Source organism: Robinsoniella sp. RHS (genome assembly GCF_001029355.1).
GTDB lineage: Bacteria > Bacillota > Clostridia > Lachnospirales > Lachnospiraceae > Robinsoniella > Robinsoniella peoriensis.
The window spans coordinates 1-57,671 of the sequence record NZ_JNGB01000015.1; the positions used below are offsets into that span (position 1 = coordinate 1).

A 57,671-nucleotide genomic window follows, 5' to 3' on the forward strand; every position below is an offset into this window, starting at 1 on the left:
TCTCTATTCCATTGCCAAATGTGTTATATATAGAATCTACTTAAAATGTTCTGCCCAGGCTTTCAGTTCATCTATACCTGCATCTGCATGAAAACGTTTGCCATCCATAAGGTCAGCACCTTTACAGGAATCTTCCAGTTCCACATTTGTCCTTCCCATTCCACTGCTGCCGGATGTTGCAAAGGGTATAATTTTTTTCCCTTCCAGATTATAAGCTTCTAAAAATGTATTGATAATAGTCGGAGCCACATACCACCAGATGGGGAAACCCAGATAAATCATATCATACTGATCCATATTCTCTACTTTATCGGCTATAGCCGGACGGAATGATTTATCATTCATTTCCACGCTGCTGCGGCTTTTTTTATTTGTCCAATCCAAATCCTCAGCTGTGTATTTTTGTGCGGGCTGAATTTCATGCAAATCCGCGCCAATCGCTGATGCTAGTCTTTCTGCTAATCTTGCGGTTATGCCGCTCACTGAAAAATATACTACTAATGCTTTACTCATTTTAGGTTCCTCCTTTATCATATATAGCGAACTGTCTCTGATAATTCTTTACGCTGGGTATGCATAGTAAGAGGTTTCGTTCCCTCTGCGGCATAACCGATATCAAGGATCATCAGTACTTCCTCATTTTCCGGCAGTCCAAGCTCTTTTTCTGTCACTTCCGGATCAAAGAAATTAATCCAGCAGCTGTCTACACCTGCCGCCTTTGCAGCCAGCATCGCCCCGTATAAGTTAGTTTCCCATATAATCTTCTTAAATGATCTAAAAATGGCTGGATTATATGTTTTGCCCCCTATCGAATAAAATTTGTAGGTGCAAAGGACTCTTTTTCCGGAATCCCATAGGCTTCCTTTCCCAACTGAATGCTCTTGATCAAAAACGCCATATTCCTGGCCAATGTCCGCATAATCTGTAGCCCTTCAGTATCCTTCTCTGCTTCCCCTTTGTCCCTGCCATGAATCCCATTCCAGTACTGGCTGGAAGCAACCGGCATACCTGAAATGGTAAAATATTTGTTCAGTTCATCAAATGTTGAGGACAGACCGCCTCTTCTCGCCGCCACGACACTTGCACCGACCTTCATTGTCTTGTCAAAGTGCGTACTGTAAAACAGACGGTCTAGTAATGCGATCAGGGTAGCATTTGCAGAAGCATAATAAACCGGGCTTCCTACCACCAAACCATCACATGCCTCAAACTCAGGTGCGATTTCATTAACCATATCATCAAATACACACCTGCCCTTTTCCTTACACTTATAACAGGCAATACAGCCCCGAATATCTCTGTTTCCCACTTGTACAATTTCTGTTGCAATACCTGCGCCTATGAAAATCTTCTCCATTTCCCGCAGGGCTGTATATGTATTTCCATTACTGTGTGGACTGCCGTTAATCATCAATACTTTCAAGTTATCATCCTCCTCTTCTCTATGTGTGTCTATCCGTCCAGAGCGTACTGAAAATTACTTCAAACAGGCTCTGACACTCCACCGTACCAGCAACAATAGTGACATCACTGGCATTATCATTACTGGCAGTTCGGAGTGCTATCACAGACTTGACAATCTGACTTTTCATTGCTATCATTTATATTGTACTCTTCGGTAGCAGCTACCGGTCAATAGTTTTTTTATAATTTTTTGGAGGTTCTTATGTACACAATGAAACAAGCCTGCGAAATGACAGGCATGAATTATGAAGCATTGAAATTCTATTGTAATGAAGGGCTGGTTCCCAACGTAAAGCGTGACCATGCCAACCGCCGTATCTTTGATGAGTATGATATTGCATGGATCAATAGCCTGACCTGCTTAAAAAAATGCGGTATGGGCCTGAAAGAAATGAAGGAATTTCTCACACTGTGCCTCCAGGGCCAGTCATCTGTCCCTGAGAGGAAAATAATCCTGGAGAATAAGAGAAAAGACCTGCTCCTGGCTATGGATGAACTTCAAAGCTCCATTGACTACATAGACCAGAAACAAGCCTTTTATGATGATGTTATTGCCGGAAGAACGAAATATTACAGCAATCTGTTCCCCGGAGAGGATTAACTTTTACCTCTCCTTCCGATTATGCGCTTTACATATCATCTGGGTCATTGTTCCCATAGGGCTGAATGCGCACCAGGTCCGGGGTCTATACAAAAGCATTACTGTAATGCCAAGAATCGTGGATGTCAGCATAATACTATAGAATCCAAATGCAAACCGGGCGATCCAGGGAGCTGTAATGTTAGCGGAATAGGTTCAGCAGATGCCCCCTGCCGCAATCACTGCCCCATCACCTATCGTGACACCGGAAAGTATTGTTGCATTGGAACCAACCCAGACGTTTTGCCCAATATGGATTGGGGCAGGAATCATATCCCCCCTGTATCTGGGATCTAAATGGTGGTTCAGCGTTGCAAGGACCAATGTAAAGGTTCTTTCCACAGTTGGTATAGAAAGGCGGAAACAAATTGAATGTTACATCTACCGGCCTTCCTGTCAGCTATTCCATTCAGCACTCTGATTTCCTGCGGTGTATGATAACTTCCATTTAATTCTGCTGTCAGACGCAAAGCCTCCTGTGAAAACCAATGCATACACTCATGTATCTTAGATCCACAGGTTATTATTTTTCCGCTTTCCATATATTCTAAAAACTCTTTTATATCAATCATTTCTGTTCTCCTGACTTTATTAATTTATTTATCCGCTACTTTTTCATTTACAGTATATTTTGGATGCAATATAATAGCCAATACTTATATCATATTAATCAGCATAGTTGAAACCTATATATTTTCGTGTTAAAGTATTGATAAAAGTATAAATAAATTCAATTGCAAAGGAGATTTTCAGATGGAATTACGAGTGCTTAATTATTTTCTGGCAATTGCGCGAGAACAAAGTATTGTGCGGGCTGCAGAATCACTGCATCTGTCTCAGCCGACACTTTCCACACAGATTAAAAATATGGAAGAAGAACTGGGAAAGCAGCTGCTGATCCGCGGAACAAAGGGTTCTCGGAAGGTTACACTGACAGAGGAAGGGATGATACTTCGCAAACGAGCAGAAGAGATATTGGATCTTGTAAAAAAAACAGAGAAGGAAATCACGCTTTCGGACGATATCCTTATGGGAGATATCTACATTGGAACAGGCGAAACTGATGCTATACGCCTAATCGCAAAGGCTGCAAAAAACTTACAGAAATCACATCCTGGCATTCATTATCATATATCCAGCGGGAATGCAGAATTCGTTACCGAGCGGCTGGATAAAGGATTAATTGATTTCGGTCTTATCTTTTCCACCGTGGATTATACGAAATTTAATTCTTTAAAGATGCCTGCGAAAGACATCTGGGGTGTCCTGATGAGAAAAGATTCCGAGTTGGCGATAAAAGAAGTTATTACACCCGAGGATTTGTGGGAAAAACCCCTGATCTTTTCTCAGCAGGAGGACAAAGGTGGACGTATCTTACAATGGATGAATAAAAAAGCCACTGACTTAAACATTGTCGCTACTTACAATCTGATATTTAATGCTTCCATAATGGTTGATGAAGGCCTTGGATATGCGATTACTTTTAATGGAATTATTAATACAACAGGAGTTAGTAATCTTTGTTTCCGACCTCTTTCACCCTGTCTTGATAATGAAATGAATATTATCTGGAAAAAATATCAGTTGTTTTCCAAGCCTGCTGAAAAATTTTTGTCGGTCTTGCAGGATGCTTTTCGTTTGCCCGGCTCATAAGCGGCAATATCAGGTGTCTTTTCCCATCTATAAATACACCTCTATCCCATCGACCCCTTCTTCCCGTATCTCTTCCACAATGCTTCCCTGCAGCTTCTCACCGCATATCTCAATGACTTCCCTGTTCTTCCTTGTGATGATATATTTCTTTACACTATAATTACCCGGGATATAATCCTGTTGGTTCTCTAAATGATACACCACCGGGATACTTCCCAAAAACGTTGCCTGCACTTCCCTCTGTTCGTCAATCAGATATGCCGGAAGCATTGGCTGCAGTGCCAGGGTCAGTGTCCCATCTAAGACTCTAAATGGCTTTTCCCCAAACATCATGATCTGCCACATCTGCACGAACTCTGCCGTGGATCCGCTTAGCCTGGCGACAAATCCACGCCCGTGCAGTTTCGGGTCGGGATTGGCGGAACTGGCGATAAAGGAGGAATTTTCCAGGATGCTTCTGCCATACCTCTCTTCTTTTTGAAACGGAATGGCTGCTCTTTGAAAGTCCCCGGTAAATGCATCATACAATCCGGACTTTAGCAGTTCCAGCAGATATTTATACTCCATATGGAGCCAGATTGATTCATTTTCTAGCCATCCTGGGGTAAAGGCTCTTGCACGCCCGATTTCATAGGACTCCTGTTCTAAAGAGGCATTTACCTTATACATGCCCAATGCCCTGTCGTAAAGCCCACTGTCTTTTACCTGCTGATACAGGCGGTATTTCTTTTCCCGGTTCATATCCAGCTTCAGAAAACGGACCGGGCCTTCCAGAAAATAGGGCAGCATTTTGGCTTTGACTTCCGTCGGTAGAATTCCGAAAGCGTCTTCTTCATAAGCCAGCACCTCGTAAGAAAAATAAGCCGGGCTAATGCCATGTCCAATCTCCAGGGCTTTTTCGATTCCCATTATAACCGCAGTTTGAAATACTTTTAAGATACGTACTGCTTCTTCACGGATGATTATTGCTTTATTTCCAGATAAACAGCCGCAGGTGCTCTCCCAATACGCCTCCTTCGCATCGTTTACCAGATTCCAGCGGGTCAGCATATCCTCGGTAGTCTGAGCATCCACCATCTTAACAACCAGGTTCATCAGTTCCTGTGGCACGGAAAGTTTTCTATCATACTTTTCCAGTGCAGACAGCAGGAAGCTTAAATTTCTAGCCAATTCATAGGTTTCACACATGGAGGAGCCAAGCAGTCCCGGTAGTCCGTTTAAGGCATCATACCATCCAGGCTTTCCTCCCTCCATTTCGATACCCATGCCATTTAGATCAAGGGCTGCCGTCTTCACCACACAGATTAAAAAGAGCTTTTCAGCCAGGGTACTGGTAACTTTTCTGCCATTTTCCTCCTCCAGATACTCCTTCTTATCCCCTTGGGGATTTTTCTTCAGGTAATGATACTGGCGAATGCCCTGCATGGTATGTACATAGCGCTTTTTCCTTGGCAAAAGAGTAACCGCCGCCTGTTTGTACAGATACGTATTATCTTGAAACAGCAGGCTTTCTTCCTTTTCCGGATATATGGTCAGATAAGATTCAACCAGGTCTAAATTGTAAGTCCAGTGATCTGACCAATAACCTTCCATATAACTGGTTTTACAGTCACTTTCCGCCTGGGCCATCTTCTGGTGGAACATTTCCTCTATCTTCATTTCCTGTCCAGGGTATGCATCTGCCAGCTCCTGATAGAGCTGTCCCGGAGTAAAGGAGGTTTCTTCTCCCGGCATATGGTAAGTGGTTTTCTCAATGCCAAGGGGATTATAGCCGTCTATTTGAATGCAGTTGTAGAACATCTTTATATTGGCTTCCCGGACAAAGGGTGAAAACTGTACATCACTTCTTCGATTCTGATTGACATCCCTGAAGTTCCCATTTCCCTGCGTATAGAACTCAGGCAGTATCCGGAAGAAATTATAGTCCCTTTCCACGTCCCCATGTTTTCTGGAATAGAGGTAAAACAGCTTGTTTCCACCCAGAATCATGGGACAGCCGCCCCGCAGTACATTGTCCAGATAAGTCTGGCGGCAATAGAGGTCAAAGCTTTGGGAAGCAGTTTTGGTGGCAATCCGATCTGTTAGCTGCATGGTAATTTCATAGGATTTTGCTTCTTTATTCTTAAAATAGTCCGGTTGTAAGGCCTTTTCATACAGCCGCTTTAGCAATGTTTGATTTTTCGACTGCCCAAACACTTCCACAAAGGAGCAGGTTTCTCCCGGCAGAATTTCCGGCTCCAGTGCGAAGAAACAGCATGGCAGGATATTTTGCGCAATCTGCTTTCCTTCCAGCAGTTCAGACAAAGATTTTTCCTGAAAACAGAGTGGATTTTCCAGGGAATTGTCATATCCGAAAATATGCTCCTGATTGATCACAGCGGGCAGCACTTCCCCGGAAGACGCGAAAGCAAAACCAAAATTACCGCCCTCCACCTCTTTTACTTCTGCAATGTCGTCGGTACTCACACGCATTTTACAGTAGGGAATTCCGGTCTCATGATTTAATACCTCCATCCATGCCTTGGATGTCTGTCCCTCCACCTTCATACTCTGCCAGTCTATTCCGTAGGGCAGCATTTCTGCCATCCCATCCAGTACCTCAATGGATGCCCTTTGGCTGCCTTTGTTGCAGATGGAAACCTGTCGTACCAGCCCGCCCAGTTCTTCCGATGGCAAGGTGTAATATTTCACGGTAATTTCCAGGTTCAGGTCGGTATTCTCCTCCCGTATGGTCAAATCATTCATACCAATCCGCATTTCTTTATCGTAAGCGTCCCGGGTAAATGCCTCCGTGTAAACGCCGTTTACTTTCATAAAAGTGCGAAAGCCCATTCGTTTAGTCCGCTGATAAGCCTGATGTGCAGGGTAAAATTCCATTAGGGCATGATCTTTGTCTTCTAAACCAAAGCTGGTGATGCCCTGGCCGCGATTCACATAAAAGCACCAGACCGGAATCCCATGTATACCGTTAAGTCCCGGCAGAAAGCTTGCAAAAGTCGGTTTCTTATGGTAATCCTGTATGATGTATCGGTTATTATTATCAAACATAGTCTTCTCCTTCATCCGGGTCAAATCTCCCTCAAACTGTTACACACATCTGCCTCAAAGCAATTTCAAAACACGCTGTAACGGTTGTTTATCGCTGTATTCCCATTCTCCTATACTGTTCTTTCGGGCAATCATTTTTCTCCATGAGCCTAATCATCAGCGCAAGCATCTCTGCTTCCTTTTCTTCATCGTTTATGGGACTGTTCTGAAAAGGATCCAGCTTCAAATCATAAAGTCTTGTCCCAAAGTGCCGTGGAGGACCGTCACCCAGCCCTCTGACAGCTTCAAACCGCATGAGGGGCATTTCCCTGGTAAAGGAAAAAGGTGGTGAAATCTCCATGGTGCACATTTCTTCCCTGGAGAAGAAACTTCGCATATGGGTGGGCATCTGGGTATATTCATACAGTGGTTTATTATCTGGCACAGAGTCCCTCATGTATACGAAACGTCCGTCTGTCACATTGATCTGTCCCCCATGCATCCCAAACAATGCGCCCTCCCGAACCGGTGTATCTTTTAAAATGGTATCTGCCAGGGGCTTGCCCTCCATCTCTCCTGGAATCTCTGTCTGAAAATACTGAAGCAGGGTTGCGGGGATATCAATGGTCTGTACCAGTGCCTCTCTTCGGACATTGCAGATCTGGCTTCCCGGATCCCATAGAAAAAGGGGGATATGGGCAATTTCTTCATAAAATGGATGTACTGATTTTGCCCAGCAGTCATGTTCCCCCAAAAGGTAGCCATGGTCGGTATTGACAATAAGCATGGTATCTTTCCACATATCATGTTCATCCATAAAGTCCAGTATCTTGCCAAGCCAGGCATCACACATAGTAAGCAAAGCTGCGTATTCATAGCGGCAGTGCATCACTTGTTCCGGTTCTTCCGTAACCTCACCGTAAGAAGGCCAGTCAAACTGCAGACCCTTATAATCATGGGGATAGTATTCCTTGTATTTTTCCATAGCGAAGAAAGGCTCGTGGGGATCAAAGGTCTCCAGATGCAGGAACCAGTTGTCCTCTGCCTGGTTTTTTTCCAGAAATTCCAGACCCAGCTTAAACACTCTGGACTGGGGATGCTCTTTCTCGGTATGGACATAGCTGCGGTTGATAACATCCTGGACCCACGCCTGCCCTAAGTGGTCCGGAATCAGCGGTTCTTTCACAACACCTTTCCACCGGTCACCTTCCTGCCCCCGCACCATTTCCCAGGTATGATAACGGTGATGGTAAGTACAGCCGCCGTCCTCCCAATAATGCTGATGGTCACTTATCAAATGTGTATAAATGCCGTTTTGCTGCAACCGTTCCGGCATGGAATCGTCATAAGGTTCAATTGGACCCCAGCTGCGATGAAGAAAGTTGTATCTGCCTGTATGTAATTCACGCCTCGCCGGCATGCACGGGAGGCTCCCGGCGTATGCATGATCAAAAACCACTGTCTTCTCAGCCAGACGCTGAAAATTAGGCGTGTGTGTCCAGTCGCAGCCGTAGGGTGATAACAGATTCCGGTTCAGGGAATCAAACATAACCATAATTGCCCGCATAGTAATCCTCCTGTTATTTCATTGGCAGTGCAAATAAAAACTCACGGATTTCCTTTAAAGTATCCGGTGTACAGCCCGGTGGAATAATGCCTCCGGTACCCACCACCAGCCCGCGATAGCTCTCCATATCAGCCAGATATCCCGCAAGCTCTTTTTTAATCTCCGCCGCAGGTTTTAACCAGGTCAGACAGTTACTGCCTCCGATCAGTGCTTTATCCGGCAAATAACTGCGGACCTTAAAAAAATCAGTATTTCCGATGGGCGGTGTGCTAAGGGCTTCGATCCCGGTAAATGGTATGTCCCCAAGCAGCGGCAAAACCGCCTGCAGATGTCCGCACATATGGAACACAAGCCTTTTATCATACCCTCTGCACAAGTCTGCATATTCCATTAAATGTCCATGGCAATACGCATCAAACTGGCTGGGGCTAATGATTGAAGTCGATGTATTTTCGGTAAAATAAAGAACATCCGCCGGACTGTACTCACACATGATACCTGTACTTTCCACGTTTACCCGCTGCATTTGTGCAAACAGCTCCCGAAGCTCCTCCTCATAATCAAACAGAAGATACTGTCCATTTTCAATACCGGCATACCACTCCACAAAGTCCATCAGTGGTGATTCACTGATGTTGGATACACATAGGCCCCGGTCACCAAGGATTTCATATTGTTCCTGACCGGCTCTGACTGCCTCCATGTCCGGCTCTGCGGTAGTATCCTGAAAATATCTGGTCAGAATTTTAATGTCCTTTTCGTTTTCCACAATCTGCTTATGAGGATGATAGGAATCTGTGGAGGCATCATAAAGAAGAATTCCCTCTAAGGTGCCAATGGGTGTTGTAAAACTGCGGATCATCCTTCCATTCTCTACAACTTCCTGACAGGAGCAGTCATGATTACGTAATTTCACACAGGGCGGCAGATAAATCTGTATATCCGTCCCCACATAGTCATGGACTTCCCGGACTGACATGCTTTTAAAAGGTTCCTGCTGCGCTCTCATATAGCTGCCGTCAAATATCTTCGGCCAGAATACCAGGCGGTCTGTTTCCTCTAAATTCAAGGTTCTAAGCCATCGTTCCTTACTATTTAATTCCATCGTTCAGCTCTCCTTAATCTGCATAATTCCATTCCCGTTTTCCCTCTTCTTTTGACGGGCATCCTGGAAATACTGCCATATGTTTGCCAGCAGTATGGAACCAAACATGATTCCTCCACCCAGCAAAAGCCCTGTACTCAGCTTGTCATATCCAATCACAACTGACAGAATGGATCCAAACAGGGACTCTGTTGAAACGATAATGCCCACCATTGCGGGCGGTACATATTTTTGTCCAATCATCTGCACCGTCAGCCCTACACCGGTAGCCAGTACCCCCAGATAAAGCATTGCGGTTATTCCTTCTGCACTGCCAAATCCCGTTAGTCCGTTTCCCTCTATCAGCAAAAACACAAAAGACAGGACGGCGATGACCGAAAACTGCATAAATGCCAGGACACTGACATGGATATGGGGAGCGGTTTCTCCCACAGCAACAATATGTGCCGCAAATAGTACCGCTCCGATCAGGGTCAGAACATCCCCGGGTGCAAATAAGAACTGGTTACCCGGATTGACTGATAGAACGCCGATTCCCACAAAACTAAGAAGTGCACACAGGATCAGCACCGCCTTGGGACGTTTCTTCGTAACAATCCAGCAGACAAATGGGACAAATACTACATTCGCACTGGAAATAAATGCGTTATTTCCCGGTGTGGTGCTTTGCAGGCCAAGGATTTGTGCAAGATTCGCCCCAAAAAACATGGTTCCAAGTAAAACCCCTGTTTTCCATTGCCCCTTCCGATAGTTGGACTTTATTTTCCTGGCTCCAAAGATTCCCCATAACACCGCTGCTATGAAAAATCGTCCAAACATCAGGGCAGCTGCACTGATATCTGCATTGAGCGCCATTTTCTGAAAGACAAAAGAGGTGCCCCAGATGAAAGCCATAATCAGAAGCATAACACTGCCCAGCATCTGCTTATTCCCCGCTTTTTGATCTCTGTTCATGATTCCTCCCGTTTATGCTTTTGTGGCTTTCGCATCCTGTGCGCCTGCCGGTATCTGGTTTGGTGAATTGAGCATTTGGTTCAGCCTGTCAATCAGCTTATCCAAATCTCTCTGTGGTGTTTCGTACAGTCCTCGGATGGCATGAAACGGAAGCTCCATCAATTCCTCCCGCAGGTATACAGAGGTTTCATCTTCACCGCTCATAAACTGCTCCACCTTAGGTGAGGATGCCCGAAGACTTCTTTTTGTCTCTTCTGCCAATTGGGGATACTGAAAGACCGTACTCATCAGGGTATTCATCGTAATTTTCTGTGGCAGTTTTACACTGGATACAAGCTCAATTTCAGTCTCCAGCCTCATATCCCTTGAGGAAGCACCGATTTGAATTTTGTAAATCCCACTGCTGCAGTACCAGTCCTGAATATCGGTACAATACCAGGCAAAGCTGCGCTTATCCAGAACAAAGCAGACAGTCTTCGTCTCACCGGGAGAGAGGTCAATTTTTTCAAATCCTTTCAGTTCCCGCTCCGGACGCCCGAAGGTTCCTGTGGCATCGGACACATAGAGCTGAACGATTTCTTTGCCCTGACGTTTTCCCGTATTGGTGATATTCACGCTGACGGTTACGGTTTCACTGTCCTTAACCACACTTTTATCCAGATGCAGGCTGCTGTACGCAAAGGTCGTGTAAGAAAGGCCATGTCCAAAGGGATACAGTACTTCCATCTTCTTCTTGTCGTAATAGCGGTAGCCCACGTAAATGCCTTCCCGGTATTCTACTGTATTTCCGTCCCCAGGGAAATTTAAATAGGAGGGATTATCCTCTAATTTCATGGGCATAGTCTCAGCCAATTTACCACAGGGATTTCCTTTTCCGTATAACAGATTTACTGCTGCTGCTCCCACCCCCTGGCCGGCAGTATGCATCTCAAGGACTGCGCTAACGCTGTTAATCCACGGCATTTCAACAGGTGAGCCATTGTGAAGCACTACAACCACATTTTTCTGGACTTCGCAGACAGCCATAATCAGTTCATTCTGGCAATCGGGCAGTCTCATATGATGGCGGTCCCAGCATTCACTTTCATAGGAATCCGGCAGTCCTGCAAAGATTACCACAGTTTCTGCCTCTCTTGCAGCGTGAACCGCTTCTTTTAACCACTCGGGATTCTTTTCATCGCTCTCGGCGTAAAATCCGGGTGCATAAGTGATCTGTGCAAATTCCGCTGCCTCATCCAGGGCATTACTGATCTTAAATGGTTTCACACAGGCACTACCACCGCCCAGAAAACGGGGTTTTTTCGCAAACTCCCCGATAAAGGCTGTCTTTGACTCCCCGGAAAGAGGAAGGATATGATTATCATTTTTTAAAAGTACTGCTGATTCCTGAGCCATTTTCACTGCCAGATCATGATGGGCCTCCCGGTCATATGTATCGATGCCGTTTCTGCCTTTGGCATAGCGGTAAATCATCGTCAGAATCCGTTCCACTGCCTGATCCAGCACCTGCTCCTTAAGCTCATTGCTGCTTACTGCTGCTGCAATCTGTGCATCCGTGTCCTTATTGCCCCCCGGCATTTCCAGATCCAGTCCGGCTTTTAGGGCTGCTGTCCGGTCGCTTACCGCACCCCAGTCGCTCATCACCAGTCCCTCAAATCCCCATTCGCTGCGAAGCACTTCCGTTAAGAGCCAGGGATGTTCACTTGTATAAACACCATTCAGACGGTTGTAGCTGCACATAACTGCCCAGGGCTTTGCCTCCTTAATGGCACGCTCAAAGGCTGCAAGGTATATTTCCCTCAGGGTTCTGGTATCCACCTGTGAGTCCGTCCACATCCGCCAGTCTTCCTGATTGTTACAGGCAAAATGCTTCACACAGGCGCCAACATTCTGACTTTGAATTCCTTTGATCTGTGCTGCCGCCATTTCCCCCGCCAGAAATGGATCTTCCGACAGGTATTCAAAGTTCCGCCCGCAAAGGGGGCTTCTCTTGATATTAAAAGCCGGGCCCAGAACCACCGCGATATTAGATGCCTGGCACTCTTCTCCCAAAGCACTTCCCTGTTCCTTCATCAGTTCCCTGTCAAAGCTGGACGCGGCAGCACTTCCTGCCGGGTAGCACACCATCTCTTCACTGGCATTTACACCCAGATGGTTGTCTGCATCGTTCTGAAGCCGAAGTCCGCTGGGTCCATCGCACAGGCGAATCCTTGGAATGTTTAACCGTTCAATCACTTTCAGCTGCCAAATGTCCTCACCGGAACACATGCTTGCTTTTTCCTCTAATGTCATCTGTTCCAGAATGCTTTTGATATTTAGTTCCATCTATCGGTCACTCCTTTTCTTTGTTTTTCTCCATCACAGCCAAGGTTCTGGCTGCAATTTCCGAGATTTTTACCAGTCCCATTCCGTCTACACCCGATTTGATCTGATCATTAAGCGGTGCAGTCCATTTCCCAGGAAGCTTCTTTGCCCCGTTTATCATACCAATCACAGAACCTACGGTTGCTCCATTACAGTCAGTGTCAAATCCCGCAGCAACTGCAATTCCTATGGATTCTTCCAACGAACCGTTTCCATACAAAAGGGCAATGGTTACAATCACTGCATTGGATATGGTGTGGCACCAGTCAAAGCTGATATGCTTCTCATCCTGGGTGCTGTCCTCATCGTATTCCTCATGCACGGCATCAATCGCCTGTTCCCAATCGGTATATTTAATGCGGTTATCCAGTGTTTCCATAATCTTCGCGTAGAGTCTGGACCGTCTGGGTATCTGCGCCATACCGGCGCGGATAATTTCTTCTATATCATCGCTTACCGCTGCTGCAGACAGCATGGCTGCTACAAACATTTCACCATAAATTCCATTCTTAGTGTGAGAAATGGATGCATCCCTGAACGCCAGCTCTGCGCCATATGCCGGATCCCCCGGTGTCACATAGCCAAACAGGTCGGCGCGGATCTGGGCTCCAATCCATTCTCGGTAGGGATTATGATAAGATGCCGATTCCGGAGGTGCCATAACACTTACAAAGTTTCGGTAGGCGATCCGCTCTGCGGAGCAAACATGTCCATAGGGCAGGCAGTCCAACCAGATTTCCGCCACATCCTCCGGCGTAAAATCATATCCCTTTTCTTCCATCACCTTAAGGGCAATCAGCGTATAATTTGTATCATCATCCTCCGGCATGTAGTTTACATTATTGATCCAGTTTACGGTGGTGCTCCCATAGATCTTCCCTTCATCCACTATCTCATATTTCTCCCGAAGTTCCCTGGAGATATCAGAGGAAATATAGTAGGATATGGGATAATTGCCCGTATCTTTCAGCAGCCCCACAATGTAGCCCCGGTCATAGCCTTCAATGGGCTGTCCCAGCAGGCAGCCGCAGCATCTCCCAAGCCATGCACCATATATTTTGTCATAAGCTTCTTCTCTATTTGCATGATACGCCGGCAGAGTCGGTGCAGATTCGCACTCCTTACGTATTTCCGAAAGTCCGGATGGCTCCACAAATCCAAAATCTTCTTTTATGGGCAGACCCGCCAGTTCATCATGTAGTTTCAGCGCTTCTATTTCCGCCTCTTTAAAGGGAAGTCCCTGACCCTTAAGCCAAACTGCTTTTTCATAATATCCGGTGATATCTTTACCTTCTGTTTCACATTGCCGTATCTCTACGCCTAAGTTATCGGCATAGGATACCCACTGCATCTCTTTTAGCATCTAAACATCCTCCCTGTCACTTACTACCGCTTCCAGCATTGCTTCGATATTTTTAAGAGGCGTATCCGGCATGATTCCGTTTCCGGCAGCAAACATCATGCCTCCGTCAGGACGCCCAAAGGTTTCCCGCATCTGCCCTATCTCTGCCCTCACATCATCCGGTGATCCTTCCGGCATTAAATGCTGTACATCGATTCCGCACAGGAAGGTGATTTTCCCACCAAACTTTTCGGCAGTCTCTTTTCTGTCCATACAGCCTTTTTGCACCGGGTGAAAGACATCCAGTCCCGCTTCAATCAAATAGTCCATAAGAAGGCTGTTATCTCCGCAGGAGTGCAGCCAAAAGTGCATTCCTTTGCTGTGAATATGGGAAATCAGCTCTTTATAAAGAGGCAGATATAATTCTTCAAACACCTGAGGTGACATCATAGGACCGGTTTGATGACCCAGATCATCGGAAGTAAAAATGCCGTCAAACCCAAGCTCTGCGTAGCGGTCCACAATTACTTTATAGAAATCTACCAGCCTCTGGCCCAGGATCTTCAGATTGTCCATCTCTTCATAATAGTCTATCATCAGATTTTCCATGCCCCGGATCGTCCAGAAGCGTTCATGGAATACGCGCCAGAATCCGCCCAGCTTATAACGCCCGTCTACTTCACTTACATTTTGTTCCATATGATCAAAGATACCCGGCTCATGAGGATCGGGAAAGCTAGCCAGAAATTCTTCAAAATCATCCCAATCATCTAAAAGCTCCACGTCTTTTCCTATACTGTGAACAGCAGCCTCTGAATAATTTTCTTTAAATCCAAAACGGTATTCGGGATTGTCGGTGGTACTCTCTACACTTCCCGGCATGGTTACCCATGCATCAAAGATGTCATCCGGATATCTGGACGCCACTTCCTGCAGTTCCTGTCCATACTTTTCTTCGGTTCCATCTCCCCACCATTTGCATAGAAAAGTGGGAATTCCCCGGGCTGCTTCCCTGCGTTCAATCACTGCTGCTACTTCATCTCTTAATAAATGTCTTTTCATTTATATTCCTCCAAATTTTTCTGATATCTGTATGACCTTATTCTGACTAGAGCGTGTTTTAAAATTGCTTTCTGGCAGATGTGCGTCACAGTTTGTGGGAGATTTGTCCCGGATGAAGGGCGCGTAGCGGGCTACGTAACCTGAATTCGGGGCAAATATACCGCAAAGTGGGGCGTACAGATGGCGGGAATGAATTTTCAAACACGCTCTAGCCCTTTACTGCTCCTGCCGTTAATCCTTTGATAAAATATTTTGATCCGAAGATAAACATAATCACAAGCGGTATGGTTCCAAAACTCAGTGCCAGTATCTTCGCTGCATAATTTGTCTTGTGAAGCCCATTTAACATAGCAAGGCCAAGAGGTACGGTATACATATTCGGATCGTTAATGGCAATGAGCGGTACCAGGTAATTGTTCCAGGACCATAAGAACAGTAATAATAAAATGGTCACCAGAGGTGCCTTAACAAAAGGCATTGCAATGGAGAAAAAGATCCGCGGTTCGGATGCGCCGTCGATGCGGGCACTCTCCATTACTTCGTCCGGGATACCTCCATCCATACTTTGTTTCATCCAGTAAACGCCAAAAGCATTTGCGGAAAATTGAATAATCAGCGGCCATAATGTATCCAGTAAGCCAAAGGTACGCATTTCCATTATGTAGGCAATCAGGCTGATCTGCCCTGGTATCATCATGGAAAAAAGAATGATGTTCATAATTATTTTCCGGTATTTAAAATCATATTTAGAAAGTGCGAACCCTGCCATGGAGCTGGTCAATGCACCGATGCCCATGGCGGAAAAGGAAACCACCAAACTGTTTATGTAAAAGCGCAGAAACGTTCCGCTTGCAATCGTCTTAATATTATCAAGTAAATGCGTACCCGGGATCAGAGAAATGCCTCGAAAGAGTTCTTCTGTGGATTTCGTGCCCATCGTAATCATGATGTAAAATGGAAATACCGTAACAAATGACAGAAGAAACAGCACTACAGTAATGAGAATAACTTTTTTCTTATTCATATTCATCCTCCTTGCTAAATCTGTTTCTGATAAATACAATGATCATAATAAACACAAACGTTAAATATCCAATTGCCGCACCTTTGGAATAGTTCATCATACTGTTTTTTCCAAATGCGGTGTCATATAGATACCACACAGCTGTCAGGCACGAACGCTCGGGTCCTCCCACTGCATTACCTACGGTTGCCCAGCCATTGAGCAGCAGCATCGGTTCCTCCACAATCTGGGATCCGGAAATGATACTTGTAATAACGAGAAATTGTGTAATAGGCTTTAGCATGGGTATCGTAATATAGCGCAATATATGAAAGCCCCCTGCCCCATCCAGTTTTGCCGCTTCATAGAGCTCTTCGGGTATACCGGAGAGTCCGGATAGGTAAAAAATGGTGCAGTATCCAAAATAACTCCAAAACAGCATAAGTGCCGTTACAAATCGGGCAAGTCCAGGCGTTCCAAGCCAGTTAAGCCCTTCATTAATCAATCCTAACTGTAAAAGTAATTTATTTAAGATACCCGTCTGCCAGTCAAAAATCAGAGCAAACATCAGTCCAATGGCCACCGCGGTCGTTACGTGGGGCAAAAAATACGCAAGCTGAAAGTATTTTTTAAAGCGGACTCCTTTTGTAAATATTAAATTCGACAGCAGCAAGGCAACAATAATTGATGCCGGTATGTACATCACCATCAGCAATGCCGTATTAAACAAGGATTTCAAAAACCACTTATCCGTTGTCAGCAGCTCAATATAATTCTTTAGACCAACAAAGGTGCTGCCTCCCATGACCTTCCAGTCAAAAATACTGATTATAAACGAATGTACGATAGGAAATGCACTGAAGATCAAATAGATCACACAATAAGGCAGCAGGAACATCAGTGGCCAAAACCATTTCCGTTTGGTTATTTTTACTTTTGCTTTTACCATTTTAATCACCTGACTTTTCTATTTTTAGAGCAAAACCGGGCGTTGTATCACGGACCACGCCCGGTTTGTGAAATCAGTTACTTTACTGTTATTTCAGGAGCACCATTCTCCATTTCCTGCTTGTATAGTTCTGCTGCCTGTTCCGCCGTAATCGAAGTGTCCGCATTCATACTGCTGAGAACGAGTTCCACTGCCATTACATCGGGAATATCGTATTTGGTGATGGGATTGATGTGGATCGTCGGAATAACTCTGTTCATCCATACCTCACCGATATTCTGGCCTGCAAAAAATTCATCCTCACCCTCTGCAAAGTATGGGTCACTCGCTCCGTCCTTAGAAGTAGGTATTAACTGCAGTACTTTTTTTGTCTCCGTTCCTTCTTTTGTTAAGTTATAAAATTCAATCAATTTCCATGCCGCTAATTTATTTTCACTGCTCTTTGTAATGCTCATGGTAGTTCCGCCCCAGTTAAATCCGCCTGACGGAGGTACAATCAGTCCCCAGTTTCCTTTGCCCTGCTCGTCATTTGCTTTTACATAGTCAACCACGCCCCAGCATGCCGTTGGGTAGAAGATACTGTTGCCGGAACCGTAAGCTGAAAACCATGCCGGTGTCCACTGTACAATTTTATCCACAATTCCTGCATCCCGGAATTTAGCAACCTGTGCAAAGGTATCCGTCACTGCTGCCATATCAATCGTATCTCCGCTGATACGAGGTGCCTTTGACTGTCCGTTTATCATATAATAAACATCACCCAGAGATGGTATCATCGTTATCTTATTTCCGCTCTTTTCTGAAACTTCTTTTCCTTTTTCGATAAAGGAATCCCAGTCTTTCAGCATTGCTTCCAGCTCTTCCGGATCATCCGTACCCAGATATTCTTTCGCCAAATCCCTTTTGTACGCCATTCCTGCCGGACTCTGGCAGGTTTCAATGCCCAGCACCTGGTCGTTCTCGTCCGTCATCGCCGGAATAAGATAGTCAACTACCTGGGTACGGTCAAAGTTGTAAGGCTCTGCCTCCAGATTTTCCAGTATATCCATACTGAAAAGCTTCCCTCTAAAAGAAAGTTCCCCCATGAGAATATCCGGTAACTGTCCGCCGGATGCGATGGTGCTCTGCACTTTTGTAAGATAATCACCTGCATCAATCATGACCGGTTCCACCTCTACGTTTGGATACAATTTCTGAAAATCCTCAATGATTTCCATCTGATCTGCCCACCACCAAATGGTAAGCTTTCCCGAAAGCTCCTCTGCCCCCTCTGCTGTGGTATCTCCTGCAGCAGTGGCAGTACCTTTTTTTGCATCGTCTGCCTCTGGAGCTGTAGTTGCCGTAGTTTCATTCTTTTGCTGTGTTGGTCCGCATCCAACCAGCAAGGATACTGCTAGTGATACAGCTGTAAACATTTGTACGAACTTTCTCATTTTGTTACCTCCTATTAATTTGGGTTATCTGCTTTGTTTTGTAAAATAATTGTAGCATTATTAAAAAATAGATTGTAGTAGCTATTACCACTATTTTGTTTGTAATACCACTTTTTTATAATGGAAATAAAAATCCCCTCAACCATTGTAAAACGATTGGGGGGATACTGAATTATGATGCTTTGTAAATGGATGTTGTGTACGGAAGTTTGGGGGAGTGGGAAATGGCAGAGACATTTGTTGCCGATAGGTTTGCAGCTACTATAATGATGGAGGTTATGCTATAATGTCAATAGATGAGAGATTAACTATGAAAATAATTTAATAGGTTCAAAATAAAGGGAGGAATGATAATGAAGAAGGATATATCTATTTTTGAGAGACCGGGAAAACTTGCTGGATATGAAACTGAACAATACTTGACAGCCTGTGGAAATATGTCATGGTATGATTTTGTGACAGCCATGCCGTCGTTAGTATTCGTCGTTACAGGATGGAAATCCAACGGTAAGGAAAACGCCTGTCTACAATCCTGGACTAACTTTGCGGGCAGCGGAGCCGACAATTTCATCTGTATTATGGGAAAAGTCCATAAAGGCGGACATATGTATCAATCATTGAAAGAAACAAGGGTATGCGTGTTAAATTTCCCCTCAAATGACATTTACGATCAATGTATTAAAACGATTGGTAATAATCAGTTTGATACAGATGAAATCACCGCCTCCGGTTTAACGGCAGAGAAAGCCTTAAAGGTCAACGCTCCACGAATTAAAGAGTGTTTTTTGAATATCGAATGTGAATATTTATGGGAACATGAGCTTTTCGAGGGTAGTCAGGAAGTCGCAGTTGCATTGAAATCCGTCAATATTTGTATGGATAGCGAACGATACGACCAAAACAAACTCGGCAGATACGGGGTGAGCGGGTATTTGTTTCAAATTGACCAACCTACCAATCCAGAAACAGGAGAAACAACACCTTTTGGTCCCGGGATAATACAGCAAGGCAACCCAATTCCCTGGATTACAAAATAAGCATTCTCTTCAAACACGCTCTAAAAGCTAAGAGACTCAACTACTTTTGGCTTAGAGCGTATTTGAAAATTACTTTCTGACAACTGTGCGTCACAGTTTGTGGGAGATTTGTTCCGGATGAAGGGCGCGTAGCGGGCTACGCAACCTGAATTCGGGGCAAATATGCCGCAAAGTGGGGCGTGCAGATGGCGGGAATGAATTTTCAAACACGCTCTAGCCACAGATAACACTCATCATCAGCTCGGCAAACCCCTTGCTGTCTACTTCCACAGCCGCTTCTATATTCGGAATTTTTTCTTCTTCGCCAAAGTAATTCTTTTCTACAATCAGGCTGCCACGGGTAAACTCTCCCCGCAGTTCCACTTCTGCCCTGACAGCAGAATACTTTAGCAGCTTTGGATTTAACAGCTGTCCGATTACAAGAGGGTCATGGAGCATGATTCCTTTTCCGGTGGCATTTTTATAGGTTTCAATCAATGTAGACAGGTATCTGGCTTCTTCTTTGGGACTGTCCTTCAAGCGCTTTAAGTCTGCATCTTCTAAGATACATTTTGTGGTTACATCCAATCCAACCATCTTAATATTTGCCCCTGAACGCAGTACAATCCCAGCTGCTTCCGGATCACAATAGATATTCCATTCCTGGTAAGGAGACTCAAATGCCCCTCCCATAACGATGATGTCAGTCCCAATCATGACTTCCGGAGCTATTAATGCCACAGCCGCCAGATTCGTCAAAGGCCCCATTGCCAGGATGGTTGTATCCGGATACTTTCTCAGCGTCTGCACCAGAAAGTCAACTGCATGAATTTCATTTTTTACATAATTGCCATCAAGCTCTTCGCACAGGCAGGGAAGCTCATGATCGTTATCATCATGGTGGTCAACTATAAATGTACCGATTCCTTCATAGACAGGAATGAAATCCGCACCGCAGGACTTAAGTACCTTTGCGGCTAACACTGCCCTGTGGCTGGCATTCCGGCATATCGTGGTAACCCCTTCCACCTGAAGTTTCCCGGACTTAACTGCCAAAGCAATGGCAAGGGCATCATCCACATCATCTCCGATATCAGTATCAATTACTACTCTTTTCGTTAATTCCATTATAATCACCTTTTCCTTTTTATATTTGCATCATTTTATCATGTCTAGAAAAAGGATTGTAGTAGCTATTCCCACTATTCTGTTTGTAAAACCACTTTTTTAATGGAGCTGTACAGTTTTATGTACTACCCTTCTCGTTTCAAAGTCATAACAATTTCAACCACTGTACCGCCCCCGTCGCGCTGTGTAATCTGTATGGTATAATCCGTTCCATACAATAGTTCAAGACGTTTTATCACATTATACAGGCCAACGTGATTACGCCCGCTTTGTTCTGGAGGCTCATGGGTTAATATCCTGTCTGCCTGATCCTGAGTAATCCCTATCCCTTCATCTATCACGGAGATTTTCAGTCCACAGTGACAGGGAAGCTCCTCTTCCTCCAGAATCAGCCAGATTTTACCCGGCAGGCCAAGGGGGGCTATTCCATGAAATAATGCATTTTCCATTAATGGCTGAATGATGGATGCCGGAATTAACTCCTCCATCAGCTCATCAGGGCAACTGATAGACAGCAAAAATAAGTCTTTATAACGATAATTCTGAATGCACATATAGTTTTGGATAATGCGCAATTCCTGCTCAACGCTTGAGAAAATTTTATTTTGGGAAAGATGTATGCCATCCTGTAGCAGCTCAATAAACGAATTGGTGAGGGTAATAATATCTCCGTTTCGTTCTTTTCGAGCCAGATGGATAATGGTATTCAGCGTATTGTAAATAAAATGAGGGTTTATCTGGGCTATCAGAACCTCCTGCTCCAGCATATGTTTATCCTTTTCATGCTGCAAAGTCTCCTTCACCTGCCGGTCTATCTGATCCACCATATTGTTAAAGCCCCTGCCCAGATATTCAAATTCATCATGAGTAGCAATTTCTGCATGTGTCTGTAAATCACCTTCTCCAACTTTTTGCATCGCTGCGGACAGGGTCGCTACCGGCTTTGTGATATTCAGCATGACCCGTATCAATATTCCAATAATCAGAGCAACCATAATGCCAAGGACCAATACCAGCATCATTGCCCGGGGTCTGACAGAATCCGCCAGATACGAGTAATCCAGAATGGCTGTCAGGCTGCCCCCAATCTTCAGGTCATCACTTCGGCAAATCAAAGGTTCATTTTCTTTATATTCACTTTGGTCAATTAACTCCTGATCTCCTACACTTACGCTTTTGTCCCCATTTACATAGGTCATGGCATCAAAAGTTCCCTGATTGAGCCGAATAACCTGTTCTACTGTGCTCCAGTTTATATCAATAACGATCGTACCAAGTTCCTGTCCAGCCTGGTCAACAGAACGGCAGGGAAAAGCCACGCTGATTAAAGTGTTGGCTAAGTATCTGCCCTGAAAAGAATAGGGCTTACTAAAAATACCTTTGCCGCTGCCTCCCTCAATATAAGTCTGATACCATTTCTTTTGGTCCTGACTGGTGTAGGCATCATCAAAAGGTAAATAAGTCCAGATAATGTCATCTTCATCCTTTACAATGCCAATACTGTTAATATGTTCAGACAGGAAGACCAGCTCGTTGCAGCTCTGCCGAATCTTACTGTGTTCTGAAAACAATTCAAATACCGATGGATTCTTATCCTTAAGAAGATACTGTTGCACTTCTTTATTAACGGAAACATACTGCCCATATTTGTAAGCTTCCTCATATATATGATTCAGGTCCCGGACAACCAGGTCCAGCTTTGCTTCATTGTCCAGCTTCAGCTGTGTAACAATCATATCTGAAAAGTACCGGTAAATCATGGTTCCGCTGCCGGCGCTGATCAATAGGGTTATGATAATAATATAAAAAGAAATCTTCGTACTTATCTTCATGTTACTCACCTCTGCGGCTATATTCGTTTGGCATATATCCTGTTGATTTCTGGAAGATCTGGCTAAAGTACTGGGGCGAGGTATATCCGGTCATCTCCGCAATTTCATAGACTTTAAACTTACCTTCTCCTATCAGATATTTCGCAACTTCCATTCTATGCATTGTTAAATACTCCAGAAAGGTATATCCCGTTTCTTTTTTAAAGAGATTGCCAAAATATACTTCGCTTAGATCCACACTTTCCGCCACACTTTTTACTGTGATCTTTTTCATATAATTTTTATGAATATAATCAAGAGAATGAAGAATCTTTTTGTCCTTGATACTTCCAGGATTTGACCCAATCTGAATTCCAATTTTATTAAATTCACAGACAATCCAATTCCAGATTTCCCAGACACTGGAAATTCCTTCCATCTCCTCCTGGTGCAGCGCAATATATTGCATCAATGAGCTTAAATTATTATTGGCGCGAATCGCATCCAGCAAGTCTATCATCTTTCGAAACACATACCGAAAGCCTCCTAAATTAAAACGCGGTTTGCTAAAATAGGTATTCAGCTGGTCGAAGATCTGATTCATCCCCTGATAGTCTCCGCTTTGTATGGCTGCTTTGGCTTTTGCGATTTCAGCCTGGACATAGCCGTGATTGCTGTCCACATCCTCATAATATTTTTCCATACTGCGGCTGGCATAGGGCATGGCACTTTGAAAGAAGATGCTATATTTCATATACTTAAGCATATTTCGATAGGATTCTTTCATACTTTGCGGCGTAACCGCGCCATGATCATACAGGACCGCAATATCGAACTGAGATAATTCTCCAAAATATTTTTTCATTCTTCCATACAGCTCCATCAGCAAGGCTTGTCCCGGCACCTGTCCCCCGGGCAGTCCTGTGGAAAATAACAATCCCCAGCATTGCTGTCCAAAGCCGAATATCTGCTGCAGCTTCACCTCTCCGATTCCTGCAACGGCTTCCACTAACGCTGCTTTATCCAAACGAATTTCCGGCATCTGAAAGGATACCAGCTCGCTCAATAAATACGGCTCTTTTATCTTGATCAGTACCTGCAATGCTCCTTCTCTTTTCTGAATGGGCTTTAGTTCATCAAGGGGAGAAATATCTGCCATCAGATCATGATAATAATTATGCTGAATCGCCAGATTAATCTGACGGCTTTTTAAAATATCTCCAGAGAGGCGTTCCAAAAGTTCCAAAAGCTTTTCTTCAGTAATCTGATTCTTTAATAAATATTCGGTGACCCCATATCGCAAAGCTTGCTGTGCATACTCGAAGTCTTTATAGGCAGTTAACAGAACTACTTTTACATGGGGGTAGTCCTTTTGCAATTCCCGGCTGAGGTCGATTCCGTCCATAATCGGCATCCTGATATCCGTAATCACTATATCCGGATTTAGGGTTTTCATCATCCGAAGTGCTTCGGATCCATTTTTAAGACAACCTGCCAGGTGATATCCATGTGCTTCCCAATCGATTAACTCTGCCAGACTCTCCAGAGCCAGGCGTTCATCATCAATAATTATAATATTCATATCTACGTTGTATGATGTTTATAAAAGCCAAACACCATAACTTCCTTTCTTTTAATATCCTTGGTATAATTCATTCTGACAGGCTTCCCCCACAAAAGTCCGTCAGTACCGGCGGCACCAGAGCTGTTACTGCCTATTATATCGTAAGCATTAGCAAATGTGAAGTCTGCAAATTTCATGAATATCTGATCCTCTTATTCAACATTGATTTTTTGAGCAGCTTTTTGAGTCCCGGGCATAAAAAATTCAGGACATCAAATAACTTTATAAAATCTGATGTCCTGTTGTAAAACTTTTTCTTATGTAATTCTCTTTTTGATTTAATTTAAAGGTCCGGGTTTCCGTATAAAAACCATAGATTCTGAAAACGCAGCAGCTTCTTTGGCAATGGCGTTAATGATGAGAATAAGATCAGATCAAATCGCAGTGCACTATTTTCTTCCGGTTTATTGTCATAATGCTCTTCCATCCATTTCTGAATCCTGTTTTCCCATTCTCTCGTAACATTCTCCGTAGCTCCTGCCTTTATACAAACAGGCGTTTGCAGAAAGATCGGTAACTCCATAGGTGCCAGCCCATTTTGAATGATTCGGATATATTTTGCCTCCAGCTGAATTTTCATCTCCATTCCCTTACTCTCCCGGAATAATTCTTTGAAAAGTTCTTCAAAACAGTGGCTAATCGGGCATTCTTTTTCTTTCGGTTTGATATCCAGTTTCTGACTAATATCCTTGAAAGCAAAGTATGGATTTTCAAAAGCTACATTTCCGGTACTGTAAATAAATGGCTCTGCAATCTCCCGGTTCTGATCCAGGGAAGAATCCTGCATCAGACAGCTATTACGTATTACCGATATCTGAGCTAAGGCATTTTGCATTTCCAGCAAGTTCAATCCTCTCAGGCAGACCGTTCTCTCTTTTATCTTCTGACCATCTGCTGCACTCAGATACTCTTCTTCTTCTGTGTCTTTGCGTCTATAAATATAGCTTACCATTGGATCCCCCAGGAGATTTTGTGCTGTTTTCTCTGTATTTGAATAAGGAACGGCTTCATAGTATTGCGTATCCAACAAAATTTCAGGAATTATTTTGCCTTTTAATTTTTCTCCAAATAGTTTTATCATATAAACTTCTCTGCCCTCTATGTCCACGGATGTCTCTGCTATAAGAAAGGAATCGTTTTGGGCATCATCATTCCTTTTTTCAACTGTCAGGAGATGTTCGGAAGCCTGCGCTACCTCATTCAAAATAGTACTAAAAGCACTTAAAATCTTCTGAACCGGCTTGATGTCGCCTTCCGGACTTAATATGGCTGCTTCTCTGTCCATATCCTTCTTAAGATACGGATACACTTCCGTAAACTGTGCCAAAGCTTCAAAGAACAGATTCGAAACGTCACTTTTTACTATGTCTCGCTGATTCCATAATATTTTGCAATGCATCACATCCTGAGGATAATGATAACTCAGCGAATACGTAAAAGAATAGTCCCATATAAGGAGCCTGCTGTAATCTTGACTTACATTTTTTAAACAGGTATTATCACTTCCCGCAGCAGATAAATCCTCCTGCTTAATCATATAAGGAGAATCCGGATAACTTCTTAAAACCATAGGAATTGCCAGTTCTCCCATATCAGCTTTCACATTCTCTTTCGTAACAAATCCAAGCCATTTCGATGCTTCAAATTCCTTTATATTTCTCATCTCATGTACATCATGTTCCACATGGGTAATATGATATCCCAATCTTCCCTGAATATTAGATACTACTTCGCCTGATCCGGACCGCGCAAGTTCCTGAGCAGACACAGATACCGCCATATGTCCCTGTGGTTTCCCAAGCTCAATTTTTCCGTCAGAAACCATAATGTCCACATCCGATCCTTTCGTTTCGAATTCCGCCTGCCCGTAGAAACGAGGTGCTTTTCTGTCCTTTTCTACAATCCCGCCATTTACCTCTGCCTTATAATCCAGAACGGCATGCACCTGATAAAAGCTTCCAAGCTTATTTAACAGCCTTTGTCTGAGACTTTCTCTTGCCTTTTTAGAAAGTGTTCTCCCTTCATCAGCAAATACCGGCATCAGCAGATAGCTAAGATTTTTAGCAAGCTGTTCTTTCGATAATTGGATTTGTTCCAGGTAAGCCCCCTGTCCCTGTCCTGCCTGATCCGCTAAATAAATCGCAGCCGCATTTCTGGGCGTAAGCATATCATCCACCGCCAACAGGACAATTTTCAGCCAGCGGTCCGCATCTATATCCGTAAATGATTTTTCACTTACAGGCTTTTGCTCCAGTCCGCCTTCTGTGGTGTATCTCTTCATGGGTATTGGTTTTACACTACTCCATAATCGGTTAGATACAGGCCGAATGACGCCTATAACCGGTTTTTCCCTGAACTGAATACCAACCCCGTTTTTTCCAAGACGGATCACATATAAAGAAGTGTCTGCACAGTTAAAATCCGTTCCGGATGCCATCACCCGAAGCCCATATTCTTCTTTAAAAGCTTCTTCCATATGGAATGCAAATTTCTCTAAAGTCCTGGTGCCTGATTCATCTAAAATCATATGTGGCGGTATATTGCTTTTCGTCTCTAATATGCCTTCTATCTGCTCCATACCTTCCATCATAATCTGCCTTCTTCTCTTAATACCAAGATTTACTGTCAGAGGGAATAATTCTTTTGTATTTATTTTTTTATTCTGAAAAGAAAATCTGATAATTTTCTCAACCGGTACAGCTGGCCGGCCACCGGATGACACACTCTGCAAATAACCGGAAACCGAATCGTCCGCCTGAAACAACCACCCTGTTAACTGCTGCCACTCTTCCTCTTCAAATAGAATTTCCTCTCCTTCTAACAGGGAATGTTCCATACACAGATCGATTCCGTTTGAATCCATCAGTTGATCATATAAAGACTGATAAAACCGTAACGTCTGCGCTGCATTTCTCTGCCCGTCCTCTGCTTCATACCTGGAAGCATCAAACTGTAGTAAAAGAAGTAATTCCGGGTTCTCTGATATTTTCCGAACTTCCCATTGGACAGTCACTGAAGGCCAGGTGGAAATGGGATAGAGTTTATCACCATAACCAGTGTGAATTTGTGACATTTCTGCTTTTCCTGACAGGCGGTTCCCATAATAATCCAGCCATTCACTCTCTACCTGAAATACTTTACCGACACCTGCATAAGGGCTGGTTCCTTTTAACCTGCCAGGATTTTCAACTGACACAATTTCCTTTTTGGTAAAATTACTGTACGGCAGAGAGGTTTTGTAAAGCAAAGTATCTTCACCAAGCGGACCACAGGGCATTCCGTAATTACTGCCTTTGAAATCTCTGTTGTCCACTATCTTGCTGGATAACAAACTGAATTGATTGGACAGAAAATGTTTCCCATCCTCAATATTCTGAATGTCTCCTGTATCTATGGGTTTCAATCGCTGACAGCCCAGTGATAGGACTCCGGGAGCAGTCATGGGGCTTACGGTAACACGACCGTCATCAGCGCTTGCCAGGGGAAATGTTCCTTTTTCTAACAGGTATCCGCATAACAGGGTATTTATGTAGTCCCCGCCTTTATATTGCGCTGAATCATATACCAGTACAAGTGTGATACTCGCCGTCCCGTCTTCCTTAAAAGCACTCTCCGGCAGCCCTCGTTTTTTCTCTTTGTTCCAATAATAGAGATAATAGCCTCCACTGTTAGTCACACTGCCTTCCCAAAGCTGCTCCAGAAATTTCTGCATATCAGAATCTTGTTGATCTCCCAAGCCTGAAGGATGGGTCTCTGTTGATAAATTAAGCCTCAGCATTGCCATATCAACAGCATTTGGTCCGTCACATTCCATTTGATACTGATCCCCGGTGTTAGAAGTGTAACCTATCATCCGATTGCAGATTGAATATTTTTCCCTATTTTCCAATAGCTGCTCCAGTTGCTTTATCTGTGTTTGCTTCATTCCGGTCAGTTCATAAGTGCATGCACCTTCCACATTATCCGTATTTCTGCAAACAGAAAATGTAAGACTGGTGCCCCATCCATAATTCACTGCCCTTTCTTTTTTCAGAACTCCTTGGGCCTCTTCATAAGCTGCATAATACAGGCAATAGCTTCCCTGCATTCCATCCGGTAAAGGATAGGCTTGAAACTGTACCGTTTCTTCTCCCAAAACGGGCAATACCACACCTGCATCCGGCTTCCAATTCACCGGATTTGCAAAGCTTGCAGTAACCGGCTGTTCAGACTTCATATCCAAAATGTCCAGATGGCAGTTTTCCATGAATCCCCCTTCTTTTCCTGCAGCTTTTAAGAAAGACAGCCTTTTCACTGTTTCATCGTTCGGTGCTATTATTATTTCATAAGTTTTGTCACTTTTTACAGCACCACTCTTCCAGTTCTCAAATCCCAGCCACATAACATTAGCTGCGTTGAACCGGATATATAGTTCCTCTTTAAGGTCTGCCGGCACCTGGAACTGCTGCCCCGTCAGAGCATACAAGCCCGCCGTTTCCGGAAGCATCCATTTCCCCTTCTCCTGTTTTACCCACATTCCACCAGCCAACGGGGTAATCCCTTCCGTGGGAATTCGAAGGCCATTCATATGATATCTGGATACCATTCCGGCGATCTGCTCAACAGATCTGTTTCTCTTCATCCCAGCAAGAAGATGCACGAGCCGAAGCTGCTCCAAATGGGGAAGATTTAATATCGCATATTCTCCCTCACCTTTATGAAACAGGCCGCTGACAGCTTCATTTTCTGTTCTGGCAAGCATTTCTGCCTCCAGACCCTTACTTCGAATAATGGACTGCAGTGTATCTCCTTCCTTAATCTGATATGTCTCTCCTTCTGAGATTACCAATATTTTATCTTTTTCCAATGGATGTTCCATATTTCCAGCCATAATATCATAAATTGAATAATCGGTACCACTTTCACTTTTAACCCATGTTAATATTTCCTTTATTGTTTCCTTACCGGACAACCAGAACTGATAATTACGCAGCTGTTCCCTTAACGCCTGCGCCACCTGCCTTCCCAGTAAAAGAAAATAATCCGCAAATAAAAACTCTCCCATAGAACATCTATTTCCGTCCCTGATTCCCATTGTGCTTTTGGAATCTTCCTCAGCAACCTTAACCGCAAGCTCATCAAACATCCTCCGAAGAGACAATAGTTTTCCTTCCGCTACCTGATTGTAACTTCCAAACGTATAATCCATAGAAGACACTTTCGAACCCACACTGAGGGAAAGGCCACCTGGAACAGGAAAATACACTGCTTTGATTTCGCCATCTTCTTTGGGTTTTGATAGTACCGTAACCGCAAATTGTTCCTTAAGGAAACGCTCCATATGGTCCTTACTCAGAGGTGTAAGATTTTCTTGTGTAGATGCCAGACCAAAGTCAGTCATCCAATCCAGTTCCTTTTTTGAAAGAATCTTATTCTTTGCATCCCACTCAGAACAGCTTTCTTCCCTCTGAATTGCCGCCACTAGAAAACATGCAAATCTTTCAACTAATGCCGGAAAAGCCTCTAAGGATTCCAGCAGAAGCATTACCGCCAGACAGGTACGGTCATCTGTTTCTCCCCACTCATCCGCTGCCAATACCGGTGAAACCATTAAAAATCCTGAAAGAGGCGTTTTTTTATCTATTTCTTTTAAGGCATTAAATTTCCAACAATAATCCCCCGGCTCCGCCATTTTGCTCAGCCGCCTGTTCACCGGCGAAGCTATTACACCTCTGTTTTCTGTCCTTAACTCATCCCATGGTGCTTCCTGAAATTCCCCTATTTGAAAACTTTCTTTAATCTTTATGGAAAAGCTGAAATGGATTTTAATTTTAAATATCCCTAAATTAATCTGCAGAGACAATGAAGCAGACAGCGATGCCATCACGGTTAGTACTACCGGGCGATATACCTCAAAAGTAAACTGTACTCCAATCTGAATAGAGATGTCCACCTCTGCTTTGATTATGGCAAAATCAATACTTCCAAATAAATGACCTGAAATACCCGCCGTACCTGTCAGACGGAAATAATAATCTTCTGAAAGATCGGTTGTCTTTGATATTTCATCTTTTGCTTTCGTTTCTACGGCTGATTGATATGGGTTGTATTTTGCCAGTACACCTTCTAATATAGCATAAACGGTAAGCGAAAATCCTGCGCTTAGAATCCCGTAATGTACAGATTTGCCAAGGCCAACCTGCAGACCAAATCCAAAGATAATCACCGGCTGAAATCTCCCTTTTGACGTATGGGGTATTGCATCGCCTGCCGTCTCATCCGACAATTTCCCAAAATAAAATCCAGCCGCACCCATAATTGGAATACCGGGGTAAACGATTGCTTCTACTGCCATCGATCTGGTAAAATCCCCGTTCCATGGAAAACCAACATCTATCTGAAAGTCTCCATTTGTATATATGGATAAGCCAAATACCGGCAATGTCAGACTGTAAGCACCAATGGTCAGATAACGGATTTTGTCCGGCAATGTGACTTCCGCTTGAAATACACCAATGGAAGACGTCACTTTCCGATACAATACCTGCACATCCAGACCTTTAAATACTTTTGCTGCCGTTCCGTTCAGACGCAGACGCAAAGCATAAATATCAGGATCATTGAATACCACCTGGGCATCGATCATATATGCAGTTTCTCCCTTTTCTTTCAGTATGCCAAAATCAGCTGCAAACAGCCATGAGCTCTTTGCGCAATAAGATACAGGAGGAAGTTTTTCTTCCGTTGCCGGCTGAAAACTCTGTTCAACTGCTTCCATTGCTTTTTCTACCGAACCGGGGCTGTCTAATCCAGGTATCCATAAATGCTGCCCCATTGCCAGCGTCCGCAAAGTAAAGTAAGAAGTACCCGATGCAGGCGGTACGGGAGCTTGTCCGGGTTTACTGGCATCCCATCTCATGGATTCTCCCTTATCCCATATAAAAGAACCTTTTATATCTACAAACAGTCCTTTTCTCCCGGAATCATTGGAATCAGAAGCATATGTAAATCTGATGCTGTCTATCCGGGCAATCCCTAAGTCTATCAACCCAATATCCCAGAAAAATTCTACTTCTTTTGTTCTAAAATGATAGATCAGCTTCATGCCACCAAGTGGAATTTTCTCTAATAAATTCCATGGTTCCTCAAGTCCGAATGGACTTCCCGTACACCAGGTAATCATTTGCCTTATCAGATCCCCTACTGTCAATGTCGGTTCCAGCTCTATTTCCGCTTTGTGCCCACCCCCTTCATCCGGCGTCAGTGATGCACTACCGATTCCTTTACAAGTAATACCCAGACCATAGTCCTTCTGAATTCCTGAATAATTATACCATATAATTAAGTCTACATTTTCCCATGAAAACTCTGCCCATACAGAAGCAAAAAAAGGATCTTTTTCTTCCATTCCCGTTTCTTGTCCTTGTGGCGGAATTGTTCCGATTTTCACTTTAGCAGACAATTTCAAATCATTCAGCGCCTGTATTTTCCACGGCTCCTTAGACCCTGCTTCAAAACTCCACCTTTTTGATTCTGTCTCAAATACTGCCTGTATCTTACCCAGGGGGAATTGAGGGGTATTTTCGTCTGATGCCAGGGTAATCTGCTGTGGAGCATATTCTGCTATTAAATCCGAAACTTTTGCTTCTCCACCGCTCTCCAAAGTCCCCATAAATCGAAATCCTGCTCCGGTATGGTAGTTTGCCTCCAGACGCAATAAAAAGTTTGCTGTTTTCGGAAGAAACTGCATGGTTCCCTTCAGGCTGGCCATAACCTCTCCACTGGTATTAAATACACCTGCTGACAGGCCGGTAATTATAAACCCTTCCGCTACTTCCAGGTCTGTATCAATTGCTCCATATATAGAATAACTTTTCATTTCAGGCTCTATATACATCTGTAATGCACTGATTGCCAGGGAAGTACTGATTTGCGCATGAGGTAAGAACATACGCAGAAGATCCGTGAAAAATATATTATTTTTGATAAGTTGAGCCTGAATTTTAAATGGTGGGTAGCATGCTGTTACCGACAATTCCCCGGCAGCTTCCCCATCGCCAATGCGAAAAACCCCGGTAACCTTGCCGCTTATGCTTCTTGTATCAAAGCTTGTGGGATTTAAAATATTCAGCTCCACAGACGGCTTCACAGACAGGTTCGGATTTTGGTGAAAAATCCATTCTTCTTTTGCAGATAGTCCGATAATTATTTCTTGCAGTTTTTCTTCATTGGTGTCATATAGAAAACGTAATCTGTCCACACCAATTCCTGACAATTCTTTTAATCCTGGCGGGAGAGATTCTAAAAAATTCAGATTTCCGGACAGTTTAAAGAATATATCCATGGCGGTTTGTGGCGTATCAAATCTGGCCTCCAAATCCCATTTTCCGTTTCTGGTGGGATATAACAGTCGGAATTTTGTCTCGATTTCTCCAATACGACCTGTAATCGCCCCATACGGAGGCAGGCCATTTTCCGCGACAGTCATTTCGAATCCTATCTGTTGTATATGCACCCATGGAAGAAACTCCCATGTCTCCAATGATTCACAACGAAAAGTAGATTCCATTGACCATCCATCCATAGCCTGAACAAATTCCAGTTCTGCATCCATATCGATGCCATATACTTCTGTACGTGCGTTTCGAAGTATTACTTTACTCAAAATCCCTTCACAATATTCCGGAATTGCCTCCATGGAATCGCCTGTAATTCTGATTTCACCCAGAATATCCTTCAGGGAAGACTGCAGACTGGTTTCAGTAAAAACACGATCCACGTCCAGCAGCCCACTGGACGCAGCTTCTTTCAATTGCTGTAATATATCATCCAGTACCTCTGGCATGACATTTTTTTTACGATTTACAATTTCTCCTCTTACTAATCCCCAGCCTGTTATCATTCCCATAAGAAATTTATCATTTACTATATTTCTTGATTGTTGGGAAATATGCTGGAAATAGTTTTTGTATATATCATTGTAACAGTCATTTAGAAATAAGCTAAACCTCATAATACTAGTTCCCAAATCTTCTTTATTTACACTGAGTGGGATCAACATTGACGCATTCTTCTGAAGAGTTTGTGATATATCTTCAGGAACCCTAAATACATTATAGTTATTAATACCTCCATTATTCCCGCCGTTAAATTGTATAAATGGTTTTCCCGAAGAAATCATCATGCTAGATGTCCCCTGTCCCTCAAATACTGGCGGCAAATCAGCTTCGGAAAAAAATTTCTGAAATACAGGAATTGGTACATTTCCCAGGAACAGAACATGGATGGAAATGCTTGTATCCTGATTTATCTCCGTTATTAATGTTTCTGTGATGGTCGAATAAATTTTAATATTATCCAGATTGTCAAACATACTATATATTGACGTTATTGTCTCCGGAATACTATCTAGAATTGGATCTGTAAAATTAAACACATTAGCATTACTATTATCTCTAGAAACATCTCTTAAATACTTTATTTCATCAATGTATTGTTTCAAAACCTCTTTAGCTTTTTCAACATCTTTTAGTAGGAATGAGGTTAAAAACTCTATTAGCGTCACTGTATCATCTTTGAAATCACAAAGCAATACCATCAGGACTGGTTTTTTTAAGCTTCTGGCAGTAAGAAGACCACTTATTATAAACTTAAGGAGTAGCTCTGGAATAATACTGAACGCTTTCATTGCATGAATTCCATAAATAGGCCACAAGAGTTTTTCAGAAATTTTTGTTTCAAACAAACACTTTGCCAAAACAGTATTTTGCCGAAGTTTTTCCCCGGAAAACGGTCCTGTATACCAATACAGCACCTCATTCGTTAATGTATAATCTACCGGTTCATAGCTATAAACCATATCAGAAAATGGACCACTTGCCACATTTTCTGATATTTTATCAAAACTGAACGTCTGCTCTTCATAAAAAGCACTTGGACGATTCCACTTATATGGCTGTAGTTTCCAAAACATCTCTGTAATAAACTCTTCATTCATCATTATGTCATCGTAATCAAACCCACCAGTAAGACCATAATTCATCATATTAAGTTTTGTACGACCATAAACGAAAGGAATAAAACGTACTGATACCCCTTCCATATTCACCGTTTGCCTATCCGGTATTTCCTTATTAAAAAACGGAACCAGTATTTGCAGCTTTTCCCGCATACTGCCATAAAGCTGATCATTAATATGATCATCATCGTAAACTACTTCAATTTTACCTGTAGGCTTAAATTTACGCAAAAAATGCCTCATAACATGAATCGTATTCGCCTGATGGCCAAAATTTGGAGAATTACATATTAATATTCTCATTGTACGGTCAGGTTTATGCATCTCTTTTTGCATTTTCGCAAGCATCTTATTGTACAATTTTCTCTCTTCTGCATCTGCAGCTAACAGCACCTTTTCAATAAATTCCGTAATTTTTATAGGCATCACTCTACCCCCTTCCCTTTCTCCGTATGATAAAATCCATACCAGCCAACTCCCTTTTCCCTGATTTCCGCTCCGGAACCAAACAGGTAAAAACTAATATTTCCATTGGGAGGCAGTTTACCAATTCCAAAAGCCTTCACTGCGACCTCGTTGAGCATCAGAATAAATGACTGATTTTCTTTATCATATGCAAGACGTACAGAGCCAATGGAAAGCCTTAGTATATTCTGCAGAAAGAAATCTTCCGTTTTTCCGGTCCCTGGCATTTTTATTCCCATAAAAGCTTTTATACTTTCACCGTTACTCTCTGTATTCCATGCCAAAAGAAGCTGGCTCTTCAGGCCTGCTTTTCCAGCCAATTCCCCTATAGATCCAAGCTCAGCCTTCCACTCCAGACCTATCCAGGAACCCTCTCCTTCTTCCGAAAAACGTACACAGGGTATAACTTTTGCATACCCGTCCCCCTTCCACCCATTTATATTGCCATCCACCATGTCCAGTAGCTGAAGATGCAGCTGCGAACAAAGACTATGTATTCCTGGCTCGCTTTTTAATAAATCAAATTGTGTACTGCCTACAAAGAAAGTAAATTCCTGGACATTCTCTTTTAGCTTCATTTCCAGTTCCGCATGGGAAAAAATCAAACCGCTTTTGCTTTCCTCTCCAAACGAGAACAAATCAACCATAATCTCAGAATCTGAAATAACTGGGACGGTATGGAAGTGTAAACTTCCGCTTAACGCAAAGCGGGTACAGTCAAAAGTGGGGGAAATCATTTCCACATCTGTAACGCGTACTACCTTTAAAATATTGCTGTCCAATTCAAATGTACCGGTTTCTTTGTTTTGCAGTAAAAATACTTCTGCTCCATCTCTCAACTGGTAATGGCCTTCCAACAGCAATGCACGATACGGATTTCCGTCCTTCATAGCCTTAACTGATGAACCAAACAATCGGGCAAATGAAATCTGCGCTTTACAGGACTGCTTTACCACAGCCGAATCCCGAAACAGCACTTTTAATTCCAACAGACGAAATTCTTCGTTCCCAAAATCCTTTGGCAAAACTGCCTCTACCTTTCCCTGTCCCAGATTCGTATCCCGGTAACAAATCAATCCGAATAAGGAACTATTCTTATCCTGCTTTATCTGTCCATTCTCCACACTTATAGTATTCAAAGTGATTCCTAAATGATGAACACATAGCTTCTCTGCATTTGCTGCACCAGACAGAAGCCCTGCCATCTGTGCGGGCATGTTTTCTGCTTCCAGCGGAAGTCGCAAAAACAGTACTCCCTGCCAGTTTTCATCCGTTATAACATCACAAAACTGTGAAAAATATTCCTGGTCTGTTTGTTCATATGCATCTTTAAAATAATTCTCAATCCATTTCATCAGTAACGGCTGCTGTGACATATCACCCTTACTTCCTGCATTGGTTACCGGAGAAGAGAATTCACCGCGACAGGTCCATGCATCTATACAACTAATCAAGCTTCGCTTTTTCTTCTTTTCCTTCAAATCATCCGGGTCAAATAATTTTCCTTTGCATCCTTTGATGATCATTACTCCCCCATAGCTGCCATATTTGCAGTCAAACCCCACTTGTGCCCGGAATGTCCAATCCTGTATGCTGCACACATTCCGAAAACAGGCAGTATTGGCTTCATCATCCATTTCTCCCAAATACTCAGAATTTACTGCCACCAGGCACAGACTTGGAGACTGAAAAACCTGCACTAACTCCTCAGCAGGATTGCAAAAACAAATGCCATCCTCCCCTTCTCCATTTGTAAGCCTGATATTTCTAAACCGGTTTCCTTCCATAATTGCTAAGAATCCTGACGGTGTCACTATAGTGGTATTCTCCAAAGTATTCCCGTTTCCGGAAATACACCTTTCACAACCGTATTTTCCAATCTGCTTTTGACGCACATTTGTCAAAATATTATCCTCAAGCTTTTCCAGTTTCTGTTTATCACGAACTAAAGCCTGCTTATAAGGCATCACAGGAAAACAAATCCCCTCTTTTGTTTCACGCAGAAGGATAGACGGCGGCTGATGCACCAATATTTCCGACATAGAGTCCTGTTCCATGCCATAAAGTGCAAACCCAGGCGGCTCAGACACATATTTTCCTTCAGTTACACCTATCCAGGAGGTTCTAAATGCCCTTGTAAGATTCGATGCGTTTGCATCATAATCTTCTCCAACCTGAAATGCCCTTCCTTCCACGATTGGTGCATGAGCATTTTGTCCTGAAAGAAAACGGATTTTCTCCCCTGCCTGAAGCTGCAGATATTCTGTTGCGTTCCTTCCGCATAAAAGTGATACCTCTTTTGCTCCTACTGTGCCATACAGATAAAATTCTCCCTCCGGACAGAGCCTGTGATGCTTATCCTGCTTCGTCTTTGAGAATGTAAATCTTGACGGATAGTGGCTGTCTTCTTCATTTACAAAATCCAGATAAACCGTTTCTCCATAAATTGTAGTGATGTTTGTAGGAAAGGGCGTATCAGATTTTTCATTCATAACATTCAGCACCGTTCGATGATTTCTATAATCTGACATCTGTCCCGACGGCTGCCTCTGTTCATTGCAAATGTCACAAGGATCTATCATTACACAGAGGGAAAGCAGAAAATCCTTCGGTTCTATTTCATTCATTCGATAAAGGGGGGTGTATACACTTTCTTCCACTCCTTCTGTCACATAGCTGTACTCTAATCCAGGTGTCAGTTCTTTTAAAAATTCCGACATCATAATATCCATGTTAAATACAAGACAGCCGCAGCATCCTTTCTCAAATGAAATTCCACAGTTGAAAATATTATAATCACCTTTTTTTAATCCAGGTAGAAAGTCAAATACGTTGTCCCTGCTTTGTGTATTATGTAAGCTGACTATGTCTTGTGCTATTTTTATCTTTGCATAGCTCTTAATCTCAAACCGAAGATTATCGACTATCGGGAACTGACAGTTTCCATAGGTAAATGCTTCCTCATTCTTTTCTGTTATAAGACCAAGTCTGGTCATATTCTCCGCTAATGGTTCTTTTCCATCACATAGCCAGAATATAGCCCTCTTAATCGTGTTATTTGCCAAAAGAACACTTTTCATCTGCTCACGAATCTTATCTGCTTCTTCCGGTGATAGTGGGAACTGCCCCCCTGGAAACCAGAAGCTGATTCCTAAATTATCCCTGTCAAGGAATGCTTCCTCTAATGATATCTCCTCTGGCCCACACTCCTCTCCCATCAAGAACAGAAATGCTTCAGCCCTATTTTCCTCTTCGTAAGCTGTATAACAGCTCATTGTCATATTTTCTAAACCGCATGACCGTCTCCTTTCCGGCAATACTTGCCCATTATCTAATTTCAGATGGAATAAAAACCAAAACGCCAATAAAAGTATGAGATGATTACTTTTATGGCGTTTTCACTATGCCGACATATAACCTATATATCCTCCACTATCTTACTTCAGCCTTTTATTCAGCCGTGAAGGTTGTAATAGCAGCTAAACCGCTGCGGGATAAAGCACTCATTTTAACATTCCATCCGTCTGTGAAATAGCCCACTATGTAACTATGTCCAGCTACTACAGGAAAGCCATCCAACGCAATTTCCCCTGACTGAGTATTGCTTTCCACTCTGGATGCACATTTGGGTAAATCTACATATAAATCATTTAACGCATCCCATATTCCAATCCAGTTTCCATTGTCATTTGGACGATAATTTACACAAGTATCATATTTAATCATAACAGAGGTTGGTGCAACCGAATATACATCAATGCAGATAGATTTATTAATAACTTCTGCACCTGAAGTTAAGGAAGAAACATAAACCGTTGAACAAAAATTGTTCGTTTGAGAACCCGGGTTGTAAGCAGCAAGAGAATATCCTATAATATATCCTCTTTCAAATAAATTTAAATCCTCCATGGTGATTGTTCCATCTTGATAATCTGATTGCATTACATAAGTTTTTAACGGCTGCTTTCTCCATGGTATCGCAGGTCCTTTCACACTGTCATCTGCCGGCCATATCGCAAAATAGTTCTTATCTGTTCCAGGCATCGTTTCCATTAGTACATGATAATCCAGTCTCGCATGATCGCCATTGATTTTATTTAATTTAATGTTTACACTCTCTTTCTTCAAAACATTTGCCTTCATAGTAAATCCTCCTAATTTTTATAATATTTTTTTCTGCGTTTAAACGCACTTTACGCACTTTCTGTAAGTCGAACTTTATCACTCGCACATAAGCTCTTTATATATATTTTTATATTTTTTCACTGGTACAGGAATATGTGATCCGGAAATCATGATTAATTCCGAATTACGTAAAGCTTTCACATAACTTCGATTCACGATATAACTGCGATGAACTTTTACAAAGTCTTGTCCCAGGATACCATGACATTCTTTCCAGGAAATTCTAGCCTCAATACAGTTCTCCCTAACAGTGTGAAACATTGTATAATGGTTTTGGGCTTCCGCATATTCCACTTCCGACTCTTTTAAATAGTGTACACAACCATACTTATCCCTAATTTCTAATCGATGATCTTTTCCATTATCATTTTCTATCAGTTTTTTCAGATATTCGTAAGTCATTGAACCTCTTTTACATGGAAAGAGCTCATAATCCCCTAAGTACTCAAGAGGACTTGAAATATGTATATATATAATTTTCAATTCACCATTTTTTAAATGCCAGCTAAATGTCACCCTTTGCTCCTCTTGCAATAACAATTGTGTTTTCTGATCTGTAGTAACCAGATAACGTCCCATCACCAGACAAGATTTCCTGTCATGGGCAACACACCAAAACTCCTGTTGCATTAAATGGCATTTAGGATTGGCTTTGCTGGTTTCTACCAAATCCTGTACGACCATATCCTTTCCATGTTTAAATTCTTTCTTTAATGCCCCTATCCAGACAACCTCTTCGCTTAGCTGCCGAATAATGTAAGAACTGTCTTTTTGCCAAAAAAAATTAAGGCACTCCTGAGTTCTTGTAACCGCTTCCTGAATTTTCAATTTTTGCATAACACCACACTCCCAAAGCTTTTTTAAAGATCTTAGATGATAGAAACGATTAATGTCAAATTTTTTTCCCTAAGTTGTGGTGAATTGCATATTTTCGATGTGAATGTGCATATGTATGATCACACTCATAGCGCCCCAAATTATATCCGTCTGAATCCGTTCCCTCCTTATTTTCACCTCATGGAATTTTTACCCGGTCATTTTCATGTATAGATTTTACTATTTTACCAGGTTTATATTTATCTATAGTTCACATTAAATTATATCTAAATTTCATTTGTTTTCCTATGGATATGCACCAGTAACCCATACTAAGCGTGAAAAACTTTATTTTGTATATTTTAAAGACAGCCAATCAAGGAGGCATATAAATTTCCCTAAAAAATGACATATATGTCTTCGACTGTATAAGCCACAAAATAAAAGCCCTGTAACTTTTTTATAAAGTTTCAGAGCTTTTAACTTCTATATTTATTTTATCTGTCCGTTAACGGTTCAATAATGTTTGTCTCCAGAAAAAATAGGAATATATGGATTACATATAAATTTCTCCAAAGTATTTACCTCTAATTAGTTTCATGATACAAGTCTACTCTCATATTGACCTTCCTATATTCGCTGGGTGAAATCCCCTCACGCCGTTTAAAAAAAGCCGACAGGTAGTAAGCATCACAAAATTGATACTGCACAGCCAGTTCTTTGATGGTTTTATCGGTGGTTACCAGTTCCTGGCGGAGTCTGGCAGAAAGCAGGTTTTCCGAATATGTTTTGATACTGCAGCCGAAATCCTTTTGAAATGCCCGGCTGAGGGTAGCAGGATGCCAGCCATGTCTGGCTGCGATATCGCTCATCCTTAATGCAGCAGACAGATTGGCATCAATATCATCCAGAATAGCCCGATACCGCATGAACTGAATATCCGGGGATGTCCAGTTGTCCGGTAACAGATCTGATAAAATCCTTAACAAAAAAGCATCGTACCATAGCTTGTCACAGAAAGAAGCTGGCTCTAAAACAGTAAAAGACGGGTTATCTCCCAAGGTATTCCGGCTGTTGCTGCGTCTGACTACGTCCAGAATCTCTTCCCGGACAAGGGGGACAAAAGCAATGTCATTTTGAGCACCGAAAATATCCAGACCGGGAAGCAGTTCGGCGTGTAAGTCGATGTATATCTTTTCTATATAATGGATGCACTTGCAGGAAAACTGTGTATTAGGCGGGATTAGATACGCATGCTCCGGCAATAGTCTGATAATTTTGCCATCAACAAGAATTTCACCATCGCCGTCCAGAACCAGATAGAGCGTATTATAGGGATATATATTTACCGGATGGTTCCAGCTTTCGTTATTACGGTAATATACGCAGTGTACAACTTTAGTGGTGACATCGGGAAAAGTCAAAAAATCACATCCTTTCATTATAATATTACATTGCATTTTTCATGGTGTCAATCTTATAATATTGGTATGTTAAGACGAATTACTTTAAGTTTTTTAACTTCAGACACGAAAAATCAAAGGAGATGCAGCTATGTATGATACAAAACAGAAATGGTTTAAAGAAGCCAAATACGGAATGTTTATCCACTGGGGACTCTACTCCATCTTAGCAGGAGAATACAATGGAAAAGTTACAGATAATATCGCAGAATGGATCATGAATGATCTGGATATTCCTATCCCGGAATACGAAAAACTGGCAGCTCAGTTTAATCCGGTTAATTTCAATGCCGACGAATATGTCCGCCAGGCTCGTGACTGGGGAATGAAATATCTGACATTTACTGCAAAACATCATGATGGATTTGCACTTTATCACTCACACTGTTCTTCCTATAATGTTGTAGATGCAACGCCTTTTGGCAGGGATATCGTGGCAGAACTGGGTGAAGCCTGCCGTAAGTATGATGTAAAATTCTGCCTTTATTACTCACAGGCTCAGGACTGGCATCATCCTGATGGTTATATCCATAAGAAAAATAACGATGGAAAAAACTTTCGCCGTTATTTGGATGAAAAATGCCTTCCTCAGATAAAAGAACTGCTTACCGGCTACGGGGATGTACATATGCTCTGGCTGGATACGCCTATGGGCTGTACAAAAGAAGAGAGCCAGGAGATCTATGACCTGATCAAATCCATACAGCCTGCATGCATTGTCAGCGGCAGAATTGGCAACCAGATTGGTGATTATATGACAACCGGTGACAATGCAATACCGTCACTGCCATTTAACGGAGACTGGGAGGTTCCTGCGACCCTGAATGATACTTTTGCCTACAGTAAGCATGACCATAATTGGAAGACACCGGAGGAGATCATACATTTAATGCTTAGAATCAACAGCCGCGGTGGTAACTATCTGCTGAATATCGGTCCGAAAGCTGATGGAAGCATCCCAGAAGAAAGCTGCCGCATCCTTGACAGCATAGCGGAATATTTAAAAAGCTGCGGAGACAGTGTCTATGCAACAAAGCCAGTTCCCCACTATGTCTATGAAATGGACAATGTGATTTTTACCGGCAAAGACTATCGTTTATACATTCACTTGAAAAAACCAGTGAAAAAACTGTTGCTGAATAACATCGCCAATACCATTGAGAAAGCATATCTGCTTCACAGCGGTAAGCCTGTTATCGGAAACTGCGTCAAAAGCTGCGAAGGTGACTCTTGCTGGATGTTCGAAATCTCGGAAGATGAGTCAGATTTCCATCCCATCGATACCGTGATCTGTGTTGAAATGGGCGAAAAGGAACTGCTGCTTGAGACATTGAAATAGAAGTAAAATAGAAGGCTGCGAAAAATGAGATATCATTTTTTCACAGCCTCTTTTTTTCACATTCTCTTTTCATCCTTATGAAACTAGATTAGAGACCCACCTTGCCATTCGTCTGACCTGGGCTTTTTCGTCTTGACATGCCCTGCGTACAGTGGCCATATATTCTGGCTTCCAACTATTTCTCATTGCGTTCAATGCATTTGTTTTATAGCGCCAGCATTTATTCTTCGGAATATACCACAAAAGGGGATTTAACACTTCCTCCAGCCATGAATATTCAGCTTCTACGAGCTTTATAAGTGAAATCCCCGGTGCAATCATTTCCAGGCTTTTACTTTCTTTTTCTCCTGTCCATGCATGCTTGTTATAAGGACATACATCCTGACACGCATCACAGCCGTAGATCCAATCTCCCATCATTTTGTTCAGAGGCTCTTTGTCTAAATCCCAGCCACTCCATGTGGTTAGATCAGATATACAAGTATTACGGTTCATTGCATAAGGTGCACACAGAGATGCAGTTGGACAGGCTGTGGCACAAAGTGTACAGGCGTCTGAGCAAGGGCGCAGGCTGTGGGTGTTTCGATAAACCAATGGCTGGTCAATTAAAAAGGCTTCTATATGTTGCCAGGAACCTTTTTCGGTGTAAAAGAAGTTGTTCTTACGGAAGATGCCAAGTCCTGCTTCCACTGCCGCCCATCTCAGCGGAACAATTCCAAAATCACGATCAAATGCAATTTGAAAGCCCTGGCTGCATAAAAAACGCTCAAAGTCCACACTTGTCTGATACCCCTCCGTCAATGTATTTTTTCTGCTGTCCGTCAAATAATATCTGGCAATATATCCTTGCAAATTTTGCGGAATCCGGTATTTACCATAATAAAAAGAACAAACGACTACCGCTCTTGCCCAAGGAAAACTTTCTTTTGGATTCGCCAGCTGAAAAAGCTTTTGATATCTGCCCGTTGTCTCTGGAAACCTGAGAATTCGCTTTGTCAATTTCTCCGTGTATCCGCTTAATGCATCCAAAGGGATAATTCCACATTTGTCATATCCCAGATTTATAGCTTGATTTACAAGCTCTTCTGCTGTAATCATCTTCTATCCTTTCTCATTTCGTAAGCTGACACTGTCTGGAGCGGCAGTAACCTCCTCCTTGACCTTTTTATCTATCTATTTTATAATATCAGCTAGAAACAATTCAGTAAAATAGAAATAACAAAATATTAAATTCGATAATTCTGAACTATATACCCGGAGGACTTTTTATGGAACTTAAATATCTGCAAACATTACGCACCATTTTAGAAGCCGGAAGCTTTCAAAAAGCAGCCGAGCAGCTTAACTATGCCCAATCGACGGTTACTTTGCAGATACAGATTTTAGAACAAGAGTTGTCTGTCAAGTTATTTGACAAAATCGGACGCAGAATGGTTTTAACACAGGCGGGCAAGGAGTTACTTCCCTATGTGGACACTGTACTGGAAGCAGTTGAGCAGATGGAGAATTACGGAAGAAAGGATCGCGAATTAACAGGAAATCTAAATGTTGCACTTCCTGAAACTCTATTAAATTATAAAATGCAGCCTGTTATAGAGCAGTTTCGGCAGCAAGCACCTAACGTCAGACTTTCTTTGCAGCTATCGAATTGTTATTTGATTCGGGAGCAGGTATTAAGTGGCGGGGTTGATATGGGCATTCATTATGATGTAGATGGCTATGGTTCTTTTGCTGTGATAGAGCGCTTAACCTCTTATCCTCTTGTTCTTGTTGCAAGCCCCATGCTTACCGGAGATGAACTGAATTTTACAGACAGGCACCAACGCAAGAAAAGCTGTCTGCTGACCGTGGATAAAAACAGCATTTATCACAAACGTTTTGTTCACTATCTGTCTGTTATGGACATTGTTCTCAATGGTGAAATGGAGATTGGCAGCTTAGAGGCAATCAAACGGTGTATACAGAGCAATCTTGGCATTGCCTGCCTTCCCCGTTTTGCGGTTGCAACGGAATTAAAGCAGGGAATCCTGCAAGAGGTCATAACGTCCATGGAAACTCCTGAGATTACTGCTGTTTGTGCTTATCATAAGAATAAGTGGGTTACACCAGCTATGGATTTGTTGATTCGGCTGGTTAAAAAGTTTGAAAATTGATAAAAGCCCCGAGTACTGAAGGCTTGCCGATGCGTCACTGCTGTCAGTTGCGGCATCCCGGTTTACATCTCCTACTTCTGCCTGTTCCCGGCTCAGCTCTTTTAATTCTGCATTGTGCTCCAGCAGTTCTGCTGCATCCTGAGTATCAACGATGCCGTTCAGATCCACGTCACCAAGAAGGCGGGCTAATGCCCCCAAAGCACTGGCATCCTGATCCAGCACACCATACGCTCCAGCAGGCTCCAATAGAATCCTGCGTCTCTGGCAATGTGATATGAAATCCCGCTTCATCCTGGGTATATACAAGCGGTGTCTCCGTTCCACCCGCCATATATACTCCTGAAACTGTTGATTCATCTAACACATCACCCGGTGACATTATAAGCATGATGCATGGCTGACAAAATCTTCAGGTCCTCACCACGATTTGCATCTACGAAAAGTTCAGGCAAATCCAGCTTTGGACCAAGATCCACAGAATTCCAGGGTTATGTACTTTAATGATTTAGAACTTTTTTACGAGTTTAGGATTTTATTATGATACTCTGCTGGCTTTAACTAATTATCATGTATTTTGGTTGCGAACATTATTAAATTTAAAACCGCCAGCCATAGCTGACGGTAACAAAAATATATAACTGTCTATTCTCTCAAAACAGCTCCTCTAATACAAACATCCCTTCTTTTCTGTAACATTCTGATAAAAACACATCATTATGTCCGGTAGATCCCTGGTAGAGATGATAAGCCGTATCCATAAGACGCTTCATCTGTGTACCCTGCTCCAATGGTGACTGCAACTCATTAAGCCCTGGTATGAATTTTGCATATTGTGCCTTTTTTTCTTCACTGGTCAGCTCGCTGATAAACAGAATCTGAGACTCCAGAGAATCCATCGCCTGGCATTTTTCATCCCACACATCAAAAATATCAACAAGGCAGTTTGGATTTTCCGGTGTCATGTAATAAATATTATTGCATCTGCAAGGCTCCAATCCCGGCAGTTTATCAAGTGCATATGCTCTTCCGGCAAGTGCAATTCCTTCCAGCAGTACGGTCATTGCCGGCCTCCTGCCCGGATCCAGGTCACTTACGCAATGCTCCGGATCCTGAGTGATTATGATGTCAGGCCTAAAAGAACGGATCACTTTTACGATTTGCAGCTTTTCTTCCAGTGTACCACTTAATTCACCGGAATCCATACCCAGATATTCTATACTTGTATTTAAAATTTCAGAAGCCTTTTCAAGTCCTTCCCTCATCTTCTCCCCTGCGAACATAATACTTGCGTGGGAAACGCCTCCATTCTTCGCGTTTTTGCAGAGGACGCCGCCGCATTCAACCATTTCCATTCCATATACTCCTAATAATAATATCCTGTTACCCATTTATATTACCTCCATTTTTATACCCCTGCATACCGCAGACAAGTCTTCGGTATTGCACCGATAGAAAGTTTGAAACGCTTCTTGTTTTAAACTTATCCCCACCAGGGGCTTCATTTTATTTCCATTCACATGCTATAATTTTGTAAAACATAAAAAGGACTTTATAAACCATGAATACTTCTTCTGCACATTGGATATCCCTTTGGAAAGATGCGGCAAAACAATCCCTCTTTCGAAAAACCTTCACAGATGAAAGCATCTGCTGGAACGCTTCCGCCAAATATTACGACCAAACCATGGGCAGCAGTACCAGGCGTGTCACTGCCGTACTGGATCTGCTCTCTTCAAAGGGCCTCTTAAATCACGAATACAATGTTCTTGATATCGGCAGCGGCACCGGTTCCTACACGCTTCCCCTCTCCAGGTTCTGCAGCCATGTAACTGCCATGGACATCTCAGACTCCATGAACCGCATTCTTCGTCAAAAAATGCATTCTCTAGACCAGAATAATTTCGATATATTAAAGGGTGATTTCTGTTCCTATGATTTTGGTTCCCGTAAGTTTGACATCGTTCTGGCAAGCCTTGCGCCAGGACTATATCACCCGGATGCACTGCTTAAAATGATTTCTGTATGCAGCCGTTTCTGTATTTACATTGGAATTGATCCCATGCCCAATCCTGACGCCCCATCAGCGGACTCCCTTAACCACCGGCTTCTGGGTCATTCCCTTTCTCACAGTGGCAGCAATCATATCACCTATCCTCTAAACCTGCTGCGTACCATGGGATATAACCCTGAACTTACTCACGTCGTATGCTCCTGGAATCACAGAGAGCCAATTAGCGAAGCCATACTACGGCTGACCGGGTATTACATGTCTATACCAGAAGCATCAGAAACATGGCTTCCCATTATAGAATCCTATATTCATGAACATGCAGACCATGGATTTTATAATGACTCATCCAGTGTCAGGCTTGGCATTCTGTCTTTTAACTGCCAATAGCTCTCCAGGTCTGTTGCCGCAAAAAAGAGTTTTTTTGTATATGCATTTCCTGGATTCTTCCAGATAGCCTCTGTATTGCCGGACTCAATGATTTCACCGGATTTCATCACCAATATTCTGTCGCACAGATTACGGGCAAATTCAATATCATGCGTGACCAGCAAAATTGCCATTTTTCTCTCTGCTGAGACAGAATATATGGTTTCTCCCAGGCTTGCCTTTACCTGATAATCCAGCATGGATGTTGGTTCATCGAGAATCAGAACATCCGGCTGTAAAATAAGTGCCCTTGCGATACATACTCTCTGACGCTCTCCACCGCTTAATTGATGGGGATGTCTCTTTGCATAAGTTTCGTAATCCAAATGCACATCTTTCATTACTTGCCAAACTGCCGTTTTGCATTGTTCCATATTCTTTGCCAGTCCGGTAAACAGCAGGGGCTCACCAATACAGTTTTCCACAGACAGCCTTTTACAGAGTGAACTGTATGGATCCTGGGATACAAAGCCCACCCTTCCGTTTCTTCTAATAACTCCCCCTTCGGGCTTCAGGCTTTGCAGAACCAATTTTAAAAGTGTGCTCTTCCCACATCCACTGGCTCCGATAATTCCCAGCCGTTCTCCCTCAGGCAAATCGAAAGAAACGCCCCTCACCGCTTTCGTTTCCTTTTTCTTGCTTCTCTGTCTTACTTTATAAGTCTTAGAAACATCCTTCACTTCCAGTACCATGTTCAAAATTCAATCCTCCTGTCACAGAAAGCATTGGCAATCCTTGTGTCATGGCTGATAAACAGCATGGACATATTTTTTTGCATCCTCAGCTTTTTCAGCATCCATAAAATATCCGCTTCTACAAGTACATCCAGTCCTGTAGTTGCCTCATCCAGAATCAAGATCCGGGGATGTAAAAGTATGGCTAAAGCAATTGCCGCTCTCTGGCGCATACCCCCGCTCAGTTCATGGGGATAAGAATCCAGTATGTTGGGTGAAAGCCGGACAAGTTCCATTAATTCCATGCAGATATCCCTGCGCTCATTTTTTGCCTTTATCTGATTTTGAAGACACAGCATTTCATCCAAAGTTTTTCCAATTCTATACACTGGATTAAAGGATGACATGGAAGACTGGGGTACCAGCGCAATTTCTTTCCAACGGATACTATCATATTCTTTCTCCGATAAACCGATCAGTTCATTATCTCTATAACGCAGACTTCCCTGTACATAACCCCCTAAAGCCTCCATCATCCCCATAACTGCCCATACAACAGAGCTTTTACCACATCCTGACTGTCCATGCAGGCACAATGTTTCACCTTCCCCAAGCGTAAAATCAAGCCCTGCCACTGCTGGTCTGGCGTTGCTGACGTAACCAACCGTAAGGTTTTTTGCTTCTAATATTGTTTGTTCCATACTAAGCCTCCCTTCCGGGATTTACTTTTCCCTCTATACTATATCCAATCAGCATCAGGCTAAAGATCAGAGCTACAATCATGAATCCCGGTGGAAGTACAAGCCACCTCCAGCTAGCTGTCAGAAAAGCATTTTTAGCCTGTGCATAATACAGCATAGAACCCCAGCTTTTTACAACTGCAGACCCAAGTCCCAGAAAGCTTAATGATGACTCTGCCAATATGGAAGATTTGAACCGAATGATCATATGGTAAGCAATAAAGGATAAAAGTTCCGGCAAAATGTGTCTGGTCATAACATATCCATCTTTTGCCCCCATTGCCTGAATGGTCTGGATATATTCCTGCTTCTTGATCTTCAAAACCTGGGAACGCACTACCTTAGCCATTTCCGCCCAGGATGTGACTCCCAAAATGAGGGCAGTGGTAATCAATCCGCCTTTTAATAAAGCTGCAAGAAGTATCACCAGAGGCAGGTAAGGAATAGTCAGAAAAAAAGTCGTGATTTTCATCAGAATACTATCCAGCCAGCCCCCGCACCATCCTGATATAATTCCAAAAGTCAAGGCAATCACCACAGAAATTGCCATAGCCAGAAATCCAATGGCAATGGAATATCTTGCTCCATAAAGCAGCTCCGTCAATACATCCTGTCCAATATCATTTGTCCCCAGCAGATGTTCTCCATTGGGTGACTGAAAGGATTGTCCGACTATTTCATCCGGCTCATGAGGTGCCAGCACCGGAGCAAACACTGCCAGAAGCAGGAAAAATACCACAATAACTATGCCTGTTATAAATAATTTTCTATTCTTCATTTTCATTTACCATCCTGGGATCAATTCTGGAATATAAAATATCCGTCAGCAAAGAGGCTGCAATTACCATAAATGAGGAAACCAGAAAACCATACTGCATCAGCGGATAATCCCTGGACAAAACAGCATTATACAAAAGATTGCCAAGGCCCGGATATGCAAAGACACTCTCGATCACAACGGAACCGCTTAAAACGCTCCCAAGCTCCATCATAAAAACGGTAAATACAGGAATCAGTGCATTTCTCATCATATAGCAAAAACGCACTCTTTTTTTTGGAATTCCCCTTACCTTTGCCATAAATACATAATCCTGATGAATCGTCTCCAAAACGCTATATCTTGACGTGGTGAAAAAGACCGAAATGGAAACGATAGTCATTGTCGTAACCGGAAGAACCAGGTGTCCAAAAACATCTTTGGCATATGCCCACCCTTCCAGTCCGCTAAACATAGAATAGGCGCCATAGACAGGAAACCACCCAAGGCCTACACTAAAAACGGAAATGAAAATCATACCTATCCAGAAAGCAGGAAGGGAACTGCACAATATCACCAAAAGCATCAGTTTCATGTCTTTCTTCTTCTTCCTCAAAGCGGCAGATAGTGCACCTAAAAATGTTCCCAAAATAGTAGAGAGAATCAAGTTACAGCCAACCAGCAGAAGTGTCCAGGGGATTGCTGCCTTCAATAAATCAGTGATCGGTTGCTTTTTTGAAAAAGAAATCCCCCAATCCAGTGTAACAATATTCCTGATATAGGTAAAAAACTGCACTGTCAGCGGCTTATCCAAGTCATAGGCTGATAGGATCCGATCTCTTTCGCTCTGTGTCATACTGCCCACTTCTTCACCCGCCAGCTGAGCGATGGGTGACCCCGGCAGCATCCTTGGCAGAAAAAAATTCAATATGACCACTGCCGCCAGTAAAACTATGTAATGTGTTATACGATATTTCAATATTTTCTCCTGTGTGAAAAATACACAACAGCAGTCCAATGCCATTGTGTATCTTTATTTGCATTTGTTATTTTTCCTGGGGCAGGAAAGAGAATGTATTAAAAGCATAGGTTCCTTTTGCTGATACCCATCCATCATATAAGGATGTATTTACAGCACTGATTGTATCTTCAAAGAAGAGCGTTACAAAGGGAGCTTCCTCAGCCGCCAGTTTCTGCATTTCATGTGAAAGATTCAGTCTTTCATTTACATCCGCACTCTTTAGATATTGTGCCGCCAGAGTATCAAAAGCCTCACTCTTATATCCTCCCAGATTATCTCCTCCCTCTACAAAATCGCTGTAACAGGAGGTGAGAATACTGCCTGCTTTCTGAATAACAGGCGCTGACCAGCCCCACATAGCCATGTCATAATCACGGCCCTTTGATACATCGAATTCCGGCCATACCTTTTCATCCACGGTCTGAGATTCCATAGCGTTCACGGTCACTCTGACTCCAGCCTTGGCAAGCTGCGCTGCCAGAAGCTCAGCCGTTCGCATGCGAAGCGTATTACCGGACTGCACAAGCAGTTCCAGATCCATCTTCTCACCTTCTTTTGTAAGACGCATTCCATCACTGTCTTTTTCTGTATATCCCAGTTCATCCAGCATCTGTTCTGCTTTCGTAACATTGAATTCATAGTCCAGTCCTTCTGTATACTCTTTCAGACCACTCTTTATATATCCCGCTGTTCCTTTCTGCGCTCTGCCCAGACATACCTGGTCTATAATTTCGTCCAAATTTACCGCATATGTAAGTGCTTTTCTAAAATTAGCTTCGTTAAATGGCGCTCTTTCACAATTAAATAAAAGGAGGGTAGACGCATAACCTTCTGTTTCAATCAATTTAATGTTTTCTGCCGCTTCATAGGTATCAATCATTTCAGGCGTAATGCTTCCTGTATATGCCGCAATTTCACCAGAAATCAGAGACTGCTGCCTCGCAGCGCCATCTGCAATAACAGGCATCTGAATGGTCTTTACTTTTGGCGTTCCTTTAAAATAATCTTCCTGGGCTTCCAGTGTATAATACTGTTCCGGCTTATATTCAGACATTTTATAAGCACCGCTTCCCATGTTCTCCACAGTTGTGCCATCAGTTACCCCTTCATACATATGCTTGGCAACAATTCGCATATCAGCCAGCCCTGAGCGGATAAAATCAGGATTTGGATCAGATAAAGTAAATGTTATATCATTTCCATTCACTTCTATGGATTCCACCTGGGACGCAATCGTAATCCATCTTCCCAGTGTCTGCGTCAGCACATATTCAAAGGTAAACTTCACATCATCTGCTGTAACAGGTTTTCCATCATGCCACTTCTGCCCTTCCAAAAGCGTTACCTTATAGGTTTTATAATCTTCACTTACTTCGTAGGAATCATCCACCATCCAGGGTACTGCTTCATTCTCCTGATTGATTGTAAAGAGACTGTCATACATAAATCTCATGACATCAAATCCCGGTGTTCCATTAATATAAGTGAAAGGAGTAATTGTGCTCTGATCCTTTGTCATCGCCACAACCAAACTGTCTGTACCAGCACTGCTTTGTGCTGCCTCGCTTGCCGGCTGCTCACTTGCTGCTGACTCACTTGCTTCATCACTTGCTGCCTCACTTACTGACTCACTTACTGACTCATTTTCAGACTCACTTGCTGGTGCCTCACCCGTACTCTTTTCTTCGTCTTTCTGTTGCTGAGACGTAGTTTCCAGTGATGCAGTACTCTTCCCACATCCGGCTAATACCGCCATGGTCAATGCCGCACATGCCAGAATGGCTGCAATTTTTTTGCATTTCTTTTTCATCTGTAATCCTCCATTTTTATAATTCTCTCGTATGATAACATGATCTATTCTGCCCCTTCAAGCCCCCCTAGGGGTTGAAACTTTGAAAAAGTATTCCAACACAAAAATAGTTTCTCTATGCAATTTCTATGTAATAAAAAAGCACCTGGACATTTATCCAAATGCTTCATTATATTATTTAATAATTTTAGATAGTATTTTTTCATTACTAGGATTATCCACAGAACAATTTATCTTGTCTTTTTATTCATTTAAATAAAGAACAATCTGTAAGAATTTAAGATTGATTTATATTATACTATCAGGACTACCTAAACAATCTGCGTTTTGAACGTGCACGGCTGCTGCTGCTCAAAACCGATATGCGCTTAATTGATATCTGTCTTGAGAGTGGTTTTTCAGATACACATATTCAGAAATCCTGTCTGCTCCATTTTTTACAGACTTAGAAAAGGAGCTGTTTACTAATAACTTAGCACGCAGCCCCCAGCCTTCTTTTATTCTTTTGTGAGATTCAACTATACAGTTGATGTTCTATAAAGAAGTATCCTCGGTCATTATTTCTCCCGTATTCTCTGCAGACCAGTCTTCTACTGAGTCTTCTTCTGTTAGGTTCTTCTTAGTTTGGTTCTTCTCTATTGACTCCTTTTCTATTGGATCTTTCTCCGTTTGAGTATCCTCTATCAGGCTCTCTTCTGTCAGTAAACTTTCTGCCGTTATCTCTGTCTCTGTTGTTTCTAATCCGGATGTATTCGAATCATATACTTCTGGAGCAATTTCATCCAAAGCCATGTTTGTATCAGTAAATATCAGCTTGATTACTCCGAATGTTCCGCTGCCATCACGTGCTAACGCTTTAATGATCGCAGAGCCTTTCTTTAAAGGCGTTACAACACCATCTGATACTGTTGCTACAGACGTATCACTTGATGACCACTGAAGATCGGCATTTGTTAAACCGGTATTAGCAGGGATCAGACTCGTGGTCAGCATAACCTGAGTTTCCAGTGGCATTGCAGTTGCACTCATACCTTCTGGTACCGCTAAAGTAATTTTCGTTAATACCATTAGAATGTTCATTTTAACACTTACACTTTTTCCGCTGCCATCATTTGCCGTCGCCGTAATAGTCGCTGTCCCGTTGCTTCGAGCTGTCATTGATGCATAGGTGGTATTTGCCGTACCTGAGACAGTTACAACGTCCGGATTACTGCTAGACCATGTTACTCCCAGGCCCGGCATAGACGGTGTGAATTCCACCCAAATATGTTTCATTTCGCTGGGTGCATTCGACATAAGTGTATTATTGTTTCCTGCAACTCCAGGGTTTAGTACCATTTCCATATCATAGTCTGTTTTAGGATCGCCCACTGTGACTATAATACGCTGATTATATGCCATATTGTGTGCACCATTATCCTCAGCTGTTGCTATAACGTGGAAGGTATCTCCTTTTTTGGCATCCTTTGGTATTGTAAATACTGCTTTGTTCGTCTTTTTAGCATTGGACTCACTGCCATTAATAACCATCGGCGTATTCGCTGCAGAACCGGCAATTTCTTTGCCTGCTTCATAATAATGCCACCAGTTTACACTTACCCTGTCACCGTCTGGATCGGAGGTTACAGCGTTTAGTGTTACCCGCTCTCCGGGAGCTGCTGTAATATCCAGACCTTCTGCTATCGCAAGATTTGGTCTGTGGTTTGCTTTTTCATACGAGTCTGCAACGCACCAATCTGCACGTCCGGCAAAATCATTCTGAATCTGTTCCGTCCATCTGATCTGAGCATTTTCAACCTGTCCTATTGCGAGATTTGGATTGGCCCGTTCCGTTGTCACATAATCTTTTGAACTGGAATACCTTTTTGACAATGTAATTCCATTGAGTGTCGCATTCTGTTTTACATAACGTCCAGCCCATCCGCCATAATTTTCACCCTCCTGTTCTCTCAAACCATTATCCAACAAGTGGAAATAAGTCGGGGAGTCACCTTCTGATATAAAGTGGTATCTTTCTTTAGCACCGCCAAACACATTTGGATTATTCAACAGGTCTTCATTTGAACCATACTGGCTACCGTGTACCTCTCCTTCTAAACCACACCCTTATCACTTACTGTGGCTATTGCTCGATTGCTGGTGCTCCAGGTCACCTTACCTTTTCCATTGTTGGGACTTTTAACCGCCTTTAATTCTACTTTTTGACCAATCGCAAGCTGCTGCGTGGCTTTCGGTGTTATACTTATCTTTTTCACCTGTTTGCTGCTGGATGCAGCGTGTACGATACCTGTCGACATGGGTAAAAATAAATTTCCCAGTACCAAGCAAACTATTAACAATACCGTTACCATGTTTTTTGCATTTCTCTTTATCATTGACTCTCCTCCTAGTATAATCTGATTCATCAAATTATTCGGTATAATCAAATGCTGACAATTTATCTGCATTATCTTTTGTAATTGCAATACAATCTACCAATTGCTTCTCATCCAACCCTGTCGTTCCGTTTTTCAGATAAGCATCGGCCTGCTCTGCTGCCATTCTTGCAATTTTCGCTGCCTGCTGTAATGCTGTTGCGGTTGCTTTTCCCTCTTTGATCAGATCTCTTGCATTGTCAGAACCGTCTACGCCGATTACCGGAACATTCAGACCTGCTGCATCTAATGCTGCCACTGCGCCTTCCAGCATAGTATCATTTCCACAGATAACGCCGGCAATATCCGGATTAGACTGCAGGATGGTTTCCATTTTTTCAAATGCTTCTGTCTGTTCCCAGTTTGCTGACTGCTGTGCTACCATTTCCATATCCGGATACTGGTCAATTACTTCATGAAATGCATTGGAGCGAACCGCTGCATTGGTATCAGATTCCTTGCCTAAAAGCTCTACGTACTTTCCTTCTTCGTTCATTGCCTCTACGAATACTTCCGCTACTGCTTTGGCACCCTGATAATTATTAGCAACGATCTGGGAAATTGCCACACCTTCTTCATTGATTTCACGGTCGATCAAAAATGTGGGGATATTTGCATCTTTTGCTTTTTTCACTGCTTCGATCGTTGCATCTGCACCTGCATTGTCACAAATGATTGCTGCAGCCTTATCTGCAATTGCGGATTCAAAATGCTCCATCTGTTTCGTTGCATCATCATCATGTGACAAAGTCTTCACTTCGTATCCAAGTTCTTTTGCCTTTGCTTCTGCAGCAGTAGCTTCCGTACCGAAGAATGGATTGGAATGGGAAGGTGTAATGATATAAACTATGTTGGAACCGCCTCCTGTTAATGCTGTTGCATCGGCACTTTTTTCTGTCTGTGTTTCAGGTGCCTGGGTTTCCGCTGCTTTTGTTTCCGCCTGGGTTTCTGCCTTTGTCTCAGCCTGTGTCTCTGCCTTTACAGCAGCTTCTGTTGCTTCCTTTGCTTCAGTTGCAGCCGGCGTTTCTGCCGCCTGAGTTTCTTTGGTACCTCCTCCACATCCGGTGGCAATAGCCATTACCATGGCCGTACATACAATCACACTTACTACCTTTTTCTTCATCAATTTCCTCCCGTTTAGTAATTATTTTAATAATTAAATGTAAATTATTTACATCAAATTTACCAAATTAATGAAGAAAAAAATATAACGATTCTGAACACTTTCCGTATTATTCTGACTTTTTGAATGCAATATGAGTCTGGGATGAAGTCTAGCAAGATAGAATTATTACTAATCTTATTTATTAATTTTTATTCAAGTAAACCTTTATATTCTTTTTTCAATATCTTAACTATCTCTTTTTTTAAATTATTTTTTATAAATTGTTCATATACCATTATATAAACCTTCCTAATGGTCTGACATACTATCCTCTATTCTAAGTCTGTTCTTATTTATAACTTGTTAATTACTTGACTAAATATAATTTCACAGTTATCTACCTGCTTTTCACTACATTTAGTTAACAGCTGTCACGCCGATTAATATAAAGCTCAGGCTGACGTCATACAAAAATATTAAGGATAAAAGATCGAAAAAGATTGAGTATAGATAATATAAACAAGTTTTATAGAACTATAGCAATAACTGCATAACTGCTTTTTTATTGCATAAGAAAAAGAGCACTACGACAGTGCTCCAGCCTTTAAGAATACTATATCATATGCTATCCCATATCCCTCCACCATTTCTCCTGATTGTTTTGTATCTGGTAAAAGTTTACGGTTTCTCCAATCCTCAGCCATTCGCTTTGCTCCGGTAAAACCTACCGGTGAAGAATACTCACTACGTACAGGATCAATAAATACAGTCATCCCGTGAATCTGAAGCAGTGATGTGGAATGTCCAAACCACGTAACTGTTAAATCAGATATTTCTGCTTTCGGCAGCTATGTGATCTTATTTACCGGTATTTCTCCTTCAGGCGTCAGCTCTGTATTCTTATTGCTTTTATTATTATCCGTTTCTACATTCAGTTCAAACCTTTCCGGAGTATGAAAAACGCCATCATAATATGCCTCTGTCCGTTTCTCATATTCTTCTCGCTGTTCTTTCGACGGATTCTTCCCCAAAGGAAGCCAGAAAAGCAGAAACAATCCTGCATCCAGTGCTAATAGAATGAGAATCATTAACAAGGCAATCACTACTCTTTTTACTATTTTCTTTTTCACAAAATTCCTCCTGATTTGATCAAGTACAGATATTACGATTCATTACACAAAGTATTTTACCCGCCTGTGGGCCTTTATATTTAACACCGATCACATACCAACCTCTCGTAAGCTGCCACGCTGTCCTTCAGACGTCTCATGCCATCTTCCACTTGCTGTTTTGGGCTAGCCAGATTCATATGCAGGAATCCCTTTCCATTCCGGTATTCATTTCCATCTGAAAGGTATAAACCGCTGTGACTGCGGATAAAACGGCAAAGTTCCGATGAGTCTCCAAGTACAGAGTTGCAGACAATCTTGGAAAGCTATTGCCTGATCTTGGTTCCCAGGATTCCGTAACAGTTTTTTACTGCCAGAGTACGAAAGGAATCCAATCCCTGATTGCAAAGTGCGATGCATTGCAGGATAACCTGCTGCTTGCCATCTGTCTGAAAAAGTGTACGATATATCCCGCCAGGGATCTGGAAAAAATCAGGCTGGTTCCCAATGTATCAGAAGGAATCTCTTTGATCACAGGACTTGCGGAATCATATTGTGACAAAGATGAAATACGCTATAACCGTTATGTAGAAAAATTGCAGAACAATGAGCCTTTAAACCGAATATTTAACATATTTTCAGAACCCATTCTGGAATATACGTACCAGACATTGGGACTGCCCTCTTCAAATACAGATCCATATGATATTTTCTGTGAAAAGCTGAAGAACCAGGCTCATGCCATGTACCGCCAGAATCCGGTTACTTCAACAAATCTGTCTGACAGGATCAAGGAATACATACAGCTTAATTATGCCAACGATGTGAGCATTATCTCCCTGGCGGATACCTTTAATATCACGCCAACCTATTTGAGCAAAGAATTTCACGAAAAAACCGGTGTGAAACTGATCGATTATGTCAGTGATGTAAGGATACTGAATGCCAAACGTATTATGTGCGAAAATCCGGATATTCTGATCAAAGATGTTACCTTATAGCGTAATATCCACCTGTACCTTCTCTGCTGTATTTTCCAGAAAT

At 42.6% G+C, this 57,671-nt stretch carries 44 protein-coding genes and 4 pseudogenes; 9 read left to right on the forward strand and 39 right to left on the reverse strand.

What is annotated here, in order from left to right:
* Positions 1–36: 36 nt before the first annotated feature.
* The 4 genes from RHS_RS07660 to RHS_RS30500 form a co-directional block, all read right to left on the reverse strand.
* Positions 37–513 carry a flavodoxin gene (locus RHS_RS07660; RefSeq protein ID WP_047832829.1) on the reverse strand — a complete coding sequence of 159 codons (477 nt, stop codon included), beginning with the start codon at positions 511–513 and terminating at the stop codon, positions 37–39.
* Between the two features lie 17 nt (positions 514–530).
* A complete protein-coding gene (locus RHS_RS07665; RefSeq protein ID WP_395021727.1) occupies positions 531–731 on the reverse strand; it encodes a nitroreductase family protein in 201 nt (66 codons plus the stop codon).
* 74 nt (positions 732–805) lie between these two features.
* On the reverse strand, positions 806–1,423 hold the full coding sequence (locus RHS_RS07670; RefSeq protein ID WP_044294588.1) for a flavodoxin family protein: 618 nt from the start codon (positions 1,421–1,423) through the stop codon (positions 806–808).
* A 19-nt stretch (positions 1,424–1,442) separates the two neighbouring features.
* Complete coding sequence (locus tag RHS_RS30500) at positions 1,443–1,601, reverse strand: hypothetical protein (protein ID WP_160295793.1); 159 nt, start codon at positions 1,599–1,601, stop codon at positions 1,443–1,445.
* A 65-nt stretch (positions 1,602–1,666) separates the two neighbouring features.
* Here RHS_RS30500 and RHS_RS07675 point away from each other — a divergent pair, with 65 nt between their 5' ends.
* Positions 1,667–2,065: a MerR family transcriptional regulator gene (locus RHS_RS07675; RefSeq protein WP_047832830.1), complete on the forward strand. Its 399-nt coding sequence runs from the start codon at positions 1,667–1,669 to the stop codon at positions 2,063–2,065.
* A 3-nt stretch (positions 2,066–2,068) separates the two neighbouring features.
* Here RHS_RS07675 and RHS_RS30505 read toward each other — a convergent pair.
* The 3 genes and pseudogenes from RHS_RS30505 to RHS_RS30515 all read right to left on the reverse strand — a co-directional run.
* Positions 2,069–2,233, reverse strand: a pseudogene (locus RHS_RS30505) (4Fe-4S binding protein); the annotation flags it as partial.
* A gap of 27 nt (positions 2,234–2,260) precedes the next feature.
* On the reverse strand, positions 2,261–2,377 hold the full coding sequence (locus tag RHS_RS30510) for a DapH/DapD/GlmU-related protein (RefSeq protein WP_377144734.1): 117 nt from the start codon (positions 2,375–2,377) through the stop codon (positions 2,261–2,263).
* A gap of 32 nt (positions 2,378–2,409) precedes the next feature.
* Entirely contained in the window at positions 2,410–2,676 is a 267-nt protein-coding gene (locus tag RHS_RS30515) for a hypothetical protein (protein WP_395021730.1), read from the reverse strand.
* Between the two features lie 181 nt (positions 2,677–2,857).
* Here RHS_RS30515 and RHS_RS07685 point away from each other — a divergent pair, with 181 nt between their 5' ends.
* Positions 2,858–3,757, forward strand: coding sequence for a LysR family transcriptional regulator (locus RHS_RS07685; protein ID WP_047832831.1), 900 nt, complete (start codon positions 2,858–2,860; stop codon positions 3,755–3,757).
* 27 nt (positions 3,758–3,784) lie between these two features.
* Here RHS_RS07685 and RHS_RS07690 read toward each other — a convergent pair whose 3' ends face one another.
* The 8 genes and pseudogenes from RHS_RS07690 to RHS_RS30520 form a co-directional block, all read right to left on the reverse strand.
* Positions 3,785–6,805, reverse strand: coding sequence for a hypothetical protein (locus RHS_RS07690; RefSeq protein ID WP_047832832.1), 3,021 nt, complete (start codon positions 6,803–6,805; stop codon positions 3,785–3,787).
* A gap of 88 nt (positions 6,806–6,893) precedes the next feature.
* Positions 6,894–8,351 (reverse strand): sulfatase, encoded by a 1,458-nt coding sequence (locus RHS_RS07695; protein ID WP_047832833.1) that lies wholly within the window; start codon positions 8,349–8,351, stop codon positions 6,894–6,896.
* Positions 8,352–8,364: 13 nt separating this feature from the next.
* The gene (locus RHS_RS07700; RefSeq protein ID WP_047832834.1) at positions 8,365–9,456 is read right to left on the reverse strand and encodes a uroporphyrinogen decarboxylase family protein; all 1,092 of its coding nucleotides are present in this window, start codon (positions 9,454–9,456) and stop codon (positions 8,365–8,367) included.
* 3 nt (positions 9,457–9,459) lie between these two features.
* Positions 9,460–10,410, reverse strand: coding sequence for a DMT family transporter (locus RHS_RS07705; RefSeq protein WP_044294597.1), 951 nt, complete (start codon positions 10,408–10,410; stop codon positions 9,460–9,462).
* 12 nt (positions 10,411–10,422) lie between these two features.
* Complete coding sequence (locus tag RHS_RS07710; RefSeq protein WP_047832835.1) at positions 10,423–12,735, reverse strand: glycosyl hydrolase; 2,313 nt, start codon at positions 12,733–12,735, stop codon at positions 10,423–10,425.
* Positions 12,736–12,742: 7 nt separating this feature from the next.
* Positions 12,743–14,137: an ADP-ribosylglycohydrolase family protein gene (locus RHS_RS07715; RefSeq protein WP_047832836.1), complete on the reverse strand. Its 1,395-nt coding sequence runs from the start codon at positions 14,135–14,137 to the stop codon at positions 12,743–12,745.
* On the reverse strand, positions 14,138–15,178 hold the full coding sequence (locus RHS_RS07720) for a methylcobamide--CoM methyltransferase (RefSeq protein ID WP_047832837.1): 1,041 nt from the start codon (positions 15,176–15,178) through the stop codon (positions 14,138–14,140). It abuts the gene before it with no gap.
* Between the two features lie 102 nt (positions 15,179–15,280).
* Positions 15,281–15,358 (reverse strand): annotated as a pseudogene (locus tag RHS_RS30520) (DUF6783 domain-containing protein); the annotation flags it as partial.
* Here RHS_RS30520 and RHS_RS30525 point away from each other — a divergent pair.
* On the forward strand, positions 15,323–15,421 hold the full coding sequence (locus tag RHS_RS30525; protein ID WP_334291773.1) for a DUF6783 domain-containing protein: 99 nt from the start codon (positions 15,323–15,325) through the stop codon (positions 15,419–15,421). The pseudogene RHS_RS30520 and the gene RHS_RS30525 sit on opposite strands and share 36 nt — an antisense overlap.
* Here the strand turns inward: RHS_RS30525 and RHS_RS07725 are convergent.
* The 3 genes from RHS_RS07725 to RHS_RS07735 form a co-directional block, all read right to left on the reverse strand.
* Positions 15,387–16,202: a carbohydrate ABC transporter permease gene (locus RHS_RS07725; RefSeq protein ID WP_047832838.1), complete on the reverse strand. Its 816-nt coding sequence runs from the start codon at positions 16,200–16,202 to the stop codon at positions 15,387–15,389. The genes RHS_RS30525 and RHS_RS07725 overlap by 35 nt on opposite strands.
* Entirely contained in the window at positions 16,195–17,130 is a 936-nt protein-coding gene (locus RHS_RS07730) for a carbohydrate ABC transporter permease (protein ID WP_044294606.1), read from the reverse strand. Before RHS_RS07730 ends, RHS_RS07725 begins: the two co-directional genes overlap by 8 nt.
* 77 nt (positions 17,131–17,207) lie before the next feature.
* Positions 17,208–18,563, reverse strand: a complete 1,356-nt coding sequence (locus tag RHS_RS07735; protein ID WP_395021736.1) for an ABC transporter substrate-binding protein — start codon at positions 18,561–18,563, stop codon at positions 17,208–17,210.
* Between the two features lie 353 nt (positions 18,564–18,916).
* On the opposite strand from RHS_RS07735, the gene RHS_RS07740 reads away from it, so the two are divergent.
* Positions 18,917–19,600: a flavin reductase family protein gene (locus RHS_RS07740; protein WP_395021738.1), complete on the forward strand. Its 684-nt coding sequence runs from the start codon at positions 18,917–18,919 to the stop codon at positions 19,598–19,600.
* A gap of 20 nt (positions 19,601–19,620) precedes the next feature.
* Here the strand turns inward: RHS_RS07740 and RHS_RS30530 are convergent.
* Positions 19,621–19,746 (reverse strand): annotated as a pseudogene (locus tag RHS_RS30530) (DUF6783 domain-containing protein); the annotation flags it as partial.
* Between RHS_RS30530 and RHS_RS30535 the strand changes: the two are divergent.
* Positions 19,741–19,827 (forward strand): annotated as a pseudogene (locus tag RHS_RS30535) (DUF6783 domain-containing protein); the annotation flags it as partial. The pseudogenes RHS_RS30530 and RHS_RS30535 overlap by 6 nt on opposite strands.
* Here RHS_RS30535 and RHS_RS07745 read toward each other — a convergent pair.
* The 9 genes from RHS_RS07745 to RHS_RS07780 form a co-directional block, all read right to left on the reverse strand.
* Positions 19,814–20,707 carry a nucleoside hydrolase gene (locus RHS_RS07745; RefSeq protein ID WP_395021740.1) on the reverse strand — a complete coding sequence of 298 codons (894 nt, stop codon included), beginning with the start codon at positions 20,705–20,707 and terminating at the stop codon, positions 19,814–19,816. The pseudogene RHS_RS30535 and the gene RHS_RS07745 overlap by 14 nt on opposite strands.
* 125 nt (positions 20,708–20,832) lie before the next feature.
* Complete coding sequence (locus RHS_RS07750; RefSeq protein ID WP_047832839.1) at positions 20,833–22,539, reverse strand: histidine kinase; 1,707 nt, start codon at positions 22,537–22,539, stop codon at positions 20,833–20,835.
* Between the two features lies 1 nt (position 22,540).
* On the reverse strand, positions 22,541–24,100 hold the full coding sequence (locus RHS_RS07755; RefSeq protein WP_047832840.1) for a response regulator: 1,560 nt from the start codon (positions 24,098–24,100) through the stop codon (positions 22,541–22,543).
* A gap of 2 nt (positions 24,101–24,102) precedes the next feature.
* Positions 24,103–24,279: a hypothetical protein gene (locus tag RHS_RS30540; protein WP_395021743.1), complete on the reverse strand. Its 177-nt coding sequence runs from the start codon at positions 24,277–24,279 to the stop codon at positions 24,103–24,105.
* 146 nt (positions 24,280–24,425) lie between these two features.
* Entirely contained in the window at positions 24,426–34,565 is a 10,140-nt protein-coding gene (locus RHS_RS07760; protein ID WP_047832841.1) for a hypothetical protein, read from the reverse strand.
* Entirely contained in the window at positions 34,565–37,879 is a 3,315-nt protein-coding gene (locus RHS_RS07765; protein WP_047832842.1) for a hypothetical protein, read from the reverse strand. The genes RHS_RS07760 and RHS_RS07765 overlap by 1 nt, the downstream gene beginning before the upstream one ends.
* A gap of 175 nt (positions 37,880–38,054) precedes the next feature.
* Complete coding sequence (locus RHS_RS07770; protein WP_047832843.1) at positions 38,055–38,747, reverse strand: hypothetical protein; 693 nt, start codon at positions 38,745–38,747, stop codon at positions 38,055–38,057.
* Positions 38,748–38,825: 78 nt separating this feature from the next.
* Positions 38,826–39,626, reverse strand: coding sequence for a LytTR family DNA-binding domain-containing protein (locus RHS_RS07775; RefSeq protein WP_047832844.1), 801 nt, complete (start codon positions 39,624–39,626; stop codon positions 38,826–38,828).
* A 566-nt stretch (positions 39,627–40,192) separates the two neighbouring features.
* Positions 40,193–41,029 carry a helix-turn-helix domain-containing protein gene (locus tag RHS_RS07780; protein WP_047832845.1) on the reverse strand — a complete coding sequence of 279 codons (837 nt, stop codon included), beginning with the start codon at positions 41,027–41,029 and terminating at the stop codon, positions 40,193–40,195.
* A 130-nt stretch (positions 41,030–41,159) separates the two neighbouring features.
* Here RHS_RS07780 and RHS_RS07785 point away from each other — a divergent pair, with 130 nt between their 5' ends.
* Entirely contained in the window at positions 41,160–42,407 is a 1,248-nt protein-coding gene (locus tag RHS_RS07785; RefSeq protein WP_044294723.1) for an alpha-L-fucosidase, read from the forward strand.
* 75 nt (positions 42,408–42,482) lie between these two features.
* Here RHS_RS07785 and RHS_RS07790 read toward each other — a convergent pair whose 3' ends face one another.
* On the reverse strand, positions 42,483–43,505 hold the full coding sequence (locus RHS_RS07790) for an epoxyqueuosine reductase (protein ID WP_047832846.1): 1,023 nt from the start codon (positions 43,503–43,505) through the stop codon (positions 42,483–42,485).
* 170 nt (positions 43,506–43,675) lie between these two features.
* On the opposite strand from RHS_RS07790, the gene RHS_RS07795 reads away from it, so the two are divergent.
* Complete coding sequence (locus RHS_RS07795; protein ID WP_047832847.1) at positions 43,676–44,560, forward strand: LysR family transcriptional regulator; 885 nt, start codon at positions 43,676–43,678, stop codon at positions 44,558–44,560.
* A 650-nt stretch (positions 44,561–45,210) separates the two neighbouring features.
* Here the strand turns inward: RHS_RS07795 and RHS_RS07800 are convergent.
* Positions 45,211–45,948, reverse strand: a complete 738-nt coding sequence (locus RHS_RS07800; protein WP_047832848.1) for a PIG-L deacetylase family protein — start codon at positions 45,946–45,948, stop codon at positions 45,211–45,213.
* Between the two features lie 170 nt (positions 45,949–46,118).
* Here RHS_RS07800 and RHS_RS07805 point away from each other — a divergent pair, with 170 nt between their 5' ends.
* Entirely contained in the window at positions 46,119–46,958 is an 840-nt protein-coding gene (locus RHS_RS07805) for a methyltransferase domain-containing protein (protein WP_047832849.1), read from the forward strand.
* Here RHS_RS07805 and RHS_RS07810 read toward each other — a convergent pair.
* From RHS_RS07810 to RHS_RS07850, 9 genes are all read right to left on the reverse strand, one after another.
* Positions 46,904–47,689: an ABC transporter ATP-binding protein gene (locus RHS_RS07810; protein ID WP_047832923.1), complete on the reverse strand. Its 786-nt coding sequence runs from the start codon at positions 47,687–47,689 to the stop codon at positions 46,904–46,906. The genes RHS_RS07805 and RHS_RS07810 overlap by 55 nt on opposite strands.
* A gap of 2 nt (positions 47,690–47,691) precedes the next feature.
* On the reverse strand, positions 47,692–48,372 hold the full coding sequence (locus tag RHS_RS07815) for an ABC transporter ATP-binding protein (RefSeq protein WP_047832850.1): 681 nt from the start codon (positions 48,370–48,372) through the stop codon (positions 47,692–47,694).
* Position 48,373: 1 nt separating this feature from the next.
* Positions 48,374–49,189 carry an ABC transporter permease subunit gene (locus RHS_RS07820; protein WP_047832924.1) on the reverse strand — a complete coding sequence of 272 codons (816 nt, stop codon included), beginning with the start codon at positions 49,187–49,189 and terminating at the stop codon, positions 48,374–48,376.
* Entirely contained in the window at positions 49,179–50,147 is a 969-nt protein-coding gene (locus RHS_RS07825; RefSeq protein WP_047832925.1) for an ABC transporter permease subunit, read from the reverse strand. The genes RHS_RS07820 and RHS_RS07825 overlap by 11 nt, the downstream gene beginning before the upstream one ends.
* Before the next feature lie 67 nt (positions 50,148–50,214).
* Positions 50,215–51,999 carry an ABC transporter substrate-binding protein gene (locus tag RHS_RS07830; protein WP_395021751.1) on the reverse strand — a complete coding sequence of 595 codons (1,785 nt, stop codon included), beginning with the start codon at positions 51,997–51,999 and terminating at the stop codon, positions 50,215–50,217.
* 534 nt (positions 52,000–52,533) lie between these two features.
* Positions 52,534–54,048 carry an Ig-like domain-containing protein gene (locus RHS_RS30545; RefSeq protein ID WP_395021754.1) on the reverse strand — a complete coding sequence of 505 codons (1,515 nt, stop codon included), beginning with the start codon at positions 54,046–54,048 and terminating at the stop codon, positions 52,534–52,536.
* Between the two features lie 44 nt (positions 54,049–54,092).
* Positions 54,093–54,374: an Ig-like domain-containing protein gene (locus RHS_RS07840; protein WP_047832851.1), complete on the reverse strand. Its 282-nt coding sequence runs from the start codon at positions 54,372–54,374 to the stop codon at positions 54,093–54,095.
* A gap of 34 nt (positions 54,375–54,408) precedes the next feature.
* Positions 54,409–55,536: a D-ribose ABC transporter substrate-binding protein gene (locus RHS_RS07845; RefSeq protein ID WP_047832852.1), complete on the reverse strand. Its 1,128-nt coding sequence runs from the start codon at positions 55,534–55,536 to the stop codon at positions 54,409–54,411.
* Between the two features lie 830 nt (positions 55,537–56,366).
* Positions 56,367–56,648, reverse strand: a complete 282-nt coding sequence (locus tag RHS_RS07850) for a hypothetical protein (RefSeq protein WP_047832853.1) — start codon at positions 56,646–56,648, stop codon at positions 56,367–56,369.
* A gap of 308 nt (positions 56,649–56,956) precedes the next feature.
* On the opposite strand from RHS_RS07850, the gene RHS_RS07855 reads away from it, so the two are divergent.
* Positions 56,957–57,628 (forward strand): hypothetical protein, encoded by a 672-nt coding sequence (locus RHS_RS07855; protein ID WP_047832854.1) that lies wholly within the window; start codon positions 56,957–56,959, stop codon positions 57,626–57,628.
* Positions 57,629–57,671: the final 43 nt, after the last annotated feature.

Coding starts and splice junctions, on each gene's coding strand:
- RHS_RS07795 (WP_047832847.1), top strand. CDS start 43,676: ATGGAACTTAAATATCTGCAAACATTACGCACCATTTTAGAAGCCGGA.
- RHS_RS07765 (WP_047832842.1), bottom strand. CDS start 37,879: ATGAGCTGTTATACAGCTTACGAAGAGGAAAATAGGGCTGAAGCATTT.
- RHS_RS07845 (WP_047832852.1), bottom strand. CDS start 55,536: ATGAAGAAAAAGGTAGTAAGTGTGATTGTATGTACGGCCATGGTAATG.
- RHS_RS07685 (WP_047832831.1), top strand. CDS start 2,858: ATGGAATTACGAGTGCTTAATTATTTTCTGGCAATTGCGCGAGAACAA.
- RHS_RS30540 (WP_395021743.1), bottom strand. CDS start 24,279: ATGAAATTTGCAGACTTCACATTTGCTAATGCTTACGATATAATAGGC.
- RHS_RS07700 (WP_047832834.1), bottom strand. CDS start 9,456: ATGGAATTAAATAGTAAGGAACGATGGCTTAGAACCTTGAATTTAGAG.
- RHS_RS07730 (WP_044294606.1), bottom strand. CDS start 17,130: ATGGTAAAAGCAAAAGTAAAAATAACCAAACGGAAATGGTTTTGGCCA.
- RHS_RS07840 (WP_047832851.1), bottom strand. CDS start 54,374: ATGATAAAGAGAAATGCAAAAAACATGGTAACGGTATTGTTAATAGTT.
- RHS_RS07720 (WP_047832837.1), bottom strand. CDS start 15,178: ATGAAAAGACATTTATTAAGAGATGAAGTAGCAGCAGTGATTGAACGC.
- RHS_RS30510 (WP_377144734.1), bottom strand. CDS start 2,377: ATGATTCCTGCCCCAATCCATATTGGGCAAAACGTCTGGGTTGGTTCC.
- RHS_RS07705 (WP_044294597.1), bottom strand. CDS start 10,410: ATGAACAGAGATCAAAAAGCGGGGAATAAGCAGATGCTGGGCAGTGTT.
- RHS_RS07695 (WP_047832833.1), bottom strand. CDS start 8,351: ATGCGGGCAATTATGGTTATGTTTGATTCCCTGAACCGGAATCTGTTA.
- RHS_RS07735 (WP_395021736.1), bottom strand. CDS start 18,563: ATGAGAAAGTTCGTACAAATGTTTACAGCTGTATCACTAGCAGTATCC.
- RHS_RS07810 (WP_047832923.1), bottom strand. CDS start 47,689: ATGGTACTGGAAGTGAAGGATGTTTCTAAGACTTATAAAGTAAGACAG.
- RHS_RS07715 (WP_047832836.1), bottom strand. CDS start 14,137: ATGCTAAAAGAGATGCAGTGGGTATCCTATGCCGATAACTTAGGCGTA.
- RHS_RS07830 (WP_395021751.1), bottom strand. CDS start 51,999: ATGAAAAAGAAATGCAAAAAAATTGCAGCCATTCTGGCATGTGCGGCA.
- RHS_RS07675 (WP_047832830.1), top strand. CDS start 1,667: ATGTACACAATGAAACAAGCCTGCGAAATGACAGGCATGAATTATGAA.
- RHS_RS07790 (WP_047832846.1), bottom strand. CDS start 43,505: ATGATTACAGCAGAAGAGCTTGTAAATCAAGCTATAAATCTGGGATAT.
- RHS_RS07775 (WP_047832844.1), bottom strand. CDS start 39,626: ATGCAAAAATTGAAAATTCAGGAAGCGGTTACAAGAACTCAGGAGTGC.
- RHS_RS07745 (WP_395021740.1), bottom strand. CDS start 20,707: ATGGAATTAACGAAAAGAGTAGTAATTGATACTGATATCGGAGATGAT.
- RHS_RS07725 (WP_047832838.1), bottom strand. CDS start 16,202: ATGAATAAGAAAAAAGTTATTCTCATTACTGTAGTGCTGTTTCTTCTG.
- RHS_RS07805 (WP_047832849.1), top strand. CDS start 46,119: ATGAATACTTCTTCTGCACATTGGATATCCCTTTGGAAAGATGCGGCA.
- RHS_RS30500 (WP_160295793.1), bottom strand. CDS start 1,601: ATGATAGCAATGAAAAGTCAGATTGTCAAGTCTGTGATAGCACTCCGA.
- RHS_RS07800 (WP_047832848.1), bottom strand. CDS start 45,948: ATGGGTAACAGGATATTATTATTAGGAGTATATGGAATGGAAATGGTT.
- RHS_RS07710 (WP_047832835.1), bottom strand. CDS start 12,735: ATGGAACTAAATATCAAAAGCATTCTGGAACAGATGACATTAGAGGAA.
- RHS_RS07770 (WP_047832843.1), bottom strand. CDS start 38,747: ATGAAGGCAAATGTTTTGAAGAAAGAGAGTGTAAACATTAAATTAAAT.
- RHS_RS07665 (WP_395021727.1), bottom strand. CDS start 731: ATGCTGGCTGCAAAGGCGGCAGGTGTAGACAGCTGCTGGATTAATTTC.
- RHS_RS07760 (WP_047832841.1), bottom strand. CDS start 34,565: ATGCCTATAAAAATTACGGAATTTATTGAAAAGGTGCTGTTAGCTGCA.
- RHS_RS07660 (WP_047832829.1), bottom strand. CDS start 513: ATGAGTAAAGCATTAGTAGTATATTTTTCAGTGAGCGGCATAACCGCA.
- RHS_RS07755 (WP_047832840.1), bottom strand. CDS start 24,100: ATGAATATTATAATTATTGATGATGAACGCCTGGCTCTGGAGAGTCTG.
- RHS_RS07750 (WP_047832839.1), bottom strand. CDS start 22,539: ATGAAGATAAGTACGAAGATTTCTTTTTATATTATTATCATAACCCTA.
- RHS_RS07820 (WP_047832924.1), bottom strand. CDS start 49,189: ATGAAGAATAGAAAATTATTTATAACAGGCATAGTTATTGTGGTATTT.
- RHS_RS07740 (WP_395021738.1), top strand. CDS start 18,917: ATGAAGAAGGATATATCTATTTTTGAGAGACCGGGAAAACTTGCTGGA.
- RHS_RS07785 (WP_044294723.1), top strand. CDS start 41,160: ATGTATGATACAAAACAGAAATGGTTTAAAGAAGCCAAATACGGAATG.
- RHS_RS07690 (WP_047832832.1), bottom strand. CDS start 6,805: ATGTTTGATAATAATAACCGATACATCATACAGGATTACCATAAGAAA.
- RHS_RS30515 (WP_395021730.1), bottom strand. CDS start 2,676: ATGATTGATATAAAAGAGTTTTTAGAATATATGGAAAGCGGAAAAATA.
- RHS_RS07815 (WP_047832850.1), bottom strand. CDS start 48,372: ATGGAACAAACAATATTAGAAGCAAAAAACCTTACGGTTGGTTACGTC.